Source organism: Buttiauxella agrestis ATCC 33320 (assembly GCF_000735355.1).
GTDB lineage: Bacteria > Pseudomonadota > Gammaproteobacteria > Enterobacterales > Enterobacteriaceae > Buttiauxella > Buttiauxella agrestis.
In genome coordinates, this window is sequence record NZ_JMPI01000032.1 from 1 (window position 1) to 52,209 (window position 52,209).

Genomic DNA, 52,209 nt, shown 5'->3' on the forward strand with positions numbered 1-52,209 from the left:
AGTTTTTGTTCAGGACGCTGGATGAGCTTGAACAGGCATCCTCCTCAGATGACTGAAATTCATCACAGTTCCCCCGCACTATTGCATATCCTCATCCCTGCTTACCCGCTCGCGTACTGTGCCACACCTGCGCCCGTTAACCCCGGTCTGGCAGGGTGTGAGTGTGTGCCACCTTCACGCCCCCCGGTTCCCGGCGATATCTGCTGTTTGTTCTCTTCGGCCCTGTGCCATCGCCTCCCTGCGCTTCGCGCATAAAAAGCAGCAGGGCAATCCCTTCCCCCGCCATCGTCGGGCGCGACAGATGCGCCCGACGATGGCGTCAGATACAAAATAACCCGACAGTTATTTTTCCTGTATTTCCCCGGTCTCTGTGACAATCACAAATCATTGTTAAAATACCCACCCCGCAATCCGTTGCAGGGCGGGAGAATTCACAGCGCGACCAGATAACGGTGGGCTTTTGATGCCGCGCTGGCGGCCTGGAAAATATAACGTTTGTCATCACGCAGGTTTTTCAGCCAGGATGCTATATAGCTTTCATGCTGCACGTCGCCGCTGAGACCCAGGTCGGCCATCAGAAATGCGCTTCCCAGCTCCGCAATTAACTCTTCAAAAGCATATTCTTCCGAACCAAAGCGACCTTTCATGTCACGATTTAAACGGGTTTTATATCCACTCCAGTGAACCAGCTCATGCAAACCGGTGGCATAAAAATCTTCGGCCTTGCTGAATAAATGACGCTCGGGCAGATAAATCTCATCCGTGGCGGGTCTGAAAAATGCCTGCTGGCCGCGTTCGGTGATTTTCGCACCACTGCAGTTAAACAGGGCTTCAGCCTGGGGTAACGGGTTAAACGTTTCGTCTGCAGGCTGTACCGGCTGCGTGTCGCTGCCGCTCCGGGGTAAACCATCAATCTGCTCCACATTAAAGACGATAAAATGTTTCAGCATCGGAATGAGTTCAATCTCACCGTCTTCTCTTTCTTTCTCCAGCGTTTTGTAAAAAATCGCCATCGTGCCATGTTCACCTTTGCGGACCTGAGCGCCAGTGGATTTCGCCTGGTTGTAGGTCATCCAGCGTGAGTCCTGAAAACCCTGCTCAGCCGCACTGCACCACAACAGCATGATGTTAATACCGCTGTAGGTTTCATGTGTGGTGTAGTTTGAGGGAATACCAGACACCAGGCCGTTACGTTTCCACGGGCAGGACCACGGTTTAACGCCGGATTCGAGGGCTTTGATGATGTTATCGGTGACTGTTTGATAAATATCAGTTTTGGTTGCAGAACATTTCGTTTTTGAGGAGCCTGAGCGCACCAGCGACGATACGCTGGTCGCCGCTGCGGTGTCAGAAGTGCTTGTCCGGGTATGCAGATTCATCGTCATGGTATTTTCTCCGTCAGTTGAGTGTGTTTTCGTCTTCGTATCGCCTGACGGTTCGATGCACCGGGAGCGTTCTGGTCGGCAAGGGCGCAGAAGGCGTGCCATTTACCCTTGCGGAACAGGTTGTGACGGGGAACGATGACCGGAAGCTGATACGAAAGAGAAAACACACGGGAGAAAATAACGACGGGCATACGAGGGCTTAGCACTTCGACAATTGCGGCGGTGAAATAGAGGTGGCTTTAAGATGCGCATGACTGGTACCCGATGCGCTATGCTGAACCCATACTTAATCTGACACATTCATTATGACCTGCTCCTCATCTTTGAATGTATTGTTAAGTCTGAAACGTCCGCTTCGGAATAAACGGACTGCCAGCTCTCTTTAGACACAGTTGCACTACGGGGAAAGTCTCTCGTTACTCGGTCTGACTGCGCTTCATACAAGGAACACCATTATAATTATCACCCCATGCAGTGGAGCTGCTCATACCAGATTTATGTAACCAACAACTATTGGTGGTCATTCTGGTGGTCTTGACAGAAAGGTGATTCCGGTTTAGTTTATTTATTAGCCAGTTACTGGCAAAGGCGATCCCAGTCAGAGGAGCCAAATTTAAGAAGCCCGCTTAGGAAACTAAGCGGGCTTTTTGCTTTATCATTCAGAACTAATCAGCACCGGCATTCCGGAACGACGGGTCAGTGCAGCACTCACCACGCTGGCATCCACGCCAGAACCCTGCGTGACATTTTTGAGTGCCGAAGTCATTGGCAGCGGGACTTTTCTGTCAGATTCAAACTCCGCACGGTTACGCGACAAAGGCTCGTGCACTTCCAGCCAACTCCGCCCGTCTGGCTCGACGGTTGTTTTCACCGGCTGGTCAATCAGCTGCACGCGCGTCCCTACCGGGACATTATCGAACAGATATTTAATGTCGTCTTTACGCAGGCGAATGCAGCCCTGACTCACACGCAGGCCGATACCAAAGTTAGCGTTAGTGCCGTGAATGGCGTACAGCTTGCCGATATAAATCGCATATAGCCCCATCGGGTTATCTTCGCCCGGCGGCACGAATGCTGGCAGTGTTTTACCCTCTTTTGCGTACTCGCGACGAGTATTCGCTGTTGGCGTCCAGGCGGGAGCTTCCTGCTTACGTTCCACTCTCGTCACCCAGTTACGCGGAGTTTCGCGCCCGGCCTGACCAATACCAATCGGCAAAATCTCCACCGTGTTGCTATCTTCCGGGTAGTAGTAAAGCCGCATCTCAGCGACGTTAATCACGATGCCCTGGCGTACGGTATCCGGCAGAATCAGTTGCTGCGGAATGGTCAACTGAGTTCCGACTTTTGGCAGGAAGGGATCAACACCTGGGTTAGCCTCCAGCATATTGCTAAAGCCCTGTCCGTAAAGCGCCGCAAAATACTCCAGCGGCTGAGTATTCCCTTCCGGAACGGAGATGGTCAACGGTGCCCCGACCAGGCGGCTACCCTCTGGCGGAAGCATATAGGTCACAGCCAGTGCGCTATGAGTAACGGCAGCAAGCACCAGGGTAAGCGAGGACAAACGGATCATAATTTCCCTATTATTTGACGTGATGTAGATAGGTTAAATATAACCCTCCGTTAAGCTTTCGTCAGATTTCATAATCCAGCACCGTTTCTTCTGGCTCCAGTGCCAGGCGTTTAATATCGGCGACGGAAAGCTCCGGGTTACATAACTCGATAAAACGCCAGACGTAATTGCGCTGCAACTGCCCGCGCTTGAGGCCCAGCCATACGGTGTTGGCATCAAATAAATGGCGAGTGTCGAGCCTGACTAACTCCCCATCATCGCCGCTTGCCTGAAACGCCACCAGACCGATGCCCAATCCCAGCTCAACGTAAGTTTTCACCACGTCGGAATCCTGCGCGCTCAAAACAATATCCGGCGTTAAACCTCGGCGATTAAAAGCTTCGTCTATGCGCGCACGTCCGGTGATCCCCTGGCGATAGGTAATAATCGGCCAGCGGCTGATATCGTCAAGCGTAAGGGGATTAGCATGAATCAGTGGATGGCCACGCGGCACCAGCAACGTGTGATACCAACGAAACCAGGGATAAGCGACAACTAAAGGATCGGTACTCAGGCGCTCACTGGCAATGCCAATATCTGCCGTACCGTTATGCAAAAGCGTTTCTATTTCCTGCGGCGTTCCCTGAATCAGCTCAAGCCGCACTTCTGGAAACAGCGCTCTGAAAGATTTGATCACCGACGGCAGGCTGTAACGCGCCTGGGTATGGGTAGTGGCAATCGTGAGCACGCCGCTGGCGTCATTAGTAAAGACATCGGCCAGACGGCGCACGTTGCTGGCTTCATTGAGGATGCGTTCCGCAATCACCAGCAGTGCTTTGCCCGGTTCCGTCATACCTAATAAACGCTTGCCACGACGGATGAAAATCTCGATACCGAGTTCTTCTTCCAACTCACGAATGTGACGGCTGACGCCCGATTGCGAAGTGAAAAGCATGTTAGCGACTTCGGTGAGATTGTAGTCCCGCCGTGCCGCCTCGCGGATAATTTTAAGTTGCTGGAAGTTCACATTGCCCCCGGGGCATGACCGTTCTTTACACTATTGTTAAAGTGGCAACCCGGATCTAACAAATAATAAAAACCAGCAACTTATTCGATTTAGACATAAGCCTAATTAGCCGACCAGTAACAACTCGCGGCTTTCCTGCGTCGGGCGAACCACCAGCGACATTAAAATGTCTTTAACGGCCTGGGCTTGCGGCGATAACGCCGTACGGGCCGACAAATTAACCGAAAGCGGCAAATTCAGTGACGGACTGGTGATCCGTGCCATCCAGCCATTTGCGGAACTCACCAGCGATCGCGCGGCAGATTCTGGCAACACGGTCACGCCCATGCCACTAGCAATCGCGGCGGTCAGCGTCGAAATAGAATCAATCTCACCGGTAATTTTTGCCGTCAGGCGGCGCAGCGAAAACGCTTCGTCAACCCGTTTACGCACAGCGCTGTAGTCACGCGGCAGGAATAGGTTCATTTCGGCCACCGCAGCGAGATCGACTGTCTGACCTGGACAGTCGCGGGTGCCGACAAGAAACAACTCCTCTTTGAGTAACGGTTGGCTGGTGATGCCCGCCGTTGGAGAACGGTCATACAAGACCGCCATGTCAAGCTGGCCGCTTAACAGCTTGTCATTCAGGACAGAACTACTGTTCTCATGCAGATAGACCAGCACGTCGGGTAATTCCGCACGTACTGCCTGTAATAGAGGCATGGTAATAGATGAAGCTGCAGTGCCAGGCGCAAGTCCGATAGAAACCTGCCCGCCTAAAGTTTGGCCCACATTGCAAACGGCAAGCTGTGCCTGCTCGCACTGGCGCAGAATGGTCCGCGCGTGGGTATAGAGGATTTTCCCTGCTTCTGTTGGCGTTACGCCGCGTTTGGTGCGAATTAACAGCTGCTGATCCATTTCACCTTCAAGGGTAGCGACCTGTTGACTCAGAGCGGGCTGCGCAATATGCAGCACTTCTGCGGCCTGAGTCAGGCTACCAATATCGACGATTTTTACGAAGTACTTCAGTCGTCTTAAATTCATTTTGCCTCCTACACGGAATGCCAACGCCAGTCTCGGCAGTGATGTCTCTCTAAGAATTGCAATATGCTTGCCACTTTTGAGAAACATCCGACCAGATGCGCTAACAAGCTGGATAATAAGCAAAAGTGATTAAATAACGCGAAGAATAGGATTGAAACAGCGGTTCTCTTATGCCCCATAAGAGGTATTTGCGCACCATTACGGTGCGCAAATTCACAGGATTATAAGGCCGCCCACCATAGCCGCGCCTTCATTCCCCAATACGTTGTCCAGCCGGTAGTCGAAGAAACCACTTCACCTTTATATAGCACCACCAATGTCGGTGTGACGCCAATCTGCCAGTTGCGGGATAGCTCGCCAGAGGCGTCATTCACCACCGGTAGCTGAACTTTTTTCTGCTCAAGCCAGCGTGAAACATCGACGGCCGCACCAGAGCGCAGTGCGATAGTCATGACGTTTTCGCCCTCCTCCGCCAACTGCGCGACCGAAGGGGTTGTGTAACGACAAACGCCGCACCAACTGGCCCAAAAATAGAGCAACAGCGGGCGTTCTTCACTTAATGTACTTAACGTCACGGAATGGCCATCCAGCGTATGAAGCGGCGTGCTGTCAAAGGTTGCGGGCATCTTTGGCGCGCGCCACAAATCCATCAGCACCACGATGGTGATAAAAATCACCACCATCACCAGCGCTTCTTTCCCCCAACGCCTGAGCTTACTTTTCATTGGCCTGTTCCCGTTTTTCTTTCACCAGCTCCTCAAGTGAGTCCCACGGCACAGCACCTGCCAGCAGCGTATCGCCAACCAGAGTTGCCGGCGTGCCCTGAACCCCAACCACCCGCGCCAGTTGCAGATTGAGATTCAGCGTCTCCCGGCTCAGTTCATCAGGCTTGACCGCTGTTACACCGCTTTTAGCCACCGCCGCATCAATGGTGGCGGCGGTGTGATTCCCGGTTTTCGACATCAAACTTTGATGCAAAGCCAGGAATTGCTGCGGATGCTCACGCCAGGTGGTCAACGCCACGCGGGATGCCAGTGAAGATGATTCACCACGAAACGGCAGCAGCTTGAAAATGACGGCAACATCAGGGTATTTCTCAACAATTTTCTCCAGCATCGGGTCAAATTTTTTGCAGTATGGGCAGTTGTAATCCGTAAACGAGATAATCGTAAGTTTCGGGGATGCAGCACCAATCCGTGGGCTGGCAGGATCGTGAAACAACGCCTGATAAATCATTTGTTGCACTTGCTCTTCATTCGTTGGCTCTGCGGCATTCGCGCCAAAAGTCGCTGCCACTAACAGCAGCATCGTCATGATCATTTTCATTATTTCATTCCTTTCGCATCGTTTAACGTATTGAGCACAGCGTCACGCGTCAGCAGTGTTGGCAGTGGTTTTCCTTCGGGGAAATTCGGGCCATAAACCTGGTTATACGGCACCCCGGCCTGCCCGCGCTGTTTGAGAAATGCAGTGATATCTTTTGAAGGGAGCGTCCAGTCACCGCGCAGCGCAACTACATCAGGTTGCTGCAATGCCGCCTGCACGTCGTCACGAGAAAGCACATTTAACTTATTAATTTTGCAGGTAATGCACCAGTCGGCGGTGACATCAATAAACACGCGTTTATTTTGCGCCAGCGCGTCCGTAATCGCCTGTTCAGTGAGCGGCTGCCAGGGGATATTTTCTTGCGCCGCGGGTTTTGACGATGAGCCAAAATGCACAGATAACAGACTCACTAGCCACAACGCCGAGCCAAGCATCATCACTGCCAGTATCCGGCGCAGCCAGTTCATCCAGCGTCCAGGTTTAGGCAGGCGTAATGCAAGCGATGGGCGGGCGGCAATTAACAGCCACGGCAAGCTCATGCCTACGCCAAGCGCGAGGAAGATCCCCCAAAGCGTGGGCAGCGATGCCCCCAGCGCAACGGCGACGGCAGTGCCAAGGAACGGGGCGCTACACGGTGTCGCCAGTAACGTCGCCAGTGCGCCCTGCCAGAAGTGACCGCTAATACCCTTTCCGCCATGAGTAGCAAGTTTAGTGGTGACATTAGATGAAAGTCGAAACTCGAACAGCCCAAACAGGTTGGCGCTAAAGATCAGCATCACTGCTGCCATAAAGCCGATAAACCAGACATTCTGGAACTGAATGCCCCAGCCCACAGCCTGATTCGTCAAACGCAGTACCGTCATTAACAATGCCAGCGCCATAAACGAAACCATAATCCCGGTAAACGAGGCGAGGAATTGCTTGCGGATCACACGTTGATCCTGCTTATCCGCCAGCAATACCGAGCCGAGTTTCATCCCCAAAACCGGCAGAACGCAAGGCATCAGGTTGAGAATAAAACCGCCCAGCAACGCCAACAGTAAAACCTGCCACAACACAAAATCGCCACTGGCAGGTGGCATAACTGGCGCATCGGCTATCGTAACCTGGCTTTGCTGTGCAACACCGTTATCAGCGATAACCAGTGAAAGATGACGCCCGCGCAGATCTGGCCCGGCGCCATCCCAGCCATCGCTCACCGGTATCGTTGCCCACAGCTTTTCGCCATCAACGCGATATTTTGGCTTACCTAAACTGGCATCGTCGGGCATATCGAGAAACAGTTCGGGTTTCTGCCAGCCAGCCGCACGAGTGGCTTGCACCACCAGTTCAGCATTGTGATATCCGGCAATCAGATTGTCCGTCAGCCCGTCGGCAAGCGGGACTTTACCCATCGCTTGTGCGTAGTCATGTGTAAATGTCGCATCATCTTGAGTGGGGGTGATTTCAAAAGGGTAATCCGTCAGCAAGCAAACATCTTTGCAGGTCGAGAGCGTCAACACGCCAGCAATTTTCGCCGGGATTTCGCCGTCAAGCTGCATCGGAATGCTGACTTCATTGTGATAACCCTGGGTGGTGATTCCGCCCACATCAAAACGCTGTGGAACAGGCCAAAACCACTGGGCCGATTTTACCGGCTCGTGCCAGCTAATCGTCGGCGCAACGCCGCCGTCGCCGGGTGAACGCCAGTATGTTTTCCAGCCCTCTTCGAGTTTTACATCCAGTAAAAACTGGGTTTTCCCAGTCCCGGTGGTATCCGCACGTAACCTGACGCTGGCATGATCATTCTCAGCAGACTGAAGCCAGCCTGCCTGCGCCGCCCATGAAAATGGGTGCCATAGCAATAAAAGACAGAGCAACGTCTGCCTGAAAAGACTCAACATATTTTTTCTCCGTTAATGAATTATCGAACTGTGTTAAACAGCCGACGTTTCATTCACGGAAGACGCAGAATCGCAGATGTACCCGGAGCGTGGGCGAGGAAAACTCCCGAACCGGTGTGACGGAGGAAGATGCCGCCAGCAGTGGCGCAAGAAGTGTGAGGAGCAGACTGAAAACAAACAGCGCGCCTTCGAACAAAACAGGAGGTGAGGCAAGCAATGATTTCGCGCTTAATTCGCACGGCGTCACTGGCGCGGCTTCATCAATTTCAGAGGCACTATTTTGCGAGAGCATGACGTTTTCGGCAACTTTCATCTGCAAGGCGTGCATTCCCGCCATGCGCTGGGCCGTGCAGACAAGCACCACCAGACATGCCAGAAATAAAAACCACTTTGCCAAATTCTGCCGTTTAAGCATGAAACCCTCGCGTCATTGAACCGCATATCTTAGCCAGTCGTGCCGGTTTGGCAACACATGAGCTGTAAAGAACTGTCTGTACGCCCGAAACGCCGCGTTTGTCTGTTTTATCAGCAAACGAACCAGCGGAGTGATGACAGGCTTTGACAAGCCCTGATGGCATCGCTAATATGCGCCCCGTTAACCGATTCCTCTGTAGTTCAGTCGGTAGAACGGCGGACTGTTAATCCGTATGTCACTGGTTCGAGTCCAGTCAGAGGAGCCAAATTTAAGAAGCCCGCTTAGGAAACTAAGCGGGCTTTTTCGTTTTTGTCGCCAGCGGTCGGCCTTCTGCCAACATGTCCCCTCACCTGAACATGAAATTCTCTCATGTTCTCTGAAATTTAATCACTTTTACTCAATCAGTGACTCTGGCATAAATATCCTACTGCAATCAGTTACAGACAATATGAAGACTACTGGTTAAGAAACCTGAAAAGAAAATTGGGTCGTGCTGCAAAAGCAAAAAATAAATTCAGGTCTTATCAGAAATTAGGATACCCAATCGCGATGAATAAAGAATTTAAATTTACTATTAAAAGCATTTCTTTCGATGAGAATTACAATCCATCCGAAAATACGCGCATCACGACCAACTTTGCTAATTTAGCCAGAGGTCATAAGCGCCAGGAGAATTTGCGCAATACCTTAAAAATGATTGACGACCGTTTCAATTCCCTGGCGCATTGGGATAATCCACAAGGCGATCGTTATGGCGTCGAACTTGAAATTATCTCCGTGGAGATGGATGTTGAAGGTAAAGGTAACACCTTCCCAGTGATTGAAATATTGAAAACGAATATTGTCGATCAGAAAACTAACGAGCGTATTGAAGGGATTGTTGGGAACAATTTTTCCTCTTACGTCCGGGATTATGACTTTAGCGTCTTGCTGTTAGAGCACAACAAGAACAATGCCGGGTTTAGCACGCCAGATAATTTTGGTGATTTGCATGGAAACCTATTCAAGTGCTTTATTAACTCAAGCGCTTACAAAGAACGCTTTAATAAATCACCGGTGATATGCCTGAGCGTGTCCAGTAAAAACACTTATCATCGCACTGAAAATCATCATCCGGTATTGGGTGTGGAATATCAGCAAGATGAGTCGTCCATGACCGATCACTATTTCAATAAAATGGGGTTGCAGGCTCGCTATTTTATGCCGCCAAATAGCGTTGCGCCCTTAGCCTTTTATTTTGCAGGTGATTTGACGAGCGACTACACGGATCTTGAGCTGATCGGGACTATTAGTACGATGGAGACTTTCCAAAAAATTTATCGGCCTGAGATTTACAATGCTAATTCTACCGCCGGGAAAATATATCAACCGAGCCTGAATCAACAGAATTATTCATTAACTCAAATTGTTTATGACCGAGAAGAACGTAGCCAGTTAGCTATTGAGCAGGGAAAGTTTACAGAAGAGAACTTCATCAAACCATACCAAACTATTCTTGAAAAATGGTCTGCTAATTACGCTCACTGATTATTAAAAAATTAAGGCTCTTTATTATGAAAATATTGTTACCCACTTCGACTGCGGGCAGTTTGCCTAAACCTTCCTGGCTTGCACAACCTGAAACGCTTTGGTCTCCATGGAAACTGCAAGGTGATGAATTAGTTGAGGGCAAACAAGATGCTCTCCGTTTGTGCATGGAAGATCAGCTGCATGCCGGGATTGATATCGTCAGCGACGGCGAGCAAACGCGTCAGCATTTTGTCACGACATTTATTGAACACCTCAGCGGCGTTGATTTTGAGAAGCGTGAGATTGTTAAAATTCGCAATCGCTATGATGCGAGTGTACCCACTGTTGTCGGGCCTGTTTCTCGCCAAAAACCTGTTTTTGTTGAAGATGCCAGATTTTTACGTCAGCAAACTAAACAACCCATTAAATGGGCGCTGCCAGGCCCAATGACAATGATCGATACGCTTTATGATAGCCATTATAAAAGCCGCGAAAAACTCGCCTGGGAATTTGCCAAAATTCTTAATCAAGAAGCCAGAGAATTAGAGGCGGCGGGTGTTGATATTATCCAGTTTGATGAACCTGCATTTAATGTATTTTTTGATGAGGTGAATGATTGGGGAATTGCTGCGTTAGAAAGAGCAGTTGAAGGGCTTAAATGTGAAACGGCCGTACATATTTGCTACGGTTACGGCATCAAAGCTAATACAGACTGGAAAAAGACGCTGGGTTCAGAATGGCGGCAATATGAGGAATTTTTCCCCAAATTGCAGGCGTCTGCCATCGATATAATTTCACTGGAATGTCAGAACTCTCGCGTACCAATGGATCTCATTGAACTCATTCGAGGGAAAAAAGTCATGGTCGGTGCCATTGATGTGGCAACCAATATTATTGAGACACCAGAAGAAGTCGCGAATACTTTACGCAAAGCACTTCAGTTTGTAGACGCCGATAAGCTCTACCCTAGCACTAACTGCGGCATGACTCCTTTACCTCGCCAGGTAGCACGAGGCAAGTTGAGTGCTTTAAGTGCAGGCGCAGAAATCGTCCGCAGAGAACTCTCGGCTTAATAACGTCGCAAAATATAGTTGATTGAAAAAATAGACTTCGGTCTTTTCCTGAGCATCTGAAACTTATAAAATTTTGACTTAGCTCAAAACATTTTGACCGATTCAGAGCTATTTATTTGCCGTTAAATCATCTCATCTTGATACAACATAAAAGGAGGAATGATGATGTTGACCTATGATTGCTACCGTAACGCTATCTCAACTGGCAGCCGTGTTATGGTTTTCAATAAGGGTCTGACTGGTGTTATTAAGGCCATTCACGGCGAAGGTAAATCAGCCGAACAAATTCGTCGTTCTCAGTGTGTTGAAATCGAAGGTTGCGAAGGTGTGTTCTGCCCGATGGAGTTGGTTAGACTTGAACTTCACTGATAGGGCATATCGATTTAGCACATTGTTATTACAAATAAAATAACCCTGCAAACTCATTATTTAAGGTCACCGAATAGGTGGCCTTTTTTTATGGACTATATAGCCACGCTGACCTCCTCCCCAACAATGAATACAGGGCGGACTTAACAACGCTTTACGATGGCCTGCAATGCACAAATTGTGCGATAGACAAAGTGTACTAAAAGTCTATATTAGATAATAAATACATTTAGAGAAGATCACTATGTCGCAGCTACTCAAACTTTTTACCGCCAGCCAGGAAGCGCATACCGCACTTCGCCCACAAGTCAGAAAAACGCCGCTCGACCGCAGCCACATGCTTTCGACGCTGTACGGGTGCGATCTGTTTCTTAAGGGTGAGCATCTGCAACACACCGGTTCGTTTAAATTCCGCGGTGCCAGCAACAAGATTCGCCTGCTGACCCCGGAACAAAAGGCGCAGGGAGTGATCACGGCTTCTTCGGGTAATCACGGGCAAGGTATGGCACTGGCGGGGGCAATGGCAGGCATTCCGGTGACTGTTTTTGTGCCAGCCACCGCTTCACCTTTGAAGATTGACGCTATTCGTGCCTACGGCGCAACGGTGAATATGATCGAAAAGGACGCCCTTAGCGTCGAACTGGAAGCGGCAGAAACCGCGGCCCGTGAAGGGATAACCTTTGTTTCACCCTATAACGATGAAGATGTGATCGCCGGGCAAGGCACCATCGCGTTTGAAATGTTTGAAACAGAGCCGAAACTTGATGCCGTTTTTGTGGCTGTGGGCGGTGGCGGTTTGATTTCCGGCATCGGCGCGGTAATGAAACATCTGTCACCGGAAACCCGCATCGTGGCTTGTTGGCCTGAAGCGTCTGTGGCGATGTACGCCTCACTTCAGGCGGGTGAAATTGTGGAGCCGGAAGAGCACGATACGCTTTCAGACGGCACGGCGGGCGGGCTGGAACCCGGCACAATCACCTTCCCACTCTGCCAGGCGGTTGTCGATGACTGTGTGCTGGTCAGCGAAGAAGAAATCAAAGCGGCGATGAAAACCCTGGCCCGTTATGAACGCTGGATGGTGGAAGGCGCGGCGGGTGTGGCAATGGCAGCCTTTATGCAGCAGGCCGAGCAATGGCGAGGCAAGCGTGTCGCGGTGGTGCTGTGCGGTAAAAATATCATCCTCGAAAAATTCACCGGAGCGGTGAAATGAAGGTTATCGGCCTTGAAGAAATCAAAACGCTATTTAACCAGACCGACGCGCTGACCCGACTAAAAGCCGGTTTCGAAGCGTTTTCCGCAGGTCGGGTGCAGCTTCCGCCAGCCCAGCAATTTGCCTTCTCGCAAGCCGAAGGCGACTGCTGTATCAAGTCCGCCTGGATTGAGGGCAGCGATAGTTTTTGTGTAAAAATCTCAACGGGCTTTTATAACAATCCTTCCCTGGGATTGCCCAGCAATGACGGGCTCAGTATGGTTTTCTCGGCACAAACGGGACAACCCCTGGTGCTGCTGGACGATCATGGTTGGTTGACTGGCGTACGCACCGCGCTGGCAGGACGCATTGCCGCGGAAATGCTGCTTCCTGAGCGTATAGAGCGAATTGCTATCTTCGGCACAGGATTACAGGCAAAGCTTCAGCTGCGACAGTTACTTGAGCTAACCCCTTGCCGTGACGTGATTGTCTGGGGACGTAGCGAGGCATCGTTGGCCCGTTTCCGCGAGCAAGTTTCCGATATTGATATTCAGCTTATTACAACGACCAGCGAGCAGCAGGCTGCAAGCGGCGCTACGGTTATCGTCACGGCCACGCCATCAACCGTTCCGTTGGTGCTTGCCGAGTGGGTTCAGCCCGGAACACATATCACCGCCGTGGGTGCCGATAGCCCAGGCAAGCAGGAGCTTGACGCAAAACTGGTAGCGAAAGCGGATTGTATTGTGGCTGATTCGCTCAAGCAGTGCGGGGCTTACGGTGAGTTAAGCCGCTTATCGGCTGACCTTCGTGAGAGCAAAAAGGTGATTGAGCTGGGGTGTTTACTGGCAGACCGTTCGCAATATGTGCGTAGCGAAACTGATATTACCCTTGTCGATCTAACCGGGCTGGGCGTGCAGGATGCGCAGATTTCGGCCAGTATTCTGGCGCAGTTAAAAGTGTAAAACGGTTACCAGGCGGAAGGAATCAAAGTTTGAACGAAAATATAAGCCTTAAAGATGAGCAGTTTGCCACGCTAAAAGCGATGGCAGAAGGAATCGCAGCGCTGTTTTTCCCGGTGGTAGAAGTCGCTATACACAACGTTAAAAGCGGCAAAATTGCCTGGCTTGCTAATAATATCTCTAAACGCAGCATCGGGGATGATGCCGGGCTTGAGGAGCTGTCGCTTCACGACCTTGAAAGCATGACCGGGCCTTACGAAAAACTGAACTGGGATGGTAAAAAAGTCCGCTCAGTCAGTATCCGCGCAAACGTAGAAGGTGAAACCGAATATATTTTTTGCATCAACTTCAGCACTTCGCTGTTAGAGGATGCCAAAAATGCCCTCGAGATGTTCCTTTCTGTTAACCGTTTGCAGCCACAGCCCGTCCAGCTTTTTAAACATGACTGGCAGGAAAAAATTAATACTTTTCTTCATCAGTGGCTGAATGAAAATAATACGTCGCTTTCCACACTCTCTCGCCAGCAGAAAAAGGAACTGGTGACGGAGCTGTATCGCCAGGGTGCATTCACCGTCAGAAACTCCGCAGACTATATTGCTAACGTGCTCTCTATGGGGCGCGCGACTGTTTATAAGCACCTCAAGGAAATCAAAAACTGAAAATGTCCTTTGAACTATCGTAGGCGTGGTGACTCAGTGAGTCGTTGTATCAATTTAGTATTCAATTTCAGACCATTAAGGAAGCAGGCATGTCGCAGAATACTGAATCCAGCGCTGAGTTTTATGTGCAGACACTCGGTCTGCCGCTAAAGCCAATGGAGGGGAACTGCGATTACCTGCTGTCGGAAAAAGACCTGCTGAAGGGCGTGAAGCATTTTGCCGTCTGGCCACTATCACAGGCAGAAAATTCATGTTTTGGTGTTGGGCAGTGGCCAACTGAACACCCGATACCACAGGGATGGATTGAATACGAGGTAGAGGATCTCGATTCTGCTACCCGCATATTGAGTGAGAAGGGTTATCGCCTGTTGGTGGCTAACCGCATAGAGCCGTGGGGGCAAACCGTCACGCGCCTGCTCAGCCCCGAAGGGTTGCTTACCGGACTGACAATTACCCCCTGGCTTCGTGGGTAAATAATGACCGCTCCTGCACGAAGCGGTCAGGTTGAAGGGCCTTATTGTCTGCGGTGAGCGAGGAGCGGAAATTCACGATTGGTTCCATTGCTCATTAAGGCTTTACAAGCATCGCTGTAGGTTAGTGAGCCGGGAGCAGATCAAAGCTTTACGGGGGCCGTCCAGGGCAGTTTTTACTTTGAACGCCAAGACCACCGAATGGTGGCCTCAGTTATTTCAACGGGAGTTATAATAATAAAACTATTGATTACTTGCAGCGAAAGTACGAACTAATTGTGAAGCTTTTTCCTCTGACATAAAATGGGAATAAAATTCCCTCAGATGTTCAGCCTCTTCCTCGTCTTCATCGCCTACTACAGCCCAATTTAGAGATTCTTTTCTACTTAATCCCTCAAAGTCATTAATTAGCATAACATCACGAAGGAAACCATATATGTTATTTTCTGGGGAGTGTACCTTACATACCTCGACGTAATTATCGGGGATTGAATCTGCAATTGATTTAAAGTTGTCAAGTCCAGTAAATTCTAATTCCTCTATAATATCTCTAGTGGTTGAACCACCCCAATCCTTTACAGGAACCAAATCCAAACCTATTTTTTTGCTAATTTCTTGTACAAATTTTGAAAGATTGATGGAGTTTATTTCTTGAGATAATAGTGCCTCCAAGTCATTATCTTTTATGGATTCTTTATATTCGTCAATGGCGTTAACAATCTCAGAGAAACCTTCATCCGCAATTTCAAGCATACCGGAGTATAAATTGATTTTTCTTTGGATCTGTAATGGTAAGTTTGCACCAAGTTTGTAATTACGATCATGCGTTAATTCTGCCCAAGCGTGCTGCAACATAGTTCTGACTTGAATTTCGCAGTTCAAGCCTGAGATATACTCATACTCTTTCAGAGCGTTTCTTTTTTCACCAATGTCGCAAACATAATGCACAGATCTATATCCTACTTTATCAGAGGATAGCCTGCCTTCATTGTCCATGCTATTCTTAACGTCAATATTGAATGTGGACTTGATCACATCACTAACTCTAGTTATATCAGACTCTAGGTATAATATTATCCTTACACCTGAAATATCTGTTAACTCATCAGTTGGGTTTTTATATTTTTTCCTACCAATTTTCTCCAGTATACCTTCCTTCGTTTTAGTTCTATAACTAACAGAAAGATAGTCCACTTGATTTTGTTGAAGGAGGTTCTCAATTATAAAAGCTATATGCTTTCCTAAGAGTTCAAACTTGGGTAAGTTTTCATCGACCCATGAATTAATGCTTTGTTCTTTCATACACCCTCGCTTAATTGCGGCTTCCCTATTACAAATTGAAGATAAAATAAATCATAAACAATTCAATTTCTGTCTTAAAATTTTACTTAAAAGAACACTTATGTAAGAAAAATTCAACCGCTAATTTTAATAGTTCTGACCTGCTCCCCGTTAATCAACAAAAACTGATATCAGCAACGTCCCCCTTGATTAAGGATAGCGTTGCATCGACCCCTTGAACTCACAGCACATAGCGGACTGGTTGGGTGGTCATCAGGTCAGCTATGAGCGAGGAGCGAGGAGCGAGGAGCGGACATGCTATTCATAGTGGAATCCGCTTCGGTAATAGCTCAATGGTTTTGAAAACCTCAAAGCATTTTTACAGTGTTATCTAGCCAGGCAGGAAGATTTTCTCTGTACCAGTTGAGATAGAATTGAAAATCACTTTTCTGCCTTTCATTAAGCAATACGACTACCTCGGTAACAATCCATGCTTTAGCAATCGCAATTTCTTTAGCTAAGTCACCTGGATTATATTGACGAGATATACAGTTATAGCGTTCAGCAAACTCAATAAATTTTTGTTTAGAACCCATTCCCTTTATCAGTGGAGCGAGATCAATAGCTGGGCTACCCATGCTGAATCTCTCCCAGTCAAAAAGCACTAAATCACCGTTATCCCTTTTCCCCCAATTACCCGCATTACTATCGCCTGAAATTAAGCACTGCCCGCTAAAAAGAGCATCACTTTCCTGCTGAAAATACCGTAACTGTTTTGCTGCTCTATCCGGTAATGCCAACAATATGAGAGATTTTTCGAGGGCTGTTTCTGACCAGGTGTGATTATGATAAACCCATGAAGGGTCAGGCCGATGGGAATGTAAGCGAGACAGAATTGACAACACTTCATCTCGTCCAACCGCATCCTGATCAACCTGGTGCGGGATATATTCCAGTCTTAACTTGCGCAAGGATGGTTCGGCTAACAACAACTTTGGGGTGAAAATGTCTGCCTGAGCGAGATCCCGAGCTGCATATTGATAAAAGTTGTACTCCACATCACTGACAGGAAACTTCTCGATTACCTGATGATTTGTTTCATCCACAAAAAGTGTCACTTTAGCGGAACCCATGCAGGATAAATTATCAACAGACATGCATATTTCCTTTAGCTTTGATCGGTTGGTTAATTCGGAGGCGTTTGAGTTTAGCGTAGACTGAAATCCTTACGATAAGACGCTCTCCCTATCGCTTATCCGAGCTGGGAAGAGGTTTGTTAGCAGGCTTCTTGTTTTCTCCTCCTGCCCCTTCCGTTGACGCCCGCCGATGACATACTATCGAAGCTGCAAACAGCCCTGTAAAAATCAGCAGGATGAGGAGAGAAGATGACGCATCAGACAGCCGCTACGGCCCTTACCCCGAACCAGGCCCTCGATAAATTAGAGGAGCTGTACGATGCCTCGGTCAACGCACTGCGCGACGCTATTGGCCAGTATGTTGAAAACGGCGCACTACCTGAATTTGAAAAACGCGCCGCAGGATTATTTGTTTACCCGGAACTGCGCGTCAGTTGGGATGGCACCGTTAAGCATCCGAATAAAACTCGCGCTTATGCTCGTTTCACCCATTCCGGCAGTTACACCACCACCATCACCCGCCCGGCACTTTTCCGCCACTATCTCGCCGAACAATTAACGCTACTTTACGAAGATTACGGCGCGCAGATTGAAGTGGGTTTATCGCAACATGAAATCCCTTATCCGTATGTGATTGATGGCTCCAGTTTGTCGCTGGACCGTTCAATGAGTGCCGGTTTACCACGCCATTTCCCGACTACCGAACTGGCGCAAATTGGGGATGAAACGGCGGACGGCCTGTTCCATCCCACCGAGTTTTACCCGCTTTCACACTTCGACGCCCGTCGCGTTGATTTCTCGCTCGCCCGCCTGCGCCACTACACCGGCACGCCGGTTGAGCACTTCCAGTCTTTTGTCCTGTTCACCAACTACACCCGTTATGTGGACGAGTTTGTGCGCTGGGGTTGCCAGCAGATCCTTGACCCGGAAAGCCCATACGTTGCGCTTTCCTGCGCAGGCGGCGTGTGGCTAACCGCCGACAGCCAGGCTCCCGAAGAAGCCATTTCCGATCTCGCCTGGAAGAAACACCAGATGCCCGCCTGGCACTTGATTGATGCCAACGGTAACGGCATCACGCTGATTAACATTGGTGTTGGCCCATCAAACGCGAAAACTATTTGCGACCATCTGGCGGTGTTGCGCCCTGCGGCCTGGCTGATGATTGGCCACTGTGGCGGCCTGCGCGAAAGCCAGTCGATTGGCGATTACGTGCTGGCGCATGCGTACCTGCGCGACGACCATGTGCTTGATGCGGTTCTACCGCCAGATATCCCCATCCCAAGCATCGCCGAAGTGCAGCGCGCTTTGTACGACGCCACTAAACTGGTGAGCGGCATGCCGGGCGAAGAAGTGAAACAGCGGTTGCGTACCGGAACCGTCGTCACCACCGATGACCGTAACTGGGAATTGCGTTACTCCGCCTCGGCCCTGCGCTTTAACCTGAGCCGCGCCGTTGCGATTGATATGGAAAGCGCCACCATTGCCGCGCAGGGTTATCGCTTCCGCGTGCCATACGGCACCTTGCTTTGTGTTTCCGACAAACCGCTGCACGGTGAGATCAAACTCCCTGGCCAGGCAAATCGCTTCTATGAAGGTGCTATTTCTGAGCATTTGCAAATCGGCATCTGCGCTATTGATTTGCTGCGAGCGGAAGGTGAACGCCTGCACTCACGTAAACTCCGTACCTTTAACGAACCCCCATTCCGATAAGAGAACATAAGAATGCAACCAACATCATCTCTGCATGCCCTACGCAAACTGCTCAAAGAACGCGACCTCGATGGCATGATCATTCCGCGAGCGGATGCGCATCAAAGTGAAGACTGCTCACCAAATGACAACAAACTGGAATTTATCAGCAACTTTGACGGTTCAGCAGGTCTGGCGCTGATTCTGGCTGACCGCGCGCTGCTGTTCGTTGACGGGCGTTATCAGGTTCAGGCGCGTCAGCAAGTGAACCTTGAAGAGTTTGAAATCCATCATTTGCACGACGAACCACTTCATCTGTGGCTGCGTGACAACTTACCCGCCGGTAAACGCATCGCGTTTGAGCCGCTGCTGATGGTCAACAGCCAGTACGAAAGCCTGCGCACCAGCGGTTGCGACCTGGTTGCCGTCAATGACGACCCGCTCAATACCATCTGGGCCGATCGCCCGGCAGCACCTCGCGGCGTTGTGACCCAAATGCCAGATGAGATCAGTGGTGAACCAAGCGCTGCTAAACGTGCACGCATGGCGGCTTTGCTCAAAGAAAAAGGCGTCGACTATCTTGCCATCACCCTGCTGGACAATATTGCCTGGTTGCTCAACGTGCGCGGTTCCGACGTTGCCATGAACCCGGTTGCGCAGTCTTTTGCTCTGCTGAAAAACGATGGTGAAATCGAATGGTTCGTCGACGATGCAAAACTGCATCAGCTTGACAGCACCCTGCTGAACTCGGTCAGTCTACAACATCATGACTCTTTCCTGGCCCGTTGCCAGCAACTTGCCGCAGGTAAACGTTTCTCGCTTGACGGTGACACTGCGCCTGTCGCAGTGCGCATTGCCGTAGAAGCGGGCGGCGGTGAGATAGTCTGGCAACCCGATCCTATTACGCTGGTAAAAGCGAATAAAAACAGCGCCGAACTGGAAGGTTACCGCGCGTGTCACATTGAAGATGGCGTGGCATGGGTGAACTTCCTGGCCTGGCTCAGCCACGAAGTGCCACTGCGTGAAGCGGCGGGCAACCCGGTCACTGAACTCGAAGCGCAGGAAAAACAACTCGCCTTCCGCCAGCAGTGCGACAACTTCCGCGAGCAAAGCTTCAGCACTATTTCTGCTGCGGCCCACAACGCCGCCATGTGTCACTATCATTCCGCACCAGAAACCAACATGGCAATAACCACCAAAGCGTTCTACCTGAACGATTCTGGCGGCCAGTATTTCAACGGCACCACCGATGCCACACGCACCCTGAACTTTGGGCAAGTCGACGCCCAGCGCCGCCTGCATTACACCGCGGTATTGAGAGGCTTCCTGGCGCTGATTTCACTGCAATTCCCGCAAGGTACACAAGGCCACCAGTTGGACGCTTTCGCGCGCCGTCCATTGTGGGAAATGGGTCTGGACTACGACCACGGCACTGGCCACGGCGTGGGTCATTGCCTGTTTATCCATGAAGCCCCGCACCGTCTGGCGAAGAAAGTGAACCCGTGGCCGTTGTTGCCGGGCGTTATCCAGACCATCGAACCGGGTTACTATCTGGAAGGCAGCCACGGTATGCGAGTTGAAAACCAGGTTGAAATCGTTGCCTCGCAGCCAGGCTTCTGCAAATTTGCTTCTCTGACGTTGATCCCAATCGATCTGAGCGCGGTTGAAATATCGCTGTTGAGCGAACAAGACATCGCCTGGCTTGATGATTACCACCAGCAGGTACGTGAAATCTTGTCGCCGCTGGTTTCAGGTGATGCCCGTCCGTGGCTGATTGAAGCGACCGCGCCGGTCAGAACTCAACGTGCATAAACCCGACTGATCAACGGGTTTTGTCGGATGACGCTACCGCTTCTCCAACCTACGGAGAGGTTTGTCACCCGTATAAAGAGCCGCACATTGCGGCTCTTTTCTTCTATTTGTTGATTAAACCAGCAATCAAACAATTTTCCTCTAAACAGCCTTTGACAACCTGACGAGCGCTCGTTACTATGCGCCCCGTTAACCGATTCCTCTGTAGTTCAGTCGGTAGAACGGCGGACTGTTAATCCGTATGTCACTGGTTCGAGTCCAGTCAGAGGAGCCAAATTTAAGAAGCCCGCTTAGGAAACTAAGCGGGCTTTTTGCTTTCTATTTCCCCGCCAACCCTCTATTTTCCCTCACCGCGTTCGGCATCACATCGTTGGTTAAAGTTGTGTAAATGTGAATTATTTGCACTTAGCGATTATTGTAAATGCTAGTAGTTATCATTTATCGTGCGCCTGCCCGCAAGAACTCTTCCTGACGGGACACCAACGACGTTCCAACCACTCTGGGATATAAAACGATGAATGCTCTGCCTCGCACCGGACTGCGCCGTATCACGCTTGCATCGGCTGTGGTTTTATCCGTCAGCCTGCCGGCTTTCGCACAAGATCCTCTGACTGTTTACACCACTCGTGAACCGGGCCTGATTCAGCCATTGCTGGACACCTGGACGCAAACCAGTGGTGTCAAAGTGAACACGGTTTACATCAAGGATGGCATGCTCGAGCGTGTAAAAGCGGAAGGCAAAAACTCCCCTGCCGACCTGCTGATGACCGTAGATGCAGGCAATCTTATCGATTTAGTTGAAGCGGGCGTTACACAACCCGTGCAGTCGGAAATACTGACAAAAGCTATCCCGGCCAACCTGCGTGGCGAAGATAACCAGTGGTTTGCACTTTCTATGCGTGCCCGCGTGCTGTACGCCGAAAAATCGCTGCCGATTGATAACTGGCATTACGAACAACTTTCCAGCCCGGAATACAAAGGGAAAGTGTGTATCCGTTCCGGTCAGCATCCGTATAACACCGCGCTGATTGCCGCGATGATTGCACACCACGGCGAAGCAAAAACCGAAGAATGGTTGCGTGGCGTCAAAGCCAATCTGGCACGCAAAGCCACCGGCGGCGACCGCGATGTTGCACGCGATATCCTCGGCGGCATTTGTGATATTGGCCTGGCGAATTCCTACTACATCGGCCATATGAAAAATGCCAAAGAAGGCACCGATGCACGTAAATGGGGCGATGCCATTAAAGTCGTGAAACCGACCTTCGAACAAGGCGGCACGCACGTCAACATCAGCGGTGCCGCAGTGGCTAAGTTTGCCCCTAACAAAGCAGATGCCGTGAAGTTAATGGAATACCTGGTCTCCGAACCCGCTCAGCAACAATATGCCAAAGCGAACTATGAATATCCGGTTCTGAAAGGTGTCGCGCTTGACCCGGTCATCAGCAATGTCATTGGCGAAATCGACGTTGATAAAATTCCATTAACCGAGATTGTTAAACACCGTAAACAAGCGAGTCTGCTGGTAGATAAAGTTGGATTCGATCAATAAATCACTTCGTCTTCCGACGTTACGCGGCCTGTTTTCCGGGCCGCAGTCATTATTAACCCCGCTGCATCTTGGTGCGTTATGTGTTGCGCTTGGCGTACTCACGCCTGTTGTAGCGCTTATCTGGCAAGCAACGCTGGCTGATTTCTCGCACTGGGACAATCTCATCACTTTTGTTCTGCCTTCGGTGCTGAAAAATACCGTGCTGTTGCTGGCAGGTATCGCCGTCATCGTGGGAGTGATTGGTGTTGGCAGCGCGTGGGCCGTCACCGCGTGGGATTTCCCCGGACGCAAAATACTCAGTTGGGCGCTGCTGCTTCCGCTGGCAATGCCCACTTACATTGTGGCATTCGCATGGCTCGATCTCTTACACCCGATAGGCCCGCTGCAAACCTTCATTCGCTTTGTGCTGGGGTTCGACAGCCCGCGCCAGTTCCGTCTTCCTGATTTACGCTCGCTGCCAGGCGCGATTATTTTGCTGGGGCTGGTGCTCTATCCTTACGTCTACCTCACGACCCGCGCCATGTTCATCAGCCAGCCTGCACATTTGCTGGAAGCCGCACGAACATTGGGTTGTAGCGCGGCGGGCACGTTCTTTCGCGTGGCACTTCCCATGGCCCGCCCGGCGCTGGCTGTGGGCATTAGCCTTGCGCTTCTGGAAACCCTTAACGATATTGGCGCATCTGAGTTTCTCGGTGTACAAACCCTCACCGTCACGGTCTACACCACCTGGATTTCGCGCTCAGATCTCGCTTCTGCCGCCCAAATCGCCTGCATGATGCTGATGTTTATCTTCTGCATCCTGACGCTGGAATTTTATGGGCGTAAAAAGCAGGGATTCAGCAGCCGCAGCCTGCGTGAAATTCAGCCCACACGCGTACACGGCTGGCGTGGCTGGCTGCTTGGCGGCGTTATCGCGCTGCCGGTAATCCTGGGATTTTTGGCCCCGGTGATATTTTTAGCATGGGAAAGTGCAAAACGTTTGGGTGAAGAAAATGCGCTCTCACCTGCGTTGCTATCGGCCTTACAAAACACGTTATCGCTGGCTGCGGGAACCACGCTGGTGGTGGTTTGTGTCAGTTTGCTGGTGGCGTGGAGTGCGCGCCACAGTGCCGCCGATAACTCGATGTCCGGGTTTCGCCGCGGTGTGATGCGCCTTGCCTCTTTAGGCTACGCCGTGCCTGGCACCATCCTCGCGATTGGTTTTCTGACTCCCGCTATGGCTGTAGACAGATGGCTGGCCGATTTACTGGAGATTCGCGGTCTGCCGCTGATGTCTGCCGGGATCTTGTTAGTTATCTGCTGCGCGATGCGTTTCCAGGCCATCGCCATCGGCGCGCTGGATTCCGGCCTGAGCCGTATTCCCCCTTCCCTTGAGCAGGCTTCGCGTTTGTTGGGCGAAAATGGCACTGGCACCTTCGCCCGTATTCACCTGCCGTTATTGCGTCCGGCGCTGGTCAGCAGTGCGCTGTTAGTCTTCGCCGATGCGATGAAAGAGCTGCCAACGACCCTGCTTTTGCGTCCGGTAAATTTTGAGACGCTGGCGACGCTGCTGTACGCCGAAGCCGCGCGCGGCACCTACGAAGAAGGGGCTATCGCCGCCTTGATGATTGTTCTCGCGGGCACATTGCCGGTTATTTTGCTGGTGCGCCACCAGATGACTCGCCAGGGTTAGAGGAGTGATTTATGTCAGAAATTGCATTACGTCTGCAGGATGTTCACGTTGCTTACAGCAACAGCCAGCAACACGTGTTGAAAGGATTTTCGATGTCGGTGCGCAAGGGCGAACTCGCCTGCTTATTGGGCGCGTCAGGCTGCGGGAAAACCACGGTATTGCGCGCGGTTGCCGGTTTTGAACGGCTGCAAAGCGGTGAGATTTATGTATCACAAAAACGTGTCGCCGGGCCGGAGGTTCATCTGCCCCCGGAAAAGCGTCACGTCGGCATGGTATTTCAGGAATATGCCTTATTCCCGCATCTGACTGCCCAGCAAAACGTGGCGTTTGGCCTGCGCCGTCTCCCGCGTGAACAGCAGAACGCGAGGGTGACGGAACTGCTGCGAATGGTGGAGTTACATAGCCATGCCAGCCGTTATCCCCATGAGCTTTCCGGCGGGCAACAGCAGCGTATCGCGCTGGCGCGAGCACTGGCACCTCATCCCGAAATTCTGCTGCTGGATGAACCGTTTTCAAGCCTTGATAAGCAAACACGTGAGCGCCTCGGCGGTGAGGTGCGTGATATTCTGCGGGACGCGGGGCAAACCGCGCTGCTGGTCACGCACAGCGAACACGAAGCCCAGCTAATGGCCGACCATATCGGTTATGTGCAACAAGGTGAGTATTGCGCGAGCCAGTCACCTCGCGCTGAACACATTGAAAGTTAACCCAAACTTCAGGCCGCTGCGGTTTCGTGCAGGCGTAACCAGAGCAGGTCAGAACCCGCATTGCTGAATATTACGGTGGAATGGCGCAGCGTGTTTTCTTGCCCCGGTAAACTTTGCCCCTCGCTATAGCTGACCACCGCACCACCTGGCCACTCGGCAATCACCGTTATCTCATCCAGTGAAATTTTTAATCCAGGTTTTGCGGCTGGCTGGGCCTGAAAGAATGCACTCAGTGAGTCAAAATTCAGTGTTTTGCCGCCGGGAGTGACCATGGTAAATACCGGCGAAAAGCGTGCCAGCAGCGCCTGTACGTCCCCTTCTCCTTTGCCAAGCCAGTTTTCGATTGCGACGTGAGCCTCGATCACTTCCTGAATGTAGCGATTCATCTTCTCTCCTTTTGAGCCTTGAGTTGACGCAAAATAGCGCCGTTAGCGATGCGCAGACAAAGCAGCGCAGGAATTAATGTGCTGACCGCCGCCAGATAAAAACACCATTGATAAGCCGTTGCGGAAGGAAGCGTTTCCAGCAAAGTATTAAGCATCAGGCTCAATACCGATATGCCCATACAAAAGCTCAGTTGGCGGTTGATATTCCACAGGGTGCTGGCCTGGGCGAGTTGCTCATTTGCCACCTGTAAAAAGGCGCAACTTTGCGCGGTGCTGCTGCACAGGCTGCCACCGAACCCCATCACGGCAAATGCCGCCAGCAAAAGGGGATATTGTTCCGCGCTGTGAACCTGGGTCAACGCCAGAATACCCAGCCCTTGCAGCAGACAACCCGTTATCAGCATCGGGCGTGGGCCAAAACGGTTGAACTGTTTTCCGGTGAACGTTATCGCCATTAATGAAGCCATCGACCAGGGCACCATCAGGCTGCCGACTCGTGTCGCGCTCAGGTTAAGTTGGGTTTGCAGCCAGAGTGTCGCTATCAGGCTAACGCCAATAAACATCCCCGGAATACACTGATAAATCATCATGGCGCTGCGTAATAACGGCTCCTTCACCAGACGCACATTAATCAGCGGTTGCGGATGACGCAGGCTATGGCGCACAAACCCCGCGAATAGCGTTATCGCGCATAACAGCAGCAAGATGCCCTTCAACATCTGGCCGTTTTCAGCCAGCATCGTGAAGCCGAGTAAAGTACACATCAGCGCACCGCAGCCGCTAATCAGGCCGATAAAATCCAGCGCGGTGGGCTGCGTGGTGCGGGGTTCTTTTTGTAGCCAGACTGCCGCCAGCAGCAGCGCAATGAAAGCAAGCGGCAGATTAGCGAAGAAAACCCAGCGCCAGCTGAGTGAATCGACAATCACCCCCCCCATCGCAGGCGACAGCGCCGGAGCTAACAGGCCCACTAACATGATCGCTGCCGATAATGCGGCGCGTTCATGGCTGCGATAAAGCTGGTAGGTTAGCGTCTGCCCAACCGGGATCAGCAGCCCGCCGCCCAGACCCTGCAATAGCCGCCAGCCAATCAGTTGCTCGATAGAGTGCGCCATACCCGCGCCAAGGGTGGCCAGCAAGAATGAACTCAGCGAAAGCAGCAAAACGTTGCGCCCACCGAGGCGCTGCGCGAGCCAGGCACTCAGCGGAATCACCAGCGTCAGCCCTAAAATATAGGCGTTACTGACCCAGGAAAGCTCGCTGACAGATGCCCCAAGCCCGCGCCCGATCGCCGGGTACGCGACGTTGGCGATAAACATGTTGATCAAATCAACGAAAAAGCCCAGCAGATAAACAATGGCAACTTTGGTGCGATAACGCATAAAACCTCCGGCTAGAGGCGACGGAGTGTAGCGGTAGGGAAGATGGGGATAAATCGTCTGGCAGGCGTTACACTGTCAAAATATTTTTGACAGTGACGAGGATTATTGTGCTGAATCTGCAACGGTTAACCATATTTGTCGCCGTGGTGAAGGCCGGGAGTTTTACCGCAGCGGCTAACGCGCTGGGCCTGACCAAAGCGGTAGTGAGTTTTAACATCAAACAGCTTGAGGCGGAATCAGGCGTATCGCTGTTGGTGCGCAGTACCCGGCGGCTCTCGCTGACTGACGCGGGAGAGCGTTTTTATCCCCGTTGCCAGCATCTGCTTGAGGAAGCTCAAAATCTGCTGGACGATGTGCAGCGCGATCACCAGGGATTGAGCGGCGTTTTGCGTATTACCAGCACACCGGAATATGGCTCGCAGGTGGTGGTGCCTGCACTTGCGGCCTTTTCGCGTGAACATCCGCAACTGCGCATCCAGCACGTTTCTTCTTCGTATCATGCGGATTTGATAGCGGAACGATTCGATGTGGCTATCCGCCTGGGCCAGCTTGCGGATTCAAATCATCGCGCCGCACCTGTCGATAGCTTCGCGATCTTACCCGTTGCCGCCCCTGCTTACCTGGCCGGACACCCCATAGAAAACCTGGCTCAGTTGGCGCAAGCCACATGGCTGGCACACAGCCGACTGGCTTCGCCCCTTAGCTGGCAAGTCACAACCCCGCAGCGGCAGGCGATACTATTTGATGTGGAAAAACCGCCAAATATCGTCGCGGATAGCGCATCCGCGCTGCTGGCCTTTGCCCTTGCCGGTGCAGGTGTCGCCCTCTTACCCGAGTGGCTGGTGCGCCCGGCTATCGCCTCGGGTCAGTTACAGGCGGTACTGAATCAACACCAGTTTCCTCGCCAGAGCATCTATGCGCTTTACCCCAATACTCGCCATGTGCCTGAGAAAGTCCGCGTGTTTATTGATTTCTTTCAGGCGTGGGTGGCTCGCACGAAAAACTAGAAAAAAGGCCGTCACAGATACTGTGGCGGCCTCGGTTTAGTGGCTCAATTTACAGAGAAAACGCTCAGGGCTTATGGCTCAACCGCAGTCAAACGAATGAGCTGTAAGGGTTCGGCCAGCAGGGAATCCATCTGCTCCACAAACGCCTGAAAATGCGGCAATGCGATATGCGCATCCAGCGCTTCCTGCCCTTTCCAGGACTCGCGCACGTAAAACACATCCGGCGTTTCCTGTAACTGGAACAAAGCGTAATCCAGACAACCGTCTTCTTTGCGCGTCGGAACTATCAGCGCCTGTAAAGCAGATTTCAGATTGTCGCGTTGCCCGGTTTTGGCTTTCAGCACTGCAATAATCGACAGCGTGTTATTACTCATTTTTAGCACTCCGTTAAAATTTCGCTGAACTCAAGACGCGATTTTGGCAGTGACGCGTTAAAGTCTTCCACGCTGCGATAGCCAATTGGCACGATAACCAGGCTGGTGAAGCCTTTTTCGCGCAGGCCAAATTCTTCATCCAGAATACGCGCGTCGAAGCCTTCGATTGGCACGGCGTCAATATTCAGCGTGGAAACACCCAGCAAGAAGTTGCCAACGTTCAGGTAAACCTGCTTTTCCATCCAGTGCTGCGCGTCTTTGTAATCAAAGCGGTGCATATTCACAAAGTAAGAACGGCCTTTGTGCTGCCCTTCCATCGCCTGCTGGCTGGCAAAACGGCCATCGGCATTTTCCTGGTCCAACAATTTAGACAGGTGCGCTTCATCAATAGCCGTTTTCGCGCAGAACACCACCACATGTGAAGCATCAAGCACTTTGCGCTCATTGAAAACATAAAAACCGGACGTCGCTTTGGCAATACGCGCTTTCGCTTCCGGCGTGCTTGCCAGAATAAAATGCCACGGCTGCGAGTTAGTGCTGGATGGGCTGAGACGCAGCAAATCTTTCACTTTCTCAATGTTTTCTTCGCTAATTTTTTTGTCGGCATCAAACGCTTTAGTCGAGTAACGGGATGCTGCTGCCTTAATAATATCCATGATTATTTCTCTATGATTTTTATGTAATTAGAAGCCTTCGAGGACGATTTTACCGACCGCACGATTGGTTTCAATTAATTCATGGGCGCGGCGCAAGTTGGCGGCATTAATCGTGCCGAAATGCTCGCCAAGCGTCGTCTGCAACACTTTCTGGTCAATCAGGTCAGCCACGCGGGTCAATAGACGGTGCTGCTCAATCATGTCGCTGGTTTCAAACATGGATCGAGTGAACATAAATTCCCAGTGCAGTGAAATGCTTTTCACTTTCAACGGACGCGCATCCAGGGTTTCCGGGTCATCAATCAGTGCCAGTTTGCCTTGCGGAGCCAGGGCTTCTATCAGCTGCGCGTAATGTTTATCGGTCTGGTTCAGGCTGGCAACGTGAGTCACGTGCTTCACGCCAATCCGCGCCAGTTCTTCCGTCAGTGGTTTGCTGTGGTCGATAACATGATGCGCGCCCAAATCGGACACCCATTTCTGGCTTTGCGGACGTGATGCGGTGCCGATAACCGTAATATTGGTGAGCTTGCGAGCCAGCTGCGTGAGAATAGAACCCACGCCACCCGCCGCGCCAACAATCAGCAACACATCGTTTTCGTTGCCCTGCTCTTTCACACCCAGGCGGTCAAACAGCATTTCCCAGGCGGTGATCGCCGTTAACGGCATTGCCGCAGCGGAAGCGTTATCAATGGATTTTGGTTTCAGCGCGGCGATGCGTTCATCCACCAGTTGGAATTCGCTGTTGCTCCCGGGGCGAGTCAGCGAACCTGCATACCAGATTTCATCACCCGGCTTAAACAGCGAAACTTTTTCGCCGGTTGCCACCACCACGCCGACCGCATCCCAGCCTAAAATACGCGGCTGGTCAGCTTTAAAACCGGCGCGGACTTTGGTATCAACCGGGTTTACGGAAATTGCTTTCACTTCCACCAGCAAATCGTGGCCTGTGGCGACAGGTGTCGGTAAAGTGATCTCAGCCAGAAATTCCAGATTAGTGCCCGCCTGCGCGGCTTGAGTAATAGCAATAGCTTTCATGGTGTGCTCCAGAGAATTAAGAGTTCAGCGAGTGAATGAACTCATGGTACAAGGTGTGCCGCAGGTGAAAAATAGCCCTTTGAAAACAACACTTATACTCGGAGAGTTAAAATGCTCAGGTTGGAAGACCTCACTTTGTTTGTCAGGGCCGCCGCTTTAAACAGTTTTAGCGACACCGCGCGTGAGGCAGGATTGCAACCCGCACAGGTCAGCACTGCCATAAAGCGCCTCGAGCAAACGCTGAATATCCGTTTATTTGCCCGTTCGACCCGCAGCCTGCGGCTCACACCCGAAGGCGAAACCTGGTTGCCATATGCCATTAGCGCGCTGCAAACCCTGGAAAGCGGACTTGAGCAAATCCAACCGGCAAGCGATGAAGTGCGTGGCGTGCTGCAAATAGCGGTGCCATCTGACCTCGGGCGCAACATGTTACTGAGCGTTTTTCAGGCGTTTCGTCGCGAGCACCCAGCACTGCATCTGAAAATTCTGTTCTCCGATCAAATCACCGATGTGTTTAAAGACCCGGTGGATGTCGCCTTCCGCTATGGCAACAACGATGACGCGTCGTACGTGTCACTTCCCCTGGCACCGCATAATCAGCGGGTTGTTGTCGCCTCACCGGCCTATATTGCCCGCTGTGGCGAACCCAAAACCATCAGCGAACTGTCCCATCACGATGCGCTAACCTATGCACTTCGCGGACGAGTATATGACAAATGGACGTTAAGTCTGGATGGCGATACGCATCATGTAGCCGTGAAAAGCGCCATGATGAGCGACGATGCCGAAGTGATTCGCCGCCTGGCGGTCGCGGGCGAAGGGATTGCTTATAAATCCTGGCTGGATGTCAGTGAGGATGTCAGCGAAGGTCGCCTGAAGATTATTCTGCCGCAGTATCAGGGTGATAGCGTGCCGCTGAATATGATTTGCCCGCATCGCAAACAGCTGTCCACCACGGTGCGGTTGTTGCATCAGGCGGTTAAACAGCGGTGTGACATATTACAGAGTCTTAAAATTTAGCAAATTTGTCGGGGGACGCTGCGCTTGCCCGACCTACAAAACGTCAATTGTAGGGTGGATAAGCACAGCGTCATCCACCGGTGCTACGAAATCGGGTAGGTATACGGCGCGTTCACACCCAGCGGCAGACCCACAGCCCACCACACCAGCAGGAAGATGCTCCAGCAGATAAAGAAGATGACCGAGTAAGGCATCATCATCGACACCAGCGTACCCACACCGGTTGATTTCACATAGCGCTGGCAATACACCACCACCAGCGGGAAGAACACCATCAGCGGCGTAATAATGTTGGTGGTGGAATCACCGATACGGAACGCAGCCTGCGTCAGTTCCGGGGAAATCCCAACCGCCATCAGCATTGGCACCATGATTGGCGACAACAGCGCCCATTTCGCCGAAGCCGAACCAATCAGAATGTTCACCACTGCTGTCAGCAGAATCATACCGATAATGGTCGCTTCGCCCGGCAGCGCCATGGTTTTCAGCACGTCCGCACCCGCCAGGGCAATCAGCGTACCGATGTTGGAATCACCAAATGCTTTGATAAACATGGCGCAGAAGAAAGCCATCACCATGTACGAACCCATTTTGCTCATGGATTGGTTCATCGCGTCGATGACATCTTTGCCGCGGCTAAAGGTTCCGGCGACAAAGCCGTAGACAATACCTGGGATGATAAAGATCAGGAAAATCAATGGCACAATGGACTTCATGATTGGCGCGCCATAGCTGGTCAGCGAGCCATCCGTCGGGCTACGCAGCAAGGACGTTTCAGGCCATGCCAGCGCCGCAAGACCTGCCAGCCCCAGAAGCATCACCAGGCCTGCCACTTTAAAACCACGGCTTTCCGCAGCGGTGTAGCTGCTCATATCTTCGTTATGTTGATAATCGCCGTCGATCTCCAGTTTAGACACGCGTGGCTCAACAATTCGTTCAGTCACCCACCAGCCAACCAGGGTAATCATCACCGTCGAACCGATGCCGAAGAACAGGTTACACAATGTGTTGACGGTATAAGTCCCGTCCAACAGCTGCGCGGCAGTTTGGGTAAAACCTTGCAGCAACGCATCGTTACCGGTTGGCACCATGTTGGCCGCAAAGCCGCCAGAAACCCCGGCAAATGCCGCCGCAATACCCGCTAACGGGTGGCGACCGGCAGACATAAAGATAATCGCGCCCAATGGAATAACCAGCACGTAGCCTGCATCCGCTGCAACGTGGCTGAACATCGCGACGAAAATAATCATTGGAGTTAACAGTTTCTTCGGCGTCACGCGCAGCATTTTTTTCAGGCCGGTATTAATAAAGCCTGAACTCTCTGCCACGCCCACACCTAACATCGCCACCAGCACGATCCCCAGCGGAGCAAAGGTGGTAAACGTGGTCACCATTGAGGAAAGAGTGACGGTTAACGCCTGTGCCGAAAGCAGGTTATTAATTCTGACCGCTTCATTGGTCACAGGATTGACGACATCAAAATCAACGGTGGAAAGCACCGCCGACATCGCCATGACGACCAGTAAAAAATAGAAAAAGATTAATGCGGGTTCGGGTAATTTGTTCCCTGCTTTCTCAACAGCGTTGAGAAATCCTGTCATCAGACGACCTTCCGTGTTCCTTGTCGTTGTACTCATCACTACCTCGTCTTCCTGTTATATTCACCAAAGTAATTTCTTGCGGTAATTAATAACATTTTAGAATATTTCACTGCTAGTAACTTTACGTTACTAGTCAAAACGAGACGTAGCAGAGTGATAGATATCAAGTTTCCGAAGAATAGCCAGATATTAAGTTGGTTAATAATCAGTCACGCAGAAGAAAAGTCGGATGTCGCTGGCGCTAATCCGACCTACAGCAGCCGATTGTAGGGTGGATTAGCGCAGCGTCATCCACCATTTAGGTTTTAGTCAAAGGTTCTTTTTTGAGACGCGGGTATTTCTTAAGCCAGCGGCCGCTGACCATTCGCCAGTAGAACAGCACGCCGCGCACGGTCCAGTCGAAGAACATCCCCATCCACACCCCGACCACGCCCATTCCCAGCACAATACCGAGCGTGTAGCCCGCCACCACGCGGCAACCCCACATGCTCGCCATCGAAACCCACATCGCAAAACGGGCATCGCGCGCGCCTTTCAGACCGGCAGGCAAAACCCAGGACGCGGCCCAAATCGGCATAAACGCGGCATTCAGCCAAATGAGGATTTTGACCACCTCTTTTACGTCATCTTCATGCGTGTAAAACGAGGCCATCAATCCGGCGAATGGTGCCGTTCCCCAGGCGATGATCGTCAGGCCCAGAGTGGATAGCCAGAACACATGGCGCAGCTGCCTTTCGGCCTGGCCAATTTGCCCTTTCCCCAGACGCTTGCCAACAATAATGGTCGATGCCGAACCCAGGGCGTTGCCGGGTAAGTTAATTAATGCGGCAATCGAGAACGCGATAAAGTTACCGGCAATCACGTTGGTGCCCATCCCGGCAACAAACATTTGCGTGAGTAATTTCCCGGCATTAAACAGCACCGACTCAATGCTGGCCGGAATACCAATCCCCAGCACTTCCCACAAAATGCCGACTTTAAGTGGCCGGAAATAACTTTTCAGCGAAATGCGCAGCGACGGCGCAAAGCCCGCCACTAACACATAAACAAAAGCGAGCGCACCGATATAGCGCGAAATAGTTAAGCCCAGTCCAGCGCCAAAAAAGCCCAGCCCGTTCCAGCCCATCGCGCCGTAAATCAGGATGCTACTGATAATAATGTTGAGAATGTTCATCCCGCCGTTAATCAATAACGGGATTTTGGTATTCCCTGCCCCACGCAACGCGCCGCTGCTGATAAGCGCAATCGCCGCCGCCGGGTAACTCCATACCGTGGTTTGAAGGTAGGAAAGTGCCAGCGCCTTAACTTCTGGCGTTGCCGCTCCGGCAATAACATTCACGACATGTTCACCCGCCAGGTGAATACCCGCAGCCAGACCAATGGCGATAATCGTCATTAATATCAGTGACTGACGTGCCGCATCACGCGCCCGTTTCGGGTCACGCTTGCCAAGACTGAAGGCAACCACCACCGTCGTGCCGAGATCGACTGCGGCGAAGAACGCCATGATGACCATGTTGAAGCTATCGGCCAGCCCCACGCCTGCCATCGCCTCTTTTCCCAGCCAACTCACCAGGAAGGTGCTTAAAACCCCCATCAATAAAACGCAGGTGTTTTCCAGGAAGATAGGCACCGCAAGGGGTGTAATTTCGCGCCAGAACAGGACTCGATAGCTCTTTCGTTTGGCGTACCAGCGAGTTTTAGCCACGCGCTGGCGAAGTGCTGCTTGTAAGTTCAAGATTGACCTTGGGGGGAGAAGTGAAACCACATTTCAAATAATGATTTACAAATCGTTATCCTGCAAAGAGTTTTTTAAATATTCGTTGAAATCACGGTGGATGACGCTACGCTTATCCACCCTACAAAACCAAACCGTAGGTCGGATAAGCGCAGCGTCATCCGGCAAAATCTCAACCGTGACCGCCTAAATACGCCTTGCGCACTTCCTCATTCCCCAACAACTCCTCACCGCTGCCGCTCAACCTGATCTGCCCGTTGGCCATCACGTAGCCCCGGTCAGACAGTTTCAGCGCGTGGTGCGCATTCTGCTCCACCAGAAAAATCGTCATGCCGTTACGCGCCAGTTCACGCAACGTCTGGAAGATTTGTTTCACCACAATCGGTGCAAGGCCCAGGCTCGGCTCGTCTAAAAGTAATAATTTAGGGCGGCTCATCAGTGCACGCGCTATCGCCAGCATTTGCTGTTCGCCACCGGACATCGTCATCGCCCGCTGTTTGCGGCGCTCTTTCAAACGTGGGAACAGATCAAACATGGTTTGCAGATCCTGCGCGGCGTATCGGTCCCCGATGGGGATCGTGCCCATCAGCAAGTTTTCTTCAACCGTCATATCCGGGAAAATGCGTCGCCCTTCCGGTGCCTGCGCAATGCCGCCGGATGCCACGAAATGGGTCGATTTATGGCTGATGTCGTCGCCGCGAAACAGGATTTGCCCGCCACGAATGCGCGGCTGGCCAAAGATCGACATCAACAACGTCGATTTCCCCGCCCCGTTTGCGCCAATCAGCGCCACGGTTTCCCCTTCGTTAACCTGCAACGAAACCTGTTTTAGCGCCTGAATGGCACCGTAAAACACGTCCACATTGCGAAACTCCAGCATCGCCTCACTCATACACTGACCTCGTCTTCGTCGGTGCCCAGATAGGCGGCAATCACTTTTTCGTCGTGTTGGATTTGCTCAGGTTTACCCTCGGCAATCACATCCCCGTGGTCGAGCACGATAATGTGGTCGGAAATTTCCATCACCATGCCCATATCGTGTTCAATCAGTAAAACGGTAATGTCGTGATGGTCACGCAGGAAACGGATAATTTTACTCAGCGTACGCGTTTCCACCGGGTTCAGACCCGCCGCCGGTTCATCCAGGCAGATCATCTCCGGCGCGGTGCACATCGCCCTGGCAATTTCGAGCCGCCGCTGTTGCCCGTAAGACATCTCCCCAGCAAGGCGATTTGCGCAATCCACCAGCTCAACTACTTCAAGCCAGTAAAATGCACGATCCAGCGCGCGGCTTTCGGCGCGGCGATAGGCGGGCGTGTTCAGCACCCCGGCGAGTAAATTGCGGTTCACCTGCATATGCTGCGCCACCAGCAGGTTTTCCACTACCGACATTTCGCGGAATAAACGGATATTCTGAAAGGTCCGCGCAAGACCTGCGCGGTTCACCAGATGCGTGCCGCCGAACATTTTGTAGAACAGACGCGAGCCCAATTGCGCCGGGTTTATCCAGTCACCGGGCTGGAATTTCTGCCCGAGTATCTGAATCACATTGGTGGTTTTGTCGCGCGTATTGAACAAAATATTGCCGCCTGAGGCCTTGTAAAACCCCGTCAGACAGTTAAAAACCGTGGTTTTGCCCGCGCCATTGGGGCCGATCAGCGCGGTAATCGAGCCGCGCCGCACTTCAAGATTCACATCGTTCAGCGCCTTTATGCCGCCAAAATGCATCATTAAATGTTCAACGCTTAAAATCATTTCGCTCATGGCGCCACTCCCTTTCGCACCACATAGCCGCTGCGGTTGATGCGAATCAGGCCGCGTGGCCGCCAGATCATCATCACCACCATCAACATGCCAAACAGCAGCACGCGATACTCTGCGAAACTGCGCAGTAGTTCCGGCGTCACCGTCAGCACAAATGCCGCCAGCACCACGCCAATGGTCGAGCCCATTCCGCCGAGGACGACAATGGCGAGAATCAATGCCGATTCAAAGAAAGTGAACGATGTCGGGTTAACAAAGCCCTGATAAGTGGCGAAGAAAACGCCGGCAATCCCTGCGGTGGAAGCGCCGAGGGTGAAAGCAGAGAGCTTCACCAGCACGTGGTTCAGCCCCATAGATCGACAGGCAATTTCATCTTCACGCAGCGCTTCCCAGGCACGACCAATCGGCATGCGCGTCAGGCGGTGTTTGATGTAAAGCACCAGCAACACCACCAGCACCAGAATGGCGTAGATAAAGATAAACTTCAGATTGGGGTTATAGGTGAGATGGAAGAATTCGTGGAACGGCACGCCACCTTCTTCTTTTGCCCGCCGCCCAAATTCCAGGCCAAACAGCGTGGGGGGCGGTGCGGAAATCCCGTTCGGGCCACCGGTAAACGTCAGCCAGTTATTGAGCACCAGGCGGATAATTTCCCCGAAGCCCAGCGTCACAATCGCCAGATAATCGCCATGCATACGCAACACTGGGAAACCGAGCAGCGCGCCTGCCGCCGCCGCCATCAGTGCCGAAAGCGGCAGCATCGACCAGAAACCCAAACCGAGGTACTGGTAGCCGAGCGCCAGGCCATACGCGCCTATGGCGTAAAAAGCGACGTACCCTAAGTCCAGCAATCCGGCGAGGCCAACGACGATATTTAAACCTAAACCGAGCAGAACATAGATCAGCCCGAGAATCGCCACGGTCAGCACATATTTGGTGGCAACAAACGGGAAGCAAACCGCCAGCACCAACACCAGCGGGATTATCCAGCGCAGACGACTTTTATAGTCTGGCGGGCGCACATACACGCCTGAGTTATCGGTTTCAAAGCGGCTGAGAAAGCGGGTTCCCACTCCGGTTGTCAAGAAAGCGCTCAACAGAAAACGCCCGGCCATCACCGCCGCGATAATCATCACCAGGCGCTGGCCGTCGAAGTTAAAACTGTAACCATCCAGCACCATACCGACAATCGGGCCAAAAATGATTAACGCCACCAGACCAGCGAAAACCGCATCCAGCAAGCAGCGTTTGAGGGAAAAACCTTCATGCAATACCGTTTCTGCTGTCATTTTTTCTCCCTCACACTTTGGCAACGATCGGGCGACCAAGCAGCCCTTGCGGCCGGAAAATGAGGATCACCACCAGCAACCCAAACGAGAAGACATCTTTATAATCAGAATTCACCATGCCGGAGAATTGCGCCTCGGCAATTCCCAGAATCAGGCCGCCTAACATCGCGCCGGGTAACGAGCCAATCCCCCCGAGCACCGCCGCCGTGAACGCTTTAATGCCGATGATAAACCCGGCGTAGAAATCAAAAGTGCCGTAGTTCATGGTGATTAACACGCCCGCCAGCCCGGCCATGGACGCGCCAATCACAAACACAATCGAGATAATTCGGTCGGTGTTAATCCCCAGAATCGAGGCCATTTTGCGGTCCTGCTGCACCGCGCGGCACATGCGCCCCAGGCGTGTGTTACCGATAATCCAGGTGAGCAACAGCATGCCGGCAAACGAGGCAATCAAAATAAACACTTTGGTGTAGGTGATTTGCACAAAACCTTCGCCAATATGGAAGCGGAACACGCCGTCAAGCATGGTTGGAATGCCCTGCTGGCGCGGCCCCTGGCTGATTTGCGCGTAGTTTTGCAGGATGAGTGACATGCCGATTGCGGAGATCAGCGGCGCTAAACGTGTGGAGTTGCGCAGCGGTTTGTAGGCGATGCGCTCAATCGTCCAGCCATAGACGCCCGTCACCACAATGGTGAATACCAGCGTGCCGAGGATTAATAGCGGGAACGAGTGAATGCCAAAGAACGACAGCAGCGCCAGGCCGATGGCGCACAGATATGCGGAGATCATATACACTTCGCCGTGTGCGAAGTTGATCATGCCAATAATGCCGTAAACCATGGTGTAGCCGATGGCTATCAACCCGTAAACGGACCCTAGCGTTAAGCCATTTATCAATTGTTGCAGGAAGAAGGCATCCATAGTTTGGCAGTCTCTTTTGGTGGCGGACAAACTTCTTTTGTAGGTCGGGTAAGCGCCGCGTCACCCGACACTTTCTCCTGCAATGACAGGCGTAAATGGTGGATGACGCTAACGCTTATCCCCCCTACAAATCCCGATATTATTGGACTTCTTTGTATTTACCCTGCGCATCCCACTGATAAACCACATAATCTGAGACTTTTAAGTCGCCCTTCTCATCCCAGGCTTTTTTACCCATCACGGTATCCACCGGATTGGCTTTTAACCAGGCGCTGGCTTTGGCGGAATCGGTGCCGCCTGTGGCTTTGAAGGCCGCAGCAATTGCCTGAACGGATGCGTAGGAATAGAGGGTGTAGCCTTCTGGCTCGAATTTGCTGGAGCGGAATTTATCAATAACGGCTTTGCCGTCCGGGATCAAACGCGGATCTTTCCCGAAGGTCATGTAGATACCGTTGGTGTATTGTGGGCCGCCTGCGGCTGTGACCATCTCTTCGTTTACGATACAGTCGCCGGAGAAGAATTTGGCCTGTACGCCCTGTTCACGCATCTGGCGCACCAGCGGCCCGGCTTCCGGATGGCAACCGCCGAAGAACACCACGTCGGGTTTTTGCGCACTGATTTTAGTCACCAGCGCGTTAAAGTCTTTTTCGCCGCGCGACAAACCTTCATACATCACGTCGTTGACGCCACGTTTGGCGAGCGCGGCTTTGGTCGCATCGGCCAGCCCCTGCCCGTAAGTGTCTTTATCGTGAATGATCACCACACGTTTAGCTTTGAGCTTATCAATAATGAAATCGCTGGCGACCTTCCCTTGCTGGTCATCACGCCCGCACATGCGGAACATATCGTTCATCTTGCGCTCGGTGATAAGCGGGTTCGTTGACCCTGGAGTGATAGCCAGGATCCCCGCGTCGTTATACACCTCGGACGCAGGCATAGTGGAAGATGAGCAGAAATGGCCAACCACAGCTTTCACTTTATCCTGATCCACCAGACGGTTAGCGACGGACACCGCCTGTTTCGGCTCACAAGCATCATCACCCTGCACCAGTTTGATTTTTTCGCCGTTGATCCCGCCTGCGGCGTTGATGTCTTCAGCGGCCTGCGTCGCGCCATGCCAGTATTGATCGCCATAAGTGGCGTTCGGCCCGGTGAATGGCCCGGCAACACCAATCACAATATCGGCCTGGGCGGAGAACGCCGTCACCAGACAACCTGCCAACACAAGAGAAAGAGGACTTCTGATTAATTTCAGCGACATTTGTATGTTCCTTAGCAAAGAAGCAAAGAGGTTTATGCACAACGGTTTAAGACCATTCACAAGCAAAAACACGAACGAGTACAAATTGGACTATCCAGACAAAATCCTGTGATTTACGGCGGGGTTTCCTTACGGGGTATCCTTACGATTTTCACGGCCCTGAACATTAAGCAAAATGGTTGCCAATGTTGTTAACCGAATGTCATTGTTTCGACATATGTCAGTATAGAGCGCGGTTGAAAGCGGCCCGGTATCACAGATTGAAATTACAGCGGGGATCACATCTGCTTAACAATAAAGCAGAAAAGTTGAGAATTACGCCACTTTGCACCAATAAAGAACTTACTGATGAAGTGGTTAATCATGCTTAAGGAGTTGAGTTTGCGTGAAATGAGCAATGGATGATTAAGACAAGGACAATTCGCCTTAATACTCAACAAGTTGACTATAAAAAGAGCAAACAAAATTCTTTTTCGCGAACCCTTTGACATGCCCCCTGCTTCTCGTTAATATGCGCCCCGTTACACAATTCCTCTGTAGTTCAGTCGGTAGAACGGCGGACTGTTAATCCGTATGTCACTGGTTCGAGTCCAGTCAGAGGAGCCAAATTCGAAAAGCCTGCTTAGGAAACTAAGCAGGCTTTTTTTGTGTCTGATGATTGGGGCTAAAAGCCGAATAACCCAATTCGCCTGTCGGTTTAAAGTTCGCTATCATCCGCTTCCACTTTCCGTCCAGGCAGTCTGATGTCTACCATTATCGATAATTTTATTGCCCCGCCGTGCCATGAGCAGATTGAGACGCTCTATCAGGACGAACATCTGGTATTGATCAATAAACCTACCGGGTTACTCAGCCTCTCGGGGAAAAACCCGCAAAATCTCGATTCAGTGCATCATCGTCTGGTACAAGAATTCCCCGGCTGCACCCTGGTGCATCGCCTGGATTTCGGGACTTCCGGGCTGATGGTGATTGCGCGCAATAAAGCTATCAACGCCGCTCTATGCCAACAATTCAGCCAGCGCGCAGTTACCAAAGCCTACAGTGCGCTGCTCTGTGGGCATGTGAGCGACAACGACGGGGTGATAGACGCCGCGATTGCCAAAGATCCGGCGCTGTTCCCGCTCATGTCGATTTGCGCCATCAACGGCAAGCCTGCACGTTCTGGCTATCGGGTCGTTGAACGCTTTTACCGTGAGCGGGAAGACGGGGCGTTACTGCCATTGACGCGGGTAGAACTTACCCCGGAAACCGGGCGTACTCATCAACTTCGCATTCACTGCCAGCAATTGGGCCACCCTATTTTGGGCTGCGACCTATACGGCGGCCTTCTGTTGCCAGGAACTGAACACACCCCGCGGCTAATGCTGCACGCCAGTGAGCTGGATTTTGTTCATCCGGTCAGTGGTGAGTTGATTAAAGCACGCAATGCGAGTCCGTTTTGAGTAAGGACAAAAACTTTCACGCCACGCTCCGCCGCTTTATCCAACGCGGCAACAATCTTCGGTGCTTTGAACTCATAAGCCATCATTTCAATCGTTTTCCACAACCCGCCTTCAAATCATGATCTTCCACGCAAGTAAATTTTCTGATTCCTGATGTAAAAACTTTTGGAAAAAAACTGAAATTCAAGCGACATATGCAGAACTTGCTACGCTTTGGTTGAAGTTAAGCTTTCTGATATCTCAATTTAAAAGGTCATCCCATAATTTTGGGGGGACTGCGGTTATCAAACGCTGCTATGCGTAACCTGTTGTTTATTGAGGTACGTATTCCATCCCTGAACCTGTAGCGGTGAAGTGGCCTTGCCGAAGCCAGGAATTTGAATGTTTAAATGACTATTACTTAGGGCAAAGTGGATGACACTAAAAAATACAGTGCTGGTGATGGCGGGAACATTGGCGGTAATGACGGGCTATGCTAAAACGCCCACACCTGATGCTTCACAAGCCAACAATCCGCTCGCCAATATGACAGCCTTTAATATGCAGAATTATTATATTGGTGATGTCAGTGGCTCTGATAAAGATGCAAATCAGTTCTGGTTTCGCTACGCCAAGCCCTTCTCCCTCGGGGAGAGTCAATGGCTGCTGCGTGCGTCTTTACCCATAAATACTTACCCTTCCCCTCCTACAGGGGGGCATCAGACAGGATTAGGCGATCTTAACCTGTTTACGGCCTACCTGATTGATACAGGAAATCCTGCAATCAGTTTCGGCATTGGCCCTCAGCTTACCGCGCCAACAGCAACTGAAAACGCTCTTGGAACGCAGAAGTGGTCTGGTGGGCTCGTGAACGTGTTATTCAATGCCAGCTCACCCGTTTTCCAGTATGGCTATCTGGCTTCCTGGCAGCATAGCTTTGCAGGAGAAGGTGACAGAGCCGATGTGAACATAGGTGCATTCCAGCCCTTCGCCTTTTATCAATTAGGGGGAGGCACCTATCTTCGTGCCGCACCGATCTGGAATTATAATTTCCAGAATGACAGTTATGGCGTTCCGTTGGGTGTCGGTATAGGTCAGGTTATTAAGCAGAAAAAAACGGTTTATAACTTTTTTGTCGAGCCTCAATTTTCTGCCGCAGATCATGGCCCTGGGCAGCCACAGTGGCAGGTTTTCGCTGGGTTGAATTTACAATTTCTATAGCATAAATAAGCGGCTGATGACGTCCCGGCGCAAGGTTCGACATCAGAGATGAGATATCTGACGCGCTCTACAATTGAAGGGTTCGAATGACCGAAACAGTTAGATTGCAAGTGCTGCAAGGATTGCGGCTTCCATTTTCTCCGGGGTGGTGAACGGTGCGAAACGTTTGAGCGGTTTACCATCGCGTCCGACCAGGAACTTAGTGAAATTCCATTTAATCCGTCTACCCAGCACGCCGGGCAATTCGTTTTTCAGATAACGGAACACCGGGTGCGCTGCGGTTCCGTTGACCTCTACTTTATCGAACATCGGGAAGCTCACACCGTAGTTAATGTGACAGGTCTGCGCGATTTCTTCTGCGCCGCCGGGTTCCTGTTTACCGAACTGGTTGCAAGGAAAACCAAGCACCACCAAACCATGAGTGGCGTACTTTTTGTAGAGTGCTTCAAGGCCAGCGTATTGTTTCGTGAAGCCGCAATGGCTGGCGGTATTCACGACCAGAACCACTTTACCTGCGTAGTCGTCCAAAGAGATAGACTGGCCGCCCAGACTGGTGGCTGTAAGTTGATGAAAAGGGGTCATATCGGAATCCTCAAAGCAGAACCTGTTGCTGAATACGCGGCAGTTCTGGTGCTCGGTGAATTGGATCTTACGCATACTAATGTGCCGTTACTTCATACTTATTTGCCGATAGGCAAACACCTGTAGATTGCACATTCTACATTTATTATCTGATATATTAAATGTTTTACCCCCGTCCCTGCTGTATAAGAATGCGCTACTCACAAAAATGCGTTCACTACCAAAATAGTTTGGTTCTATGGGCTTGCATAATTCATAATAAAACTTAGACTAACATCTGATATATAATTTATAATAAAAGGTTAAAAAATGGAAAAAACAACCCTGGAATATACACCTGTTGACTTGTCTCGTTGGGCAAGGAAGGAGCATTTTGAGGTATTCCAGTCATTTGCTCAAAGTACAATTAACCAAACTGTCCTGATAGATATTACCGAACTGCTAAAACATATAAGGGAAGCTGGCTGGAAATTTTACCCTACTATTATTTTCCTCCTTTCTAAAATCGTAAATAGTCATGCAGAGTTCCGTATGGCTATAAAGAACAATGAGCTGGTCATATGGAATGAAATTCATCCAAGCTATACTATTTTCCATAATGAAACGGAGACCTTTTCATCATTATGGAGTCACTACGATGGCAATATTCATCACTTCCAGGACATTTATTCAGAAGACGTTGCACGTTATGGTAATAACCTTTCTTATTGGCCTAAGGGGGAGTCTCGAGAAAATATCTTTTTCGTATCGGCTATTCCTTGGGTAAGTTTCACCAGTTTTAATATTAATGTTGCTAACATGCAGAACTTTTTTGCCCCCATGTTCACTCTTGGAAAATACTACAAACAAGATGGAAAAGTATTGTTGCCGCTCGCTGTTCAGGTACATCATTCCGTGTGTGATGGTTTCCATGTCGCAAGACTGATCAATGAGTTACAAGAGATGAGTGATGGCATCAAGCACCTTTCAGAGGAACCCAATGCTTAATGCACCAGTAGTCTTGAAGACCTCCATTTAACCGTATCTGATTTTCCCATCTATATAAGGCTGAGGTTTACCAAACAGATAGCCTTGTATGAAATCACAGCCCAGCAACTGAAGGCTTTCCAGTTGCTCCTGTGTTTCAACACCTTCCGCAACGGACTTCATATTGAGGGATTTCGCCATGCCGGTGATGAGCCTGATAATATTAAGGGCGTCTTCCTGTGTCGATATCGAATGCACAAAGGATTTGTCTATTTTGATTTTATCGAAGGCAAGCCTGCTGAGGCGCGAAATAGAAGAATAACCGGTACCAAAATCATCGAGGGAGATTTTAACCCCCAGAGCCCGCAGCCTGTTAAGCGTATTCATCGGCGTATTGCTCTCAGTAAAGAGAGAGGATTCTGTCACTTCCAGTTCAAGACGCTCAGCGGGAAGTCCCGTTTCGTTCAGAATGGACAACACCATTGTGGCAAAGGTTTTACTGCTTAGCTGGACAGGAGAGACATTGACTGAAATTTTAGTCGGAATCACCCAGGAAGCGGCTTCGCGGCAGGCCATCTCAAGCACCGATTTCCCCATCTCGTTTATCATTCCTGTTTTTTCAGCCACAGGAATAAAGCTGTCCGGCGACAGGAGCCCCTTCTGAGGATGTATCCAACGAATAAGGGCTTCATAACTGTAAATTTCCTGGCTGAAAGAATCGACAATAGGCTGATAGTAAACCACGAATTCTTTATTCACTAACGCCAGTGCCATATCATGCTCAAGGGTTCGGCTTTCTTGCAGCTTATCTAACATCCATTGCCGGAAGACTTTTATCTTACCAGCGCCTTCCTTTTTGGCTTCATAAAGGGCCAGATCGGCAAATTTATAAAGATAGTCGGAGCGGCGTTCAGTGTCTGAGACGACAATACCGACACTGGTGGTTATATTGATAATCGTATTATTAATAGTGTAGGGCTGGCTGATTATATTGCATATTTTTTGGGCTTGTGAAACGGCACTGCTCTCCGTCAGGCCACTCGAGAGAAACGCAAACTCATCCCCGCCTAAACGATAAAGCGTATCGGAAGTCAGGCCCATTGAAATAAGACGGTGTGATATCTGGCGTAATAACATATCGCCGACATCATGACCATACGTATCATTGACCTCCTTGAATCGATCTAAATCAAACAACATCACATTCACAGAATTATTGGTTTTTACCGCGATCTCGATGGTTTCATTTAAATTCCCCCAGAAAAAATGGCGGTTATTCATTTCTGTCAAAGAGTCATGGTAGACGTCATACTCCAACTTTGTATTCTGGATTTGCAATTTTTCTTTAGATTCCTGCAGTGCTTCAGCAAGACTCTTTACCTGAAGATGCGCCTTCAGAATATTTCTGTTTTGATAAAATATCAGCACGCCGAGTATCGCACTCATTATGATCAACAATACAGACGTCGCTGAGTAAATATAGTACAGGGTTTTAATTTTGAGGTTGGCGTCATTAATTGAATTAATGTCTTTGTCTAAAGCGCCGGACGACAGACGAGCCAGTTGTGGGTCAAGCGTCTGCATTCTTTTCAGGTATGCCTGGAGTTCTGAGCGGTTCATTTTCTCAAGATGAATATCCAGATACTCAAGTGTCTTTTCAAGCTGTAGAGCCAGTGCATGATGGGCTTTATTACTTTCTATGTAATCCCTCAGATCACCTTCTTTCATTAAATCACTCTGGCTGAGCATAATGTCGAGACGCATGCGCACATCATCCAGCGTCATCGTTTCATCAATAGTGTAAAGACCAAGCAACGACTCGAACCGGTAATACTCTGATACCATCTGTGCAGCAGACCACGAAGCGGCGTAGTGAGTCAGTTTCTGTAACTCTTGTTGCCTTTCATGCACAAGGAAAGAGATATACCCGGTAGATATAAAAAGGAAACAAATGATGCCAGCCAGAATTCTGTTCATGTTGGTCTTTAGACCCCTTACTCAATATTCATTCTGCTGACCTGCCAGGCTGACCTTGAATAATAAATCTGATTATTCAGCTCCGGCAGGCTGTCATAGGGGTAAACAACAAACAGCGGGCCTTTATCACGGATACGCATATATTCTCCGTTGATTTTTAAAGCAAGGATAACGTTGTATTTCTTAAAATCATTGAGGGGGATTTCAGTGGTGTAGTCATTGAGCGCAGTGACCTTTACAACAGAACCTTTCGCCCCGACATAATCCATGAGCTTTTGCAGTGGAATACCCGTAAATGTTGTGCGGCCATCATACCAGGGAGAAGTGGTCTGAAAGCTGACCATCCCCAGTTTCTCAAGGCTGGCGAGATCAAAAACGGCTTTTCCACCTTCATTTGTATTTTCGATATTACCTGAGAGCGTTAAAAGGATTTTACCGGCAGGCCTGGAAAATTCACCCGCCCAGACCGGTGTGGAGAGCGCAAAGCTTAACAGCATGACAATTAACCGCATTTTGACCTCGTATATCAACCGGATGTTAAAGAATTATAATTTAGATACTGTGCTATTTATATATGCTCTGGAACTATTGTTGATACAATCATTTCACCAATATTTTAACTCATTAAAATCAACAGGTTAAAAACAATTTCCTTTTTAAATTGATTAAGAAATGTCGATGCCGTTATTTGATATACATAAAACAGCGTTGCACCTGTGCAAAAAAAAACCACCTCTTTACTCAGCACAAATAAACACACAGCAATATAAAGGTTTATTTATTTGTGAGCCGACAGGAATTTCACGCAAGCAATTGTCAGCTAATGGCACATAGAGGAGTTCGAAGCGAAGCAATGATCCAAAAGCGCCTGGAAAGACCATCGCCTTTTTCATACTGAAGTGGCCGACAAAAATTGGCCACGACATGAGAGCATTTCTGGAACCATTGAGGAAACATGATCAATGGGGAGAAGATATCACAGCGTGCTTACCTTGATTAAGCGCGGCCAAACCGATAAGGCATCGGGGAGCATCTGGGGAAATTATCAAGGTTAGTTTTATTAAGGATTTATTGGGAGAACTTACAATTCAAAGGAGGGAGTAATCTTAAAAGCCCTGACCATTGCAGCCAGGGCTTTTAAGGTACTACAGACTTCAGATTTAACATTAATGGACTTAATAAAATGATACTGCTATTTATACTGCTTTCAAATGTACCCGTTTACTACAGATAATATTGGGCATTAATACTAAAAATCCTCCCTCTATTTATCTCGTCATACACCTGCCTGCGCTTTCAGAACCTAAGCGTGGCAACTTAAACAAGCACATCACCCATCGCGACATATACTCTTTGATGCGTTGCCTGTTGCTCATACGGTTACCATAAACAAACGAAACCGTCAGCATCAACTAAAAAACAAGGCCTTACATCGTCGCGCTAACACTACCATTTTGCGAACCAGCACAATCACTACAAGGCCTGAAAGCAACTACATCCCAAACAACAAACTTCGTGGCCTGTAAAGCAAAATGGCTTTCCCAGAACTTCTTTCTATTCACTAACTTACTAACCACTTTCATTGTGCTGCTGAGTACTAATTTACTCATTTGAGATTTGAGGTCAATACTGTTTTTTAAAACATGTTTTTATTTACAGCGACAGTGATATATCCCGCTACTCATTGTACCGACTTACTAGCAAAGTCCGCTAGTGGCACGGAACGGACACGTTAACTGGGCTTAAAGTCCGCTGTGAGCGAGAAGGGGACGAAAGTTGCCCTCATGTTTTCGATTATGCCATCTTAGTCATCTCGTATCGTTCAAAAAATGCGGCAACACTTTTAATAATCAAGCTAAGTAATGACACATATAAGGAATCATTATGCCTGGAATAACGCTCACATTGTCTGGTTGCAAGGATCAAAAATTAACCAAAGAGTGTGTACTTTTAGCTACTCAAATCACATGCGAGATATTGAAGAAAAACAGCTTCGAAACCATGGTAATAGTAAGACATGTGGATGATGATGACTGGTTTATTGATGGCAAGAGTCTGGCTGAATGGGGGAAAAATTCGTTTAGACTTGAAGTTACTGTCGTGGATGAAACGTGTAGCAAAGATCAGAAAGCAGCGTATCAAAAAGCAATTTACAACGCTATGGACCAAGCTATTGGTAACCTACATCCTCAGTCAAATGTGCATGTTATTGATTGTAAAGCTGCTTCATATGGATACACAGGGATAACGCAAGAATACAGATATCAGCATAAAGATGAGTTTTACTAACCAAAATTTCTTTTCTATTATCGTTAATGAGGCGCATTTTGATTGTGGACTTAAGACGCCAACGTCCGCTCCTGGCACGAAGCCGCTCTTAGGGTTGCATCCTAACGGCTAAAAGAGAGCAGCGTTAAACTCAGGCTCTGTGCGATTTAATCTCGCCAGGCGAGTGGCCGAATTTACGCAAAAATGCGCGAGAAAATGCTGCGGCGCTTCCGAAGCCAACCATGGCGGCAGCAGCTTTTACGCTATGCCCTGATCGCAGTTTTGCCCTCCCCAAGGCTAAACGCCAGCTGGTTAAATATGCGCCCGGCGATTGTCCGACGGTTTTCTTGAAGATTTCAATAAATTGCGCCCGTGACATTCCCGCGATGGCTGACAAATCGAGAATATTCCAGTTCGCCGCGGGTTTATCGTGCATGGCGATGAGACTCTTATGAAGTTTTGGGTGTGCAAGTCCCGCTAACAATCCGGCATCAACCGTGCCAATCGCGATTGCCCGACGGATTGCCAACACAACGACAACCTCACACAGGCGGGTTCGGACTGAGCCTCCACCGCAACGAGCCACGTCGATCTCAGCCACGATCAGCTCTACCAGACCCAGTAATTGCGGCATCTCAGTCATGGAAAAACACAGCTCGTCTGGTAATGCACCGACCAATGGATTATCACTGCCGCCAAAATCTACCCTGGCAGCAGCGCACAACCTTGCCCCGGCGGGTAGGCCAAACGACTCCCTGACACGATAAAGTAAATGGGTCGGACCGCCTGAGTTATTTATGTCGATGATGAGAAGATTCGCGGACTCCGCGCAATCGCAATGCTTAGCACGGAGTTGAAAGGCTTGCAGAAAGGCCGTCAGGCGATCATGACTTAGTGAAGTTTCCAGATTTTCAATCATGTTTTTCTCAAACTTTATCATCAACAATCTTTTATCCTACTTCAAAATGCTGAGATGACCCAAACCGAAACGATTGACAGGAGACGCCATGACCCAAGATTCTGCCGCTAAATTCGACGCTGTGCGTGCAGGGGAGTATGCACGACAAAGCCGGATCGCCCTCGCCGGATATGATGCATGCCACGAGCTATCCGCCTGCATGCTGTCAGCCGTCCTGGGCGAAGGAAAGTCTGCGCGCGTGCTGGTAGTTGGCGCGGGCGGAACGGCAGGTGAAATCATTGCCTCAGCGACACTGGAGCCATACTGGTCATTCGTCGCCGTCGATCCATCTCAACCGATGCTGGACCTTGCCCGCGTGAATATGACCGAAGCAGGAATAGCAGACCGAGTAAAAGCCGTTCAGGGCGTGGTCTCCGATTTGGATGCTGCCCCATTATTCGATGCAGCACTCATGATTGGCGTGTTGCACCACCTCCCTGACGATAAGGTAAAGCAAGAAGTTTTGGCAGGGGTGGCAATGCGCCTTAAACCGGGCTCCCCCTTGATTGTTGCGGGTAACTATCGCGCTTACGCTTCCCAGCCCTTGCTAATGGCTGGGTGGTCAAATCGTTGGCGAATGAACGGAGTGGGTCCGGAAGAGATTCAGGCCAAAATGAACAAAATTCTGCAGGGCGCAGAGCCTCCTCAATCGGAAGAAGCCGTCTTTGCCCTACTCAACGGAGCAGGCTTTGAGGAACCCATTCGTTTTTTTGCCAGTTTATTCTGGGGTGCCTGGTTGGCCCGACGCATGCCAGCATCAAATTGATCGAACAGTGGGTCATATTAAAGAAAATATCAGTAATAGGGGGTCTGTTGAAATCCGGCGATTCAGCATCTCTACTTGAAGAATTATGCATTTATCATCAGCATCTCCTATCCTGAAGAAGAACTATATAAAGGCTATCGCCATGATAACAGTAGATAAAGCAGATCCACTTTCTTCAGATTCTCATTCTTTAATAGAAAAATTGTCAGCAGAGCTTGCCGCTATTACTGGTGATAGTGGCAAAAGTAATTTCACCATAGACTCAGTGGATGGGGACAGGTCGCTCTGGGTACTGGCAAGAAACAAAAAAGGCGATGCGATAGGTTGCGGAGCTATCCGACCGTTAACAGAAAATATCGCCGAACTTAAAAGAATGTTTTCAGACCGGAGCTCCCCCGGAGTGGGAAAAGCTTTACTCACTTTTCTTGAAACATCCGCAAAAAATATGGGATATACAGAGCTCTGGCTTGAAACCCGATATGTTAACCATAAGGCTGTAAATTTTTATATGAACAATGGATACGTATCCATTGAAAATTACGGCCCCTATATCGGCCGGGAAGAGGCTGTATGTTTCTCGAAAGTATTACGGGACTGATACAAAGACTATTTAGCATAAGCGTAATTCTCCTCATACTTTTGTTTGTGCCGCGTGTTTATGACCGCTGTTGGCACAGGGCTACCAGCAGCAACGCTTTCTGACTGAGCAGGTTAGCTACGCGTTAGAGCAGTCGCAGACCATTTACTTGCCATATTTGATGCGATTGAAAATCAACTGACGATACCATGATAGCGCCATCCGCCTCACCAACGACCAACATATATTCATGGCACAGGATCGCCTTTTAATCACGGTGCCAATGAACAGATAACAGCTACGGACCACATTACTTCTAACGTGATGTCTGTTTTGTACAAACCTATATGTCATTGCTCAGGAGAACGCATTCACACCCCAACGCCAGAGAGAGCAAAGAAAATTCATTCGACTCTTTCCCCAGAATTTCCATTCCTACCGGCAGCCCCTTTTGCGTCCTGCCACACGGCATTGTTATGGCGGGCAAACCGCTGATGGCTGCCAGTTCAGACGCACAGCCAGGGGGCATTTTATTGAGGCTTTCGGGCAGTCGGCAAACCGTGGGATAAAGAAAACCCTCGATACGATTCTGTTCTGCAGCCAGCCCGAGTGCATGGGCTAATCGTCGCTGAAAGCGGCGTCCACTCAACCACAAAGGTTTGTTCAGGCTTTGATAATCCAGCATTTTTTCAAGCAGTGGGATGAACTCAGGCAGACACTCACCGGAATCCACAATTCCCCGCAGCGTTGTCGGCACAGCTGTTTGTGCCGCCAGCCAGCTGTTTATGGCGATCGGGAATTCATACATGCTCAGGCAAGACTGTGATTCAACCTCCGCCAGAATGGGCAGAGCGATCTCTACGATGACTGCGCCCGCCTGGCGTAATCTCTCCAGCGCCTTGTTCCAGACCGTTCGCTCATCGCTATTTTCTGCCTCCAGCGCGCGAATCACGCCTAATCGCACGCCTTTCAGCGATGTTGGCGATAATTCTGCAGCCTCTTCGCCGTGGAGAATGCAATGTAACAGCGCTGCATCCCGGACACTGTGGACCATGGGGCCAACGGTATCCTTACTCACGGACAGCGGCGCAACGCCCGCGAGCTGCTGTCGTCGGAAAGCAGGACGCAGTCCGACCAACCCGGTGTAGCTGCATGGAATGCGAATCGAACCACCGGTATCGGTTCCCAGCGCACCATCTGCCATTCCGGCAATCACAGATGCAGCACTGCCCCCGCTGGATCCGCCTGCGGTTAACGCCGGGCACAGTGGGTTACGGACATCGCCCCCCAGAGAACTCCGGGAGCGAACATCAAAAGCAAACTCTGACATATTCGCCCTTGCCAGAATAATCGCCCCTGCTTTCCGCAGACGCTGGATCACTAACGCATCCTTAGCCGCGATGACCGATTCCAGCGCCTTACACCCCAGCGTTAGCGGCAAAGACGCACAGGCAATATTATCTTTTACAATGAGGGGGATGCCATGCAGCGGCCCGAGGATTTTCTTTTCGCGGCGTAATTGCTGACACTTTTCTGCTTGAGAAATGGCCTCCGGGTTTACCCCGAGAATCGCGTTAAGGTGCTGGTTCTGCTCGACTATCTCCAGTCGTCGGGCTATCTCTTCCCGGCAGTCGGACGGTGGTACAAGACGCATAGTTCGCATTGAGTGATTTCCTATTTCAACTTAAACCTGCGGGCAAATTTCATTGCTGCTCTACACCTAGCCTAATCCCGCAGGATATCTGTTCTTTCCATCCCCTCATGCTTGCATACGTATGCAATTTAAAAAGTCATCCACCTCACAAAAACAAAACAATTGCCTTACAACTAAAACACCAATTATTAACTTATAAGCTGATGTCATGACAGCACAGTACGTTGCCATATTACGCTGAACAGTCCCGGAGATTAGTACATTACGATGTTAGCAACGTCCGCCCCTGGCGCCCGAAGCGCTGCTCGCTGGCAGCTATGAGCAAATAGCGGAAGTTGGCTACCTAGTTAAAGCGATTCACACTGTGACGACTTTGAAGTTTTCCTGCCTCTCGTTTGAAGCTCGGGCCAGAAGAATGTTGCAGTCATTTTACGGGTTCGGTGTGACCATTACAGTGCCAAAGATTAAGCGTTAAGGCCTGATATCCATCAGGCCTTAGTACCCATAAACTATCTTTAAGCGCTTACATAAAGATTATACGAGATACTTTCACACCAAAATCAGCATCCGGATTTGTCCTGCTGTCACCGGCCCGTTCCTGAAATACGGCAGCTGCAAGATCCCTTCTTGCGGCCAGACGGGATGCTTCAGCCGATGCCAGCGCGTCGGGTATTTCATCATAATGCAGATCTGTGCAAT

Annotated in this window: 47 protein-coding genes, 3 tRNA genes and 1 pseudogene; 23 read left to right on the top strand and 28 right to left on the bottom strand. The window is 50.4% G+C overall.

Annotation, left to right across the window (positions count from 1 at the left end; translation table 11 throughout):
* Window positions 1-431 precede the first annotated feature (431 nt).
* The 8 genes from GBAG_RS12205 to GBAG_RS12240 form a co-directional block, all read right to left on the bottom strand.
* Window positions 432-1,385, bottom strand: a complete 954-nt coding sequence (locus tag GBAG_RS12205) for an ArdC family protein (RefSeq protein WP_034496392.1) — start codon at window positions 1,383-1,385, stop codon at window positions 432-434.
* Window positions 1,386-2,040: 655 nt separating this feature from the next.
* The gene (ldtA, locus tag GBAG_RS12210; RefSeq protein ID WP_034496394.1) at window positions 2,041-2,955 is read right to left on the bottom strand and encodes a L,D-transpeptidase; all 915 of its coding nucleotides are present in this window, start codon (window positions 2,953-2,955) and stop codon (window positions 2,041-2,043) included.
* Between the two features lie 61 nt (window positions 2,956-3,016).
* Window positions 3,017-3,961 (bottom strand): HTH-type transcriptional regulator Cbl, encoded by a 945-nt coding sequence (cbl, locus tag GBAG_RS12215; RefSeq protein ID WP_034496395.1) that lies wholly within the window; start codon window positions 3,959-3,961, stop codon window positions 3,017-3,019.
* 105 nt (window positions 3,962-4,066) lie between these two features.
* A complete protein-coding gene (gene nac / locus GBAG_RS12220; protein ID WP_034496396.1) occupies window positions 4,067-4,984 on the bottom strand; it encodes a nitrogen assimilation transcriptional regulator NAC in 918 nt (305 codons plus the stop codon).
* 221 nt (window positions 4,985-5,205) lie between these two features.
* Entirely contained in the window at window positions 5,206-5,709 is a 504-nt protein-coding gene (locus GBAG_RS12225) for a protein disulfide oxidoreductase (RefSeq protein WP_034496398.1), read from the bottom strand.
* Window positions 5,699-6,310 (bottom strand): DsbA family protein, encoded by a 612-nt coding sequence (locus GBAG_RS12230; RefSeq protein ID WP_034496399.1) that lies wholly within the window; start codon window positions 6,308-6,310, stop codon window positions 5,699-5,701. Before GBAG_RS12230 ends, GBAG_RS12225 begins: the two co-directional genes overlap by 11 nt.
* Entirely contained in the window at window positions 6,310-8,193 is a 1,884-nt protein-coding gene (locus GBAG_RS12235; protein ID WP_034496401.1) for a protein-disulfide reductase DsbD family protein, read from the bottom strand. The genes GBAG_RS12230 and GBAG_RS12235 overlap by 1 nt, the downstream gene beginning before the upstream one ends.
* Window positions 8,194-8,242: 49 nt before the next feature.
* Window positions 8,243-8,608, bottom strand: coding sequence for a hypothetical protein (locus GBAG_RS12240; RefSeq protein WP_034496402.1), 366 nt, complete (start codon window positions 8,606-8,608; stop codon window positions 8,243-8,245).
* Window positions 8,609-8,797: 189 nt separating this feature from the next.
* Between GBAG_RS12240 and GBAG_RS12245 the strand changes: the two genes are divergently transcribed.
* The 8 genes from GBAG_RS12245 (at window position 8,798) to GBAG_RS12280 (ending at window position 14,839) form a co-directional block, all read left to right on the top strand.
* Window positions 8,798-8,873: transfer RNA gene (locus GBAG_RS12245), tRNA-Asn, on the top strand.
* A 284-nt stretch (window positions 8,874-9,157) separates the two neighbouring features.
* On the top strand, window positions 9,158-10,135 hold the full coding sequence (locus GBAG_RS12250; RefSeq protein WP_034496450.1) for a DUF1852 domain-containing protein: 978 nt from the start codon (window positions 9,158-9,160) through the stop codon (window positions 10,133-10,135).
* Between the two features lie 26 nt (window positions 10,136-10,161).
* Window positions 10,162-11,190, top strand: coding sequence for a methionine synthase (locus GBAG_RS12255; RefSeq protein ID WP_034496404.1), 1,029 nt, complete (start codon window positions 10,162-10,164; stop codon window positions 11,188-11,190).
* Window positions 11,191-11,355: 165 nt separating this feature from the next.
* Complete coding sequence (gene ydfZ / locus GBAG_RS12260) at window positions 11,356-11,559, top strand: putative selenium delivery protein YdfZ (protein WP_034496451.1); 204 nt, start codon at window positions 11,356-11,358, stop codon at window positions 11,557-11,559.
* A 244-nt stretch (window positions 11,560-11,803) separates the two neighbouring features.
* A complete protein-coding gene (locus GBAG_RS12265) occupies window positions 11,804-12,769 on the top strand; it encodes a threonine/serine dehydratase (RefSeq protein WP_034496406.1) in 966 nt (321 codons plus the stop codon).
* The gene (locus tag GBAG_RS12270) at window positions 12,766-13,710 is read left to right on the top strand and encodes an ornithine cyclodeaminase family protein (RefSeq protein WP_034496408.1); all 945 of its coding nucleotides are present in this window, start codon (window positions 12,766-12,768) and stop codon (window positions 13,708-13,710) included. Before GBAG_RS12265 ends, GBAG_RS12270 begins: the two co-directional genes overlap by 4 nt.
* A 29-nt stretch (window positions 13,711-13,739) precedes the next feature.
* On the top strand, window positions 13,740-14,366 hold the full coding sequence (locus GBAG_RS12275; RefSeq protein ID WP_246864876.1) for a helix-turn-helix transcriptional regulator: 627 nt from the start codon (window positions 13,740-13,742) through the stop codon (window positions 14,364-14,366).
* Window positions 14,367-14,455: 89 nt separating this feature from the next.
* Complete coding sequence (locus tag GBAG_RS12280) at window positions 14,456-14,839, top strand: VOC family protein (protein WP_051873705.1); 384 nt, start codon at window positions 14,456-14,458, stop codon at window positions 14,837-14,839.
* Window positions 14,840-15,079: 240 nt separating this feature from the next.
* Here GBAG_RS12280 and GBAG_RS12285 read toward each other — a convergent pair whose 3' ends face one another.
* Together GBAG_RS12285 and GBAG_RS12290 are read right to left on the bottom strand one after the other, a co-directional pair.
* Window positions 15,080-16,138, bottom strand: coding sequence for a GTP pyrophosphokinase (locus GBAG_RS12285; protein WP_051873706.1), 1,059 nt, complete (start codon window positions 16,136-16,138; stop codon window positions 15,080-15,082).
* Between the two features lie 347 nt (window positions 16,139-16,485).
* Window positions 16,486-17,274 (bottom strand): phosphotransferase family protein, encoded by a 789-nt coding sequence (locus GBAG_RS12290; protein WP_034496409.1) that lies wholly within the window; start codon window positions 17,272-17,274, stop codon window positions 16,486-16,488.
* Window positions 17,275-17,502: 228 nt separating this feature from the next.
* Between GBAG_RS12290 and GBAG_RS12295 the strand changes: the two genes are divergently transcribed.
* The 6 genes from GBAG_RS12295 (at window position 17,503) to GBAG_RS12320 (ending at window position 24,685) form a co-directional block, all read left to right on the top strand.
* On the top strand, window positions 17,503-18,963 hold the full coding sequence (locus GBAG_RS12295) for an AMP nucleosidase (protein ID WP_034496411.1): 1,461 nt from the start codon (window positions 17,503-17,505) through the stop codon (window positions 18,961-18,963).
* A 12-nt stretch (window positions 18,964-18,975) separates the two neighbouring features.
* Window positions 18,976-20,754, top strand: coding sequence for an aminopeptidase P family protein (locus tag GBAG_RS12300; RefSeq protein WP_034496413.1), 1,779 nt, complete (start codon window positions 18,976-18,978; stop codon window positions 20,752-20,754).
* Between the two features lie 198 nt (window positions 20,755-20,952).
* A tRNA-Asn gene (locus GBAG_RS12305) sits at window positions 20,953-21,028 on the top strand.
* A gap of 240 nt (window positions 21,029-21,268) precedes the next feature.
* Window positions 21,269-22,306, top strand: coding sequence for an extracellular solute-binding protein (locus GBAG_RS12310; protein ID WP_034496415.1), 1,038 nt, complete (start codon window positions 21,269-21,271; stop codon window positions 22,304-22,306).
* Window positions 22,290-23,978 (top strand): ABC transporter permease, encoded by a 1,689-nt coding sequence (locus GBAG_RS12315; protein ID WP_034496417.1) that lies wholly within the window; start codon window positions 22,290-22,292, stop codon window positions 23,976-23,978. The genes GBAG_RS12310 and GBAG_RS12315 overlap by 17 nt, the downstream gene beginning before the upstream one ends.
* 11 nt (window positions 23,979-23,989) lie before the next feature.
* Window positions 23,990-24,685, top strand: a complete 696-nt coding sequence (locus tag GBAG_RS12320) for an ABC transporter ATP-binding protein (protein ID WP_034496418.1) — start codon at window positions 23,990-23,992, stop codon at window positions 24,683-24,685.
* Window positions 24,686-24,693: 8 nt separating this feature from the next.
* Here the strand turns inward: GBAG_RS12320 and GBAG_RS12325 are convergent, their stop codons facing one another.
* Complete coding sequence (locus GBAG_RS12325; protein ID WP_034496420.1) at window positions 24,694-25,071, bottom strand: DUF4440 domain-containing protein; 378 nt, start codon at window positions 25,069-25,071, stop codon at window positions 24,694-24,696.
* A complete protein-coding gene (locus GBAG_RS12330) occupies window positions 25,068-26,450 on the bottom strand; it encodes an MFS transporter (protein ID WP_034496421.1) in 1,383 nt (460 codons plus the stop codon). Before GBAG_RS12330 ends, GBAG_RS12325 begins: the two co-directional genes overlap by 4 nt.
* Before the next feature lie 107 nt (window positions 26,451-26,557).
* On the opposite strand from GBAG_RS12330, the gene GBAG_RS12335 reads away from it, so the two are divergent.
* Window positions 26,558-27,457 (top strand): LysR family transcriptional regulator, encoded by a 900-nt coding sequence (locus GBAG_RS12335; RefSeq protein ID WP_034496422.1) that lies wholly within the window; start codon window positions 26,558-26,560, stop codon window positions 27,455-27,457.
* Between the two features lie 71 nt (window positions 27,458-27,528).
* On the opposite strand, the gene GBAG_RS12340 is transcribed toward GBAG_RS12335, so the two are convergent.
* From GBAG_RS12340 to GBAG_RS12350, 3 genes are read right to left on the bottom strand one after another with little or no spacing between them, the layout of a single operon-like run.
* Window positions 27,529-27,831: a putative quinol monooxygenase gene (locus GBAG_RS12340; protein WP_034496423.1), complete on the bottom strand. Its 303-nt coding sequence runs from the start codon at window positions 27,829-27,831 to the stop codon at window positions 27,529-27,531.
* A 2-nt stretch (window positions 27,832-27,833) separates the two neighbouring features.
* Window positions 27,834-28,487, bottom strand: coding sequence for an oxygen-insensitive NAD(P)H nitroreductase (gene nfsB, locus GBAG_RS12345; RefSeq protein WP_034496424.1), 654 nt, complete (start codon window positions 28,485-28,487; stop codon window positions 27,834-27,836).
* 27 nt (window positions 28,488-28,514) lie between these two features.
* Window positions 28,515-29,522: a zinc-binding alcohol dehydrogenase family protein gene (locus tag GBAG_RS12350; protein ID WP_034496425.1), complete on the bottom strand. Its 1,008-nt coding sequence runs from the start codon at window positions 29,520-29,522 to the stop codon at window positions 28,515-28,517.
* A 111-nt stretch (window positions 29,523-29,633) separates the two neighbouring features.
* Between GBAG_RS12350 and GBAG_RS12355 the strand changes: the two genes are divergently transcribed.
* The gene (locus GBAG_RS12355; protein ID WP_034496427.1) at window positions 29,634-30,542 is read left to right on the top strand and encodes a LysR family transcriptional regulator; all 909 of its coding nucleotides are present in this window, start codon (window positions 29,634-29,636) and stop codon (window positions 30,540-30,542) included.
* A gap of 83 nt (window positions 30,543-30,625) precedes the next feature.
* Here the strand turns inward: GBAG_RS12355 and GBAG_RS12360 are convergent, their stop codons facing one another.
* The 7 genes from GBAG_RS12360 to GBAG_RS12390 all read right to left on the bottom strand — a co-directional run bounded on the left by GBAG_RS12360 (window position 30,626) and on the right by GBAG_RS12390 (window position 39,120).
* Window positions 30,626-32,143, bottom strand: coding sequence for an AbgT family transporter (locus GBAG_RS12360; RefSeq protein ID WP_034496429.1), 1,518 nt, complete (start codon window positions 32,141-32,143; stop codon window positions 30,626-30,628).
* 298 nt (window positions 32,144-32,441) lie between these two features.
* Entirely contained in the window at window positions 32,442-33,881 is a 1,440-nt protein-coding gene (locus GBAG_RS12365; RefSeq protein ID WP_034496430.1) for an EmmdR/YeeO family multidrug/toxin efflux MATE transporter, read from the bottom strand.
* A 172-nt stretch (window positions 33,882-34,053) separates the two neighbouring features.
* Complete coding sequence (locus tag GBAG_RS12370) at window positions 34,054-34,773, bottom strand: ABC transporter ATP-binding protein (RefSeq protein WP_034496432.1); 720 nt, start codon at window positions 34,771-34,773, stop codon at window positions 34,054-34,056.
* Window positions 34,770-35,645, bottom strand: coding sequence for an ABC transporter ATP-binding protein (locus GBAG_RS12375; RefSeq protein ID WP_034496433.1), 876 nt, complete (start codon window positions 35,643-35,645; stop codon window positions 34,770-34,772). Before GBAG_RS12375 ends, GBAG_RS12370 begins: the two co-directional genes overlap by 4 nt.
* On the bottom strand, window positions 35,642-36,934 hold the full coding sequence (gene livM, locus GBAG_RS12380) for a high-affinity branched-chain amino acid ABC transporter permease LivM (RefSeq protein WP_034496435.1): 1,293 nt from the start codon (window positions 36,932-36,934) through the stop codon (window positions 35,642-35,644). The genes GBAG_RS12375 and livM overlap by 4 nt, the downstream gene beginning before the upstream one ends.
* Window positions 36,935-36,944: 10 nt before the next feature.
* Window positions 36,945-37,859, bottom strand: a complete 915-nt coding sequence (locus tag GBAG_RS12385; RefSeq protein WP_034496437.1) for an ABC transporter permease subunit — start codon at window positions 37,857-37,859, stop codon at window positions 36,945-36,947.
* A gap of 139 nt (window positions 37,860-37,998) precedes the next feature.
* Window positions 37,999-39,120 (bottom strand): branched-chain amino acid ABC transporter substrate-binding protein, encoded by a 1,122-nt coding sequence (locus GBAG_RS12390; protein ID WP_034496440.1) that lies wholly within the window; start codon window positions 39,118-39,120, stop codon window positions 37,999-38,001.
* Window positions 39,121-39,650: 530 nt separating this feature from the next.
* On the opposite strand from GBAG_RS12390, the gene GBAG_RS12395 reads away from it, so the two are divergent.
* The 3 genes from GBAG_RS12395 to GBAG_RS12405 all read left to right on the top strand — a co-directional run bounded on the left by GBAG_RS12395 (window position 39,651) and on the right by GBAG_RS12405 (window position 41,762).
* A tRNA-Asn gene (locus GBAG_RS12395) sits at window positions 39,651-39,726 on the top strand.
* A 137-nt stretch (window positions 39,727-39,863) separates the two neighbouring features.
* Window positions 39,864-40,562, top strand: coding sequence for an RluA family pseudouridine synthase (locus tag GBAG_RS12400; RefSeq protein WP_034496441.1), 699 nt, complete (start codon window positions 39,864-39,866; stop codon window positions 40,560-40,562).
* A 414-nt stretch (window positions 40,563-40,976) separates the two neighbouring features.
* Window positions 40,977-41,762, top strand: coding sequence for a hypothetical protein (locus GBAG_RS12405; RefSeq protein ID WP_034496442.1), 786 nt, complete (start codon window positions 40,977-40,979; stop codon window positions 41,760-41,762).
* 99 nt (window positions 41,763-41,861) lie between these two features.
* On the opposite strand, the gene GBAG_RS12410 is transcribed toward GBAG_RS12405, so the two are convergent.
* On the bottom strand, window positions 41,862-42,344 hold the full coding sequence (locus GBAG_RS12410) for a glutathione peroxidase (RefSeq protein ID WP_034496455.1): 483 nt from the start codon (window positions 42,342-42,344) through the stop codon (window positions 41,862-41,864).
* Between the two features lie 309 nt (window positions 42,345-42,653).
* Between GBAG_RS12410 and catA the strand changes: the two genes are divergently transcribed.
* Window positions 42,654-43,331, top strand: a complete 678-nt coding sequence (gene catA / locus GBAG_RS12415; RefSeq protein ID WP_034496443.1) for a type A chloramphenicol O-acetyltransferase — start codon at window positions 42,654-42,656, stop codon at window positions 43,329-43,331.
* Window positions 43,332-43,358: 27 nt separating this feature from the next.
* On the opposite strand, the gene GBAG_RS12420 is transcribed toward catA, so the two are convergent.
* Entirely contained in the window at window positions 43,359-45,287 is a 1,929-nt protein-coding gene (locus GBAG_RS12420; protein WP_034496444.1) for a putative bifunctional diguanylate cyclase/phosphodiesterase, read from the bottom strand.
* Between the two features lie 17 nt (window positions 45,288-45,304).
* A complete protein-coding gene (locus GBAG_RS12425; protein WP_034496445.1) occupies window positions 45,305-45,799 on the bottom strand; it encodes a putative pterin-binding protein in 495 nt (164 codons plus the stop codon).
* Window positions 45,800-47,171: 1,372 nt separating this feature from the next.
* Between GBAG_RS12425 and GBAG_RS12430 the strand changes: the two genes are divergently transcribed.
* Window positions 47,172-47,576: a tautomerase family protein gene (locus GBAG_RS12430; protein WP_034496446.1), complete on the top strand. Its 405-nt coding sequence runs from the start codon at window positions 47,172-47,174 to the stop codon at window positions 47,574-47,576.
* A gap of 130 nt (window positions 47,577-47,706) precedes the next feature.
* Here GBAG_RS12430 and GBAG_RS12435 read toward each other — a convergent pair whose 3' ends face one another.
* Window positions 47,707-48,495 carry a helix-turn-helix transcriptional regulator gene (locus tag GBAG_RS12435; protein WP_246864877.1) on the bottom strand — a complete coding sequence of 263 codons (789 nt, stop codon included), beginning with the start codon at window positions 48,493-48,495 and terminating at the stop codon, window positions 47,707-47,709.
* Between the two features lie 178 nt (window positions 48,496-48,673).
* On the opposite strand from GBAG_RS12435, the gene GBAG_RS12440 reads away from it, so the two are divergent.
* On the top strand, window positions 48,674-49,279 hold the full coding sequence (locus tag GBAG_RS12440) for a class I SAM-dependent methyltransferase (protein WP_210434940.1): 606 nt from the start codon (window positions 48,674-48,676) through the stop codon (window positions 49,277-49,279).
* 142 nt (window positions 49,280-49,421) lie between these two features.
* Window positions 49,422-49,877, top strand: coding sequence for a GNAT family N-acetyltransferase (locus tag GBAG_RS12445; RefSeq protein ID WP_034496448.1), 456 nt, complete (start codon window positions 49,422-49,424; stop codon window positions 49,875-49,877).
* Between the two features lie 322 nt (window positions 49,878-50,199).
* On the opposite strand, the gene GBAG_RS12450 is transcribed toward GBAG_RS12445, so the two are convergent.
* Window positions 50,200-51,519: an amidase family protein gene (locus GBAG_RS12450; RefSeq protein ID WP_034496449.1), complete on the bottom strand. Its 1,320-nt coding sequence runs from the start codon at window positions 51,517-51,519 to the stop codon at window positions 50,200-50,202.
* Between the two features lie 366 nt (window positions 51,520-51,885).
* Window positions 51,886-51,963, bottom strand: a pseudogene (locus GBAG_RS23115) (VOC family protein); the annotation flags it as partial.
* Window positions 51,964-52,209: the final 246 nt, after the last annotated feature.

What these genes read in the sequence shown, in the direction of transcription:
- GBAG_RS12205 (WP_034496392.1), bottom strand. Translation starts at nt 1,385, where the DNA reads ATGACGATGAATCTGCATACCCGGACAAGCACTTCTGACACCGCAGCG.
- ldtA (WP_034496394.1), bottom strand. Translation starts at nt 2,955, where the DNA reads ATGATCCGTTTGTCCTCGCTTACCCTGGTGCTTGCTGCCGTTACTCAT.
- nac (WP_034496396.1), bottom strand. Translation starts at nt 4,984, where the DNA reads ATGAATTTAAGACGACTGAAGTACTTCGTAAAAATCGTCGATATTGGT.
- GBAG_RS12225 (WP_034496398.1), bottom strand. Translation starts at nt 5,709, where the DNA reads ATGAAAAGTAAGCTCAGGCGTTGGGGGAAAGAAGCGCTGGTGATGGTG.
- GBAG_RS12230 (WP_034496399.1), bottom strand. Translation starts at nt 6,310, where the DNA reads ATGAAAATGATCATGACGATGCTGCTGTTAGTGGCAGCGACTTTTGGC.
- GBAG_RS12235 (WP_034496401.1), bottom strand. Translation starts at nt 8,193, where the DNA reads ATGTTGAGTCTTTTCAGGCAGACGTTGCTCTGTCTTTTATTGCTATGG.
- GBAG_RS12240 (WP_034496402.1), bottom strand. Translation starts at nt 8,608, where the DNA reads ATGCTTAAACGGCAGAATTTGGCAAAGTGGTTTTTATTTCTGGCATGT.
- GBAG_RS12250 (WP_034496450.1), top strand. Translation starts at nt 9,158, where the DNA reads ATGAATAAAGAATTTAAATTTACTATTAAAAGCATTTCTTTCGATGAG.
- GBAG_RS12255 (WP_034496404.1), top strand. Translation starts at nt 10,162, where the DNA reads ATGAAAATATTGTTACCCACTTCGACTGCGGGCAGTTTGCCTAAACCT.
- ydfZ (WP_034496451.1), top strand. Translation starts at nt 11,356, where the DNA reads ATGTTGACCTATGATTGCTACCGTAACGCTATCTCAACTGGCAGCCGT.
- GBAG_RS12265 (WP_034496406.1), top strand. Translation starts at nt 11,804, where the DNA reads ATGTCGCAGCTACTCAAACTTTTTACCGCCAGCCAGGAAGCGCATACC.
- GBAG_RS12270 (WP_034496408.1), top strand. Translation starts at nt 12,766, where the DNA reads ATGAAGGTTATCGGCCTTGAAGAAATCAAAACGCTATTTAACCAGACC.
- GBAG_RS12280 (WP_051873705.1), top strand. Translation starts at nt 14,456, where the DNA reads ATGTCGCAGAATACTGAATCCAGCGCTGAGTTTTATGTGCAGACACTC.
- GBAG_RS12285 (WP_051873706.1), bottom strand. Translation starts at nt 16,138, where the DNA reads ATGAAAGAACAAAGCATTAATTCATGGGTCGATGAAAACTTACCCAAG.
- GBAG_RS12290 (WP_034496409.1), bottom strand. Translation starts at nt 17,274, where the DNA reads ATGTCTGTTGATAATTTATCCTGCATGGGTTCCGCTAAAGTGACACTT.
- GBAG_RS12295 (WP_034496411.1), top strand. Translation starts at nt 17,503, where the DNA reads ATGACGCATCAGACAGCCGCTACGGCCCTTACCCCGAACCAGGCCCTC.
- GBAG_RS12300 (WP_034496413.1), top strand. Translation starts at nt 18,976, where the DNA reads ATGCAACCAACATCATCTCTGCATGCCCTACGCAAACTGCTCAAAGAA.
- GBAG_RS12310 (WP_034496415.1), top strand. Translation starts at nt 21,269, where the DNA reads ATGAATGCTCTGCCTCGCACCGGACTGCGCCGTATCACGCTTGCATCG.
- GBAG_RS12320 (WP_034496418.1), top strand. Translation starts at nt 23,990, where the DNA reads ATGTCAGAAATTGCATTACGTCTGCAGGATGTTCACGTTGCTTACAGC.
- GBAG_RS12325 (WP_034496420.1), bottom strand. Translation starts at nt 25,071, where the DNA reads ATGAATCGCTACATTCAGGAAGTGATCGAGGCTCACGTCGCAATCGAA.
- GBAG_RS12330 (WP_034496421.1), bottom strand. Translation starts at nt 26,450, where the DNA reads ATGCGTTATCGCACCAAAGTTGCCATTGTTTATCTGCTGGGCTTTTTC.
- GBAG_RS12340 (WP_034496423.1), bottom strand. Translation starts at nt 27,831, where the DNA reads ATGAGTAATAACACGCTGTCGATTATTGCAGTGCTGAAAGCCAAAACC.
- nfsB (WP_034496424.1), bottom strand. Translation starts at nt 28,487, where the DNA reads ATGGATATTATTAAGGCAGCAGCATCCCGTTACTCGACTAAAGCGTTT.
- GBAG_RS12350 (WP_034496425.1), bottom strand. Translation starts at nt 29,522, where the DNA reads ATGAAAGCTATTGCTATTACTCAAGCCGCGCAGGCGGGCACTAATCTG.
- GBAG_RS12355 (WP_034496427.1), top strand. Translation starts at nt 29,634, where the DNA reads ATGCTCAGGTTGGAAGACCTCACTTTGTTTGTCAGGGCCGCCGCTTTA.
- GBAG_RS12360 (WP_034496429.1), bottom strand. Translation starts at nt 32,143, where the DNA reads ATGACAGGATTTCTCAACGCTGTTGAGAAAGCAGGGAACAAATTACCC.
- GBAG_RS12370 (WP_034496432.1), bottom strand. Translation starts at nt 34,773, where the DNA reads ATGAGTGAGGCGATGCTGGAGTTTCGCAATGTGGACGTGTTTTACGGT.
- GBAG_RS12375 (WP_034496433.1), bottom strand. Translation starts at nt 35,645, where the DNA reads ATGAGCGAAATGATTTTAAGCGTTGAACATTTAATGATGCATTTTGGC.
- livM (WP_034496435.1), bottom strand. Translation starts at nt 36,934, where the DNA reads ATGACAGCAGAAACGGTATTGCATGAAGGTTTTTCCCTCAAACGCTGC.
- GBAG_RS12385 (WP_034496437.1), bottom strand. Translation starts at nt 37,859, where the DNA reads ATGGATGCCTTCTTCCTGCAACAATTGATAAATGGCTTAACGCTAGGG.
- GBAG_RS12390 (WP_034496440.1), bottom strand. Translation starts at nt 39,120, where the DNA reads ATGTCGCTGAAATTAATCAGAAGTCCTCTTTCTCTTGTGTTGGCAGGT.
- GBAG_RS12400 (WP_034496441.1), top strand. Translation starts at nt 39,864, where the DNA reads ATGTCTACCATTATCGATAATTTTATTGCCCCGCCGTGCCATGAGCAG.
- GBAG_RS12405 (WP_034496442.1), top strand. Translation starts at nt 40,977, where the DNA reads ATGACACTAAAAAATACAGTGCTGGTGATGGCGGGAACATTGGCGGTA.
- GBAG_RS12410 (WP_034496455.1), bottom strand. Translation starts at nt 42,344, where the DNA reads ATGACCCCTTTTCATCAACTTACAGCCACCAGTCTGGGCGGCCAGTCT.
- catA (WP_034496443.1), top strand. Translation starts at nt 42,654, where the DNA reads ATGGAAAAAACAACCCTGGAATATACACCTGTTGACTTGTCTCGTTGG.
- GBAG_RS12420 (WP_034496444.1), bottom strand. Translation starts at nt 45,287, where the DNA reads ATGAACAGAATTCTGGCTGGCATCATTTGTTTCCTTTTTATATCTACC.
- GBAG_RS12425 (WP_034496445.1), bottom strand. Translation starts at nt 45,799, where the DNA reads ATGCGGTTAATTGTCATGCTGTTAAGCTTTGCGCTCTCCACACCGGTC.
- GBAG_RS12430 (WP_034496446.1), top strand. Translation starts at nt 47,172, where the DNA reads ATGCCTGGAATAACGCTCACATTGTCTGGTTGCAAGGATCAAAAATTA.
- GBAG_RS12435 (WP_246864877.1), bottom strand. Translation starts at nt 48,495, where the DNA reads ATGATAAAGTTTGAGAAAAACATGATTGAAAATCTGGAAACTTCACTA.
- GBAG_RS12440 (WP_210434940.1), top strand. Translation starts at nt 48,674, where the DNA reads ATGCTGTCAGCCGTCCTGGGCGAAGGAAAGTCTGCGCGCGTGCTGGTA.
- GBAG_RS12445 (WP_034496448.1), top strand. Translation starts at nt 49,422, where the DNA reads ATGATAACAGTAGATAAAGCAGATCCACTTTCTTCAGATTCTCATTCT.
- GBAG_RS12450 (WP_034496449.1), bottom strand. Translation starts at nt 51,519, where the DNA reads ATGCGAACTATGCGTCTTGTACCACCGTCCGACTGCCGGGAAGAGATA.